Source organism: Gemmatimonadaceae bacterium (assembly GCA_036003045.1).
In the GTDB taxonomy this organism is placed as follows: domain Bacteria; phylum Gemmatimonadota; class Gemmatimonadetes; order Gemmatimonadales; family Gemmatimonadaceae; genus JAQBQB01.
Genome location: DASYSS010000042.1, coordinates 1 through 57671, shown reverse-complemented (window position 1 = coordinate 57671; position 57671 = coordinate 1). Strand labels below are relative to the sequence as shown.

Below are 57671 nucleotides of genomic sequence, written 5' to 3'. Positions count from 1 at the left end.
GTCGAGACGGCCGCGCTGCGCCGCGACTTCGGTCGCCGACGCGCGGTCGACGCCATCGACCTGACGTTGGCCGCGGGCGAGAGCTTGGCGCTCTTCGGCCCGAATGGGGCGGGGAAGACGACGCTCCTCAAGCTGATCGCGGGGCTGCTTGCGCCGACGAACGGCACCGTGCGGGTGCTCGGCCACGCGTTGCGCGCCGACCCGGCGTCGCGCGCGTCGATCGGGCTCATCTCGCATCAGAGCATGCTCTATCGCGCGTTGACCGCGCTGGAGAACGTGGAGTTCGCGGCGAAGCTGTATGGACTGAAGTCGCCGCGCGACGCGGCGATGGCCGCACTCGAGCGAATGCGAGTCTCCGATCGCGCGCGAACGCCGGTGCGCGCGCTGAGCCGCGGCCTTCAGCAGCGGGTCGCGATCGCGCGGTCGATCGTCCATCAGCCGGCGCTTTTGCTGCTCGACGAGCCGTACACGGGTCTCGACGCCTCCGGCGCGGCCGCGCTCACGGACATGCTCGCGACGCTCCGCGCGTCGAACGCGGCGCTCGTTCTCGTCACGCACAACGTGGACGAAGGGCTCGCGCTGGCGTCGCGGGCCGCGATCATGCTCGACGGGCGCTTCGTCCGCGAGGACGACGCGTCGGAGATCGACCCCGTGACGTATCGCGCCGCCTACCGCGACCTCGTCGTGAACGCGGCGTCGTCGGTTGTCGAATGGTCCGCGCCCGCGACCGCATGAGCGTCCGCACTCCGCCGGGGACCCTCGGCGCGGCGCTGCTCATCGCTCGCAAGGATCTGGCGATCGAGTTCCGCAGCCGTACGGCATTCCTCTCGTCGTTGGTGTTCGCCGTTCTGGCCCTCTCGATCTTCTACTTCACGTGGGACGAATCGATCGTCACGCCTCAGGATCGCGCGCCCGGCGTGCTCTGGGTCGTGCTGGCGTTTTCGGCGCTGCTGGGGCTTCAACGCGCGTTTTCGCTCGAGGAACACGAGCGCGGGATCGACGCGCTGCTGATCGCGCCGATCGCCCGCGAATCCGTGTACCTCGGAAAGGCCGTCGGGAACTTGCTCTTTCTGTGCGCGATTCAAGCGGTCGCGATTCCGGCGCTTGCGGTGTTCTACAATCTTCGATTCAACGGTCAGTTGGCCGTGGTCGCGGGCATCGTACTGCTGGCAATGGTGGGCATCGTCGCCGTCGGAACGCTCTTCAGCGCCATGGCGGTCAATACCCGACTGGCCGAGTTGCTGCTGCCGATGCTGAGCTTGCCGTTCTTCGTACCGATCTTGATGGATGCCGCGCAGGCGACGACGCGGGTGATGGCCGGACGCCCCCTGTCCGAAGCGTGGCCGTGGCTCCGGCTCTTGATCGCGTTCGACTTGGTGTTCATCGTGGCTTGCACGATCGCCTTCCCGTATACGCTCGAAGAATGACGACTTCCCCCATGACTCTTCCAGCCGATGCGCGCGTCGCGCCGGACGCCGCGCCGAAACGAATCTTCGGCTGGCTATTCGCCGTCGCGATCCTCGCCGTGATGGGCGCGTATGTTCGCGCCATCTACTTCACGCCCATCGAGGCGCAGCAAGGCGCGGTGCAGAAGATCTACTATCTGCACGTTCCGGCCTGGATCGCTTGCTACCTCGCCTACGGCCTCGTCGCCATCGGCTCGGTCATCAACCTCTGGCTGCACGACGAGCGCGCCGATCGCCTGGCTGCGAGCGCGGCGGAAGTCGGGATCCTGTTCAACACGGTCGGCCTTACCGTCGGGCCGGTGTGGGCCAAGCCGATCTGGGGCACCTGGTGGACGTGGGACGCGCGCCTCACGTCGACGCTGTTTCTCTGGTTCATCTTCGCCGCGTATCTCGTGCTCCGGGGGGCGATCGAGTCGCCGGCGATGCGCGCGCGATTCTCCGCCGTGCTGGCCATCCTCGGCGTGTTGCTGATTCCGTTCATCCATCTCAGCGTCTACCTGTTCCGCACGCTCCATCCCATGCCGATCATGCTCCAGCCGCAGGCGCTGGTGAATCCGCCGCTTTCGCCGGAAATGGAAACGACGTTCCTCGTGTCGTCGCTCGCGTTCCTGCTGCTCTGCGTCGCGCTCGTCGTCTCACGCTACCGGCTCGCCACGCTGCGCGCCGCCGCTGACGACGCCGAAGGAGTCGGCCAATGACCACCCCCGAGACCACGAGCTGGTATCACGCGGCGTACGCGTGGGTGAGCGCGGTCTATCTCGCGTACTTCGCGAGCCTGGCGGTTCGCGCGCGGAACGCACGTCGGCGCCTCGAGCGCGCCGGTCGCGGCGCGCGCGGTTGAGCGGACCGTGACCGGATCTTCGTCGGCTCGCCCGGATCGCGACACGGGGATCGTCTATCTCGTCGGCGCGGGCCCCGGCGATCCGGGACTGCTCACGCTTCGCGGCGGCGAGTTGCTCGTCATGTGCGACGCGATCGTGTACGACGCGCTCGCGAACCCGGCGCTCCTCGCGCTCGCGTCGGCGGTGGAGCGCGACGAGCCGGTCGAACTGCACGACGTCGGGAAGCGCGGCGGCGCCGCCGATTCGAGTCGCCAAGCCGAGATCAACGCGCTGCTCGTGCGCCTCGCGCGCGAGGGAAAGCGTGTCGTGCGGTTGAAAGGCGGTGACCCGTTCGTGTTCGGCCGCGGTGGAGAGGAAGCACAAGCGCTCGCCGCCGCCGACATTCGGTTCGAGATCGTTCCTGGCGTCACGGCCGGAATCGCCGCCGCCGCGTACGCGGGTATTCCCGTGACGCACCGCGGCGTCGCGACTTCCGTGACGCTCGTGACCGGCCACGAAGATCCGGCGCGCGATGCCAGTGGAACCGACTGGGCCGCGTTGGCGCGTGCCGGCGGCACGATCGTGCTCTACATGGGCGTGCAGACTCTGCCGCGCATCGCCGAAGCGCTCATCGCCGGCGGCCTGAGCGCGGACACGCCGGCCGCGATGGTGCAGTGGGGGACGCACCCGCACCAACGAGCCGTGGTGGCAACGCTCGGGACACTCCACGACACCGCCGTTCGCGAAAAGCTCTCCGCGCCCGTCATCACGATCATCGGCGACGTGGTGGCGCTGCGAGACGAAATCGCCTGGTTCGACACGCGCCCGCTCTTCGGCAAACGAATCGTCGTCACGCGGGCGCGCTCGCAGGCGGCGTCGCTCAGCGAACGGCTCGCCGCGGCCGGCGCTTCGGTGATCGAGATGCCGGCGACGCGCATCGAGTCGCTCGATCCGGCACCGTTGCGCGCCGCGCTGGGCCGCCTGAGAGACTACGCGTGGATTGCGTTCACGAGCCAGAACGCGGTGCGATTCTTCTGGGCCGAGCTGCGCGCGGCAGGACTGGATGCCCGCGCCCTGGCTGGAGCGAAGGTCGCCGCCGTCGGTCCCGCTACCGCCGATGTGCTGCTCTCACACGGCCTCGCCGTCGATGTCGCACCCGACCGCTTTGTCGCCGAGGCGCTGCTCGACGCGCTGCACGGACGACGCGACGTGAAAGGCGCGCGTGTCCTCTACGCGACGGCCGAGGGCGCGAGAGACACGCTGCAGCTGGGACTTCAGGAGCTCGGCGCCGTCGTCGACCGTGTGGACCTCTACCGCTCCGTGCTCGACGGAAGCGGCGCCGAGCAGCTCGCGGTGAGGATGCGCAACGACGGCGCGGATCTCGTGACGTTCACCTCCGCCTCATCCGTCACCAACTTCGTCGACGCCGTCGGCGTGGACGTGGCGAGGGAAGCGCCCGCCGCGTCGATCGGTCCCGTGACGACGCAGGCGGCGCGGGCGGCCGGACTCGACGTCGTCGTCGAAGCGAGCGAGTCCACGATCCCGGGCCTGGTGAACGCGATCGTCGATCATTTCGCGGGCGCCGCGTCGGCCGCCGCCCGCTGATGGCGCGCACCAGTCGCTCGCCCGGCGCACCGCTCGTCATCGCGACGCGCGCATCGGAGCTCGCGCTCCGCCAGGCGCGTCAGGTGCAACACGCCCTCGAGGCGCGCGGCGTGGCGAGTGAGCTCAAGACCTATCGAACGTCGGGCGACAAGCACCTCGACGAGCCGCTCGCCGCGATCGGCGGAAAGGGGCTCTTCACGCGAGAGCTCGAGTTGGACCTCGCGAAGGGCAAAGTCCAACTCTGCGTTCACTCGCTGAAGGACCTGCCCACGGAGAGTCCGCCCGGACTCGAAATCGTCGCGCTGTTGCCGCGGGAAGATCCGCGCGACGCGCTCATCGTGAGTTCGGTCGTCGGCGTCGACTCGCTCGACGATCTGCCGCCAGGCTCACGCGTCGGCACGTCGAGCCTGCGCCGTCGCGCGCAGCTCCTCGCGCGGCGGCACGATCTCGAAGTGGTGGAACTCCGCGGAAACGTGCCGACGCGTCTCAAGAAAGTCGACGACGGACATGTGCACGCGGCGATCCTCGCTGCCGCCGGACTTCATCGGCTTGGCGTGTCGCAGCGCATCTCGACGCTCCTCGAGGCGCCGGACTGGCTGCCGGCCGCGGGGCAGGGCGCGATCGCGATTCAGATCCGCGCCGACGACGAGGCGACCCGCGCCGTCGTCGCGCCGCTCGCCGATTCCCAAACGATGCTCGATACCCGTGCCGAACGCGCGTTCCTCGGCGCGCTCGAGGGCGGCTGCCAGGTGCCGATCGGCGCGCTGTCGGCGGCGAGTGAGACCGGGCGAACTCTCTGGGGGATGCTGTCGGACGTGAGCGGCCGCCGCGTCGTCCGCGGCCAGATGCCGCTCGACTTGGCCGAGCCGGAGTTGACCGGCGTTCGACTGGCGAACGAACTGCGGCATCGCGGCGGCAACGAGATCCTCGATTCGTTACGGCGCGCGCAGCATCTGCCGGCGCCTCAGCCCGAGTAGCTCAACCCGGGCGATGGCGAGCCGCGACGTCGTCGAGCCACGCGAGCTCGGTCTCGAATTGCTTGATCCCGAGTCTCACGACGAGCGCGGCGTCGGACGTCGGTGACGTCTCGGCGATGACCGCATCGAGCGCGGCGCGGTCTTCCTCCAATTGCTGCTCGAGGAACTTTCGCCGCCGCACGATCTGCGCTGTGAAGTCCCGGGGGCGTGCTTGCCACGAGAGCACCATCCACGTGAGGAACGGATCCGGCGGCCGTTGCGTCGACCACCGCGCCTGCGCCAACGCGTCGGAGAGCATGCGGCGCCCCGACTCGCTCGGTTTGTAGACTCGCCGCTCCGGCCCCTGCGCCGCGTCGTCGTCGCGCGCCGAAACGATGTGTTTTCCGGCGGCGAGTTTGCGCAGCGAGTAGTAGACCTGCGGCTTGGAGATGCTGGCCCATTTCGCGACCTGCCGTCGCTCGAGCTCGGCCCAGAGGTCGTAGCCATGGCGCGGCCCCTCGCACAACAGCGAGAGAACCACGAGATCGGCCAACGTGACGGCGCGGCTCTTTGGCATGAGAGACGGGGCTTCGATTCTCGGGCTTGACGTTGCCCACTAGTATCATTTATACTAGTGTCGTCAACCCAAACGGACAAGTGCCAAATGATGACCGCCGCTTCGCCAACGATGCAAACGCTGGCTCCCGTTCTGATCGTCGACGCCGTCGAACCATGTCTCGAGTTCTGGGCGACGAAGCTCGGCTTCGCCAAGGCGAACGAGGTGCCTGGGCCGGACGGTAAGCTGGTCTTCGCCAGCGTGAAGAAGGATGGCGTCGAGATCATGTACCAGACGCGCGCCAGCGTAATCGCCGACAGCCCGGCGCAAGCCGCGGAGCTCACCGGCCACAGTGTGGCGCTCTTCCTCACCGTCGCGTCGCTCGCCGATCTCTCGGCGGCGGAACAGGCTCTCGCCGGCGCGCCGGTCGTGAAGGCGAAGCACGAGACGTTCTACGGATCGACGGAGTTCTACGTCCGCGAACCCGGCGGCAACGTCGTGGGGTTTGCTTCCTTCTGATCGTCTCTCCCGCGCGACTCGCGCGACGCACGCGCCTGAGCCGCCCGAGGTCTTCCGCGCGACCAGTGCAATGCTGCCGACACTGCCCGGCAGCATTGCCTCGGCTCGCGCTCCAGACCCCGGGCCGTCTCGTCGCTGCCTCGGCGTACGCGTGAGAAGTGGACCCAACGTGATCGCTCAGCGAGGCGAAGACGCTAGTCGTCGGCACAGGCGGGAGCGACCGGCACTGCGCGAATGCCAGGCGCGCGCGGCGGTGGGGAGCGAGGGTGGGGCTGTCCGGAGCGGAGCCGAGGAAGTATTGCCGGGCAGTGTCGGCAATACTGCACTGGTCCGCGGAGGACAGTCCCGCCCCGAGCAGTCCGCGGAGGATAGCCCATCGAGCAGTGCGAAGTCGCGCCGTCGAAGGGCGGGTTAGTTTCTCTGAGCCATGCCCGAGTTTCCGGTCTACCGTCCTCGACGTCTTCGGCGCACCGAGTCCCTTCGGCGCCTCGTGCGCGAAACGTCGTTGCGTCCGTCGCAGCTCGTGTTGCCGCTCTTCGTTCGCTCGGGCACCAAGGTTCGGCGTCCGATCGAGTCGATGCCGGGGGTCTTTCAGACCTCGATCGACGAGATGCTGATCGACGCACACATCGCGGCACGCGCGGGAATCGGCGGCGTCATTCTCTTCGGAATTCCCGACCACAAGGACGCGACGGGCTCCGAGGCGTGGAACGATGAGGCGCCCGTACAGCAGGCGGTCCGCGCGCTGAAGAAGGACGTGCCCGACCTCGTCGTGATCACCGACGTGTGTCTCTGCGAGTACACCGAGCACGGCCACTGCGGCGTGCTGCACGACGGCGTGGTCGACAACGATGCGACACTGGAGCTGCTGGCGCGTGAGGCGGTCTCACACGCACGGGCCGGCGCGGACATCGTGGCGCCGAGCGACATGATGGACGGTCGTGTGCGCGCGATCCGATCGGCGCTCGACGAGAACGAGTTCGCCGACATGCCGATTCTGAGCTACGCGGCGAAGTTCGCCGGGCCGTTTTATGGGCCGTTCCGAGAAGCGGCTGAGTCGACGCCGCAGGTCGGCGACCGGCGCGGCTACCAGATGGACTCCGCCAACTCGGACGAGGCGCTGCGCGAGGTGCGGCTCGACATCGAAGAAGGCGCGGACATGGTGATGGTGAAGCCCGCCGGGCCGTTCCTCGACATCATCCACCGCGTGAAGCACGAGACCGGCTACCCGCTCGCCGCGTTTCAGGTGAGCGGCGAGTACACTATGATTCAGGCAGCCGCCCAGCGCGGCTGGATCGACGGGGAGCGTGTCATGATGGACTCGCTCCTCGGCATTCGGCGGGCCGGCGCGGACGTGATCATCACGTACTTCGCGCGCGAAGCCGCGAAGCTGCTCAACTCCGGCGCTCACACATGAAGCATCGCATTTTTCCCGGAACCGATATTCGCGTCAGCGAAGTTGGATTCGGCACGTGGACGATCTCCACCGGCTGGTGGGGCGACAAGACGGACGCCGACGCGGTCGGCATGCTGCGCCGCGCGCTCGATGACCACGGCGTGAACTTCTTCGACGCCGCCGACGCGTACGGCAACGGCCGCGCCGAGCGGCAGATCGCCGAGGCGTTCCGCGGCCGTCGACAGGACGTCGTGATCGCGACGAAGGTCGGCTACGACATCTACGACGAGGCCGCGCAGAAGTCGCGTCGAGGACAGTCGGAGCTGCCCATGCGCACCGATCCGGCGTTTCTGCGCTTCGCCGTGGACAAGTGCCTCGAGCGTCTCGAGACCGACTACATCGACGTGCTGCAGTTGCACAACGCGAAGATGGAGCACGTGCTCGACCGCGAGCTGTGGGACACGCTCCGCCAGCTCAAGCGCGAAGGAAAGATTCGCGCATGGGGCGCGGCGTTCGGTCCGGCGATCGGTTGGTTGTACGAAGCCGTCGATCTCGTCGAGCGAGAGCCGGACATCGACACGATCCAGATGATCTGGAACGTGCTCGAGCAGCATCCGGGCACGGCGATGATCGACGCGGCCAAAGCGCACGCGCCGAACTGCTGCTTCAACATTCGCGTGACGCACGCGTCGGGAATGCTCGAAGGGAAGTACACCGAGGACACCGTATTTCCGGAAAACGACCACCGTCGCCATCGCCCGCGGTCGTGGCTCGTCAACGGCATCAAGAAAGTCAAAACGCTCGACTTCCTCGCCACGCGCATGACGCTCGGCCAAGCCGCGCTCAAATGGCTGCTCGCCGAGCCGCGGGTGGTGACGACGCTGCCCAACATCTACGACGACGAGCAACTCGCGGAATTCGCGGCGGCGAGCGACGCGCCGGACTTGTCGGCCGCGGATCTCGAGCGCGTCGCCGAGCTCGCGGCAACCAACTTCGGCGTCGACGAGCCGCCGATGGCGTACAAGGGGACGATGACACGGGACGCCGGCGCGGGGGGCGTCGCGACGCGAGCGTCATGATCCATTTTTGGCACGACATTCCGCCGGGCCCGCACCCGCCGGAAGAAATCACGGCCGTGATCGAGATCCCGTTCGGCAGCCGCAACAAGTACGAGCTCGACAAAAAGACCGGCACGATCAAGCTGGATCGCGTTCTCTACTCGGCGGTCCACTATCCGGGCGACTACGGACTGATTCCGCGCACGCTGCACGAAGACGGCGATCCGCTCGACGTGCTCGTGCTGGTCAAAGAGCAGACCTTCCCCGGCTGTATGATCGACGTCCGCCCGCTCGGCGTGCTCCGCATGCGCGACCGCGGCGAACCGGACGACAAGATCCTCGCGGTGGCGCTCAGAGATCCGTACTACGAAGAGATGTTCGACATCGCGGACATTCCGCGGCACGTGTTGACGGAAGTGCAGTACTTCTTTTCGACGTACAAGGATCTCGAGGGAAAGCGTGTGCAGATCGAGGGGTGGGGAAAGAGCGAAGAGGCGATGAAGGTGATCACGGATTCGATTGTGCGGTACGATGATGCGTACCTGAGGCTGGGTCCCTAGCAAAAGCGTCGGGCGCGCGTCGTTGCGAGACGACATTTTCCCGATCAAAAGGCTGTCGTCGTGGCACGCCGAAACTGATGTCGGTTGTCCGGCATCCGTTCCTGACGTCGAGCGCGCAGCCGAACGCACCAAGCGATCGGACGAAGAGTGGCCGGCACTCCACCGTATGAGTGGATGCCAGGCGGCGATTACTCGTCCTCGTCGTCTTCGTCGTCGATGAGCGACTCTTCCTTTCGCCGCACCACGACCTTCACCTCGGCCATCAGCGCCGTCCCGGTGAGCCGCAGCGTCGGACCGCGGCGCGTCGCGCCTTCGGGGTCCATCTCATCGGCTTTGCTCACCACGCTCGCCATGATCGCGTGCATCTCGTTGATCACGCGCATTTCCGGCGGCACGATGATCTTGCACGCGGCCCACACCGATCGCACGTGAAACTCGGCGCCGCCGGGCGGCATGACCGCTTGCGTCAGGTCGATCTTCGTGTCCGCCATGAGCGATACGACGTCCAAGCGCGGCGGCACGAGCCAGCGCCCGGTCCTCTTCGACTCGCTCATGACGGCGAGCAGACGCGAGCTCGGTGCCGGCAAGTTGGAGCTCGCGTAGTCGACGCGCGCGGGCAGGGGAGCGGAGCCCGGGCGTCCCACTGCCGGAAGCTGTGGCATTCTTAGATCCGACGTGATCGCGTCGAGCTCGGAGACGTTGGCCGCCTTGTAGACCTGCTCGATCCGTCGCTCGAGGTCATCGAGCGACAGATCGTCATTGGCGAAGTGCTGCGAGAGCTCGGCGATCTTCTGCTCGCGCGCGCGCGACAGCGTCGGAAGCGGAGCGTCGGTCATGGCTGAAACATATGACTCGGGCCCTCCCCGCGGCTCGCCGTTTACGTTGCGGACGCCGTCGGCGGCCCGTCGCGGAGGAACAGCCGGTCGTATAACAGCGCAGCGACGATCCCGCCGATGATAGGACCGACCCAGTACGCGGTCTGCCCCTCGAAGACGTGTGTCACCACGGCGGGACCAAATGATCGAGCCGGATTCATCGACCCGCCGGTGAGCGGTCCGATCGCCAAAATGTCGGCCGCAACCGTGAGGCCGATCGCCATGCCGCCCAGTTTCGGCCCGCGCGGATCGACCGCGGTGCCGAAGACGACGAAGACGAGGAAGAACGTCGCGACCGCCTCGAGCACGACCGCTTGCAGCAGTGTCGTGTCGGACGAGATGCGCTGGCCGCCGAGCAGCGTCACGCTCGTGACGGCCACGGGAAAGAGCGCCTTCAGCATGTACGCCGCGATGATGGCGCCGAGGAACTGCGCGATCCAGTGAATCACGGCCATCATCGGGTCGATCCGTCTCGTCACGAGGAATCCCGTCGTGACGGCGGGGTTCAGATGTCCGCCGGAGATGTTCATCGTCGCGCTGACGAGCAACGCGAGGATCAGTCCGTGGGCCAGCGCCACGCTCAACACGGTCGCCTGTGACTGCACCAACGGACTCGTGATGATCGTGCCGCCCCCGATGAACACGAGCGCGAACGTCCCGACGAATTCGGCCACGAAATGCCGCCAGGTGTCTCTCATTGATCGGTTCCGAGCTTGGGGGGGGGGAATTGGTACCGGAAAACAGTGAGCCGCGGTCTGTCCGGCCGCGGCGCTGTAACTATACCATGCTCGGCTTTTTGCCGCCGCTCAGTCGGCCCGTTTCAGCACCAAGGCGGCGTTGATGCCGCCGAACCCGAACGAGTTGTTGAGCATGTAATCGACCCGCGAGTCGCGGCCCACAGCCGGGATGTAGTCGAGGTCGCAGCCGTCGTCGGGATCCTCGAGGTTGAGCGTCGGCGGCAGCCACTCGCGCTCGAGGGCCATCGCGCAGATGGCCGTCTCCATCGCCCCCGACGCGCCCAGCGCGTGTCCGTAGTAGGCCTTCGTGCTGCTCACTTGCAGCTTGGGTGCGTGGTCGCCGAACACGCTCCGGATCGCCCGCGTCTCGGTCGGGTCGTTGAGCGGAGTGCTGCTCCCGTGCGCGTTGACGTACTGGATCTCGTGCGGCTCGACGTGAGCGTCCTTGAGCGCTCCGCGCATCGCGCGCGCGGCTTGCGAGCCGTCCGGGCGCGGCGCCGTCATGTGGTGCGCGTCGTTGCAGAAGGCGTACCCGCACAGCTCGGCGTAGATGTGCGCGCCGCGCGCCTTGGCCCGTTCGTACTCCTCGAGCACGAGCACCGCCGCTCCCTCGCCCATCACGAACCCATCGCGGTCGCGGTCGAATGGACGCGAGGCATGGCTCGGATCGTCGTTGCGCGTCGACATGGCGCGAATGAGCGCGAACGCGCCGAAGCACAACTGGTTGAGAGGCGCCTCGACGCCGCCGCAGATCATCACGTCCGCGTAGTCGTCGCGAATCTGCCGGAATCCTTCGCCGATCCCCATCGTACCCGACGCACAGCTCATCGCGTTCGTGCTGTTCGGTCCCTGCGCTCCGAACTCGATGGCGACGTTGCAGCTCGCGGCGCCCGCGAAGACGTTCGTTGCCAATGTCACCGCGACGTTCTTGATCCCCTGCGAGAGAAACACGCCGAACTGTTCCTCGGCGAACCCGACGCCGCCGAGCGCGCTGCCCATCGTCGATCCGACGCGCTCGTGGTCCTCGACGGCCATGTCGAGGCGGGCGTCTTCGATCGCGAGGCGCGAGCAGGCGACGGTGAATTGGCCGAAGCGATCGAGGCGCTTGACCTTCCGTTCCTCGATGAAATCCGTCGCATGAAAATCGATTTCGGCGGCGATCTGGCTTCGGTAGATCGACGCGTCGAAACGCGTGACCGGACGCACCGCCGAGCGGCGCGCGAGCAACCCTTGCCAGAGAGCGTCGCGCGAGATGCCGATCGGCGTCAGCGCGCCAATACCAGTGATCGCTACCCGTCGCCGATCAGCCACTCGATACCTCGCTCGAAGAAGCGACGCCGGGCGCGGCGTCGCGATTACGTTCTGCCACTCGCCCAAGCCCGGCAAGAGTGCGCGACGCGATGCCGTGCACGAACACCGGGCCGATCACTCCGTGAGCCGCGATTTCACCAATCACCGGCCACGGGGGCCCGTTCCACACATGTACGATGCGGACGCGAGTGCCGGCTTCATGTGGGTCGAAAGTCCACTCGACATCCATCCCCGCCGTGACGCCATGAATGTGCCGAAAGCGAATCGCCCCTCGAACCGTGCTCGACGGGGTCCGCACCGACATCAGGGATGTCCACCATGTGGGCCAGTCGAGTGGCCCGAATGGCCGGTTGGCTGACATCTCGACCGTTCCGCCGCCGTCGGCGCGCCGTTCGACGAAGCGAACATAGCGGTAGTGCGGGAGATGCGTGGGCCATCCTTCGACGTCGGCGGCGAGCGCGAAGATCCGAGCGGCGGGCGCATTGACGACGAGCTCGTCCACGGTTTTCAGTGAGCGGTCCGTCGGCATCGGGCCGAGGTCGTGCGGCTCGTTCGTCATGCGCTCGCCTTCTCGTTGCGCGTCCATCGCGCCGTGAGCCGAAATCCGAGCCGCCGTCTCACGCGCGGCGACGCGCCGGTCGCCGCGCTGACATGGCGACGCAACTCGCCGGCCGTGAAGCCGCGCAGCACCGACACGACGCCGTCGTGGCGCGTGATGGGACTAAAACAGAGAGGAAACGACACGAGCCAGAATCCGGCCGCCGCGAGCCAGCTGCGCCGGAGGTCGCACACGATGACCGCGCGCCGCGACACACGGTGCAGCTCGCGGAGCAGGCGCTCGATGTCCGCGTCGGTGAAGTGATGGAGCAGCTGCGAGCACATCGCGACGTCGACGCTGCCGTCGCGAAATGGAAGCGCGAGTGCGTCGGCGCAGACCACGCCCGTGGTCGATCCACGAGCCGTGGCCAGCAGAGAGATGGCGCCGTCGACGCCGATCGTCGTCAGAGTCCCGCCGGCTTTGCGCACGTCGCGGCTCGCTTCGGCGAGGATGTCGGCGAGTCCGGTGCCGACGTCGAGCAAAACCATGTTGTCGCGCGGCGCGATGACGGCGCGAAGCTCCACGAGCGCGGCGCGCAGTCCCCCCAGCCAAACGTTCGAACGACGAATGTCTTGCTGCGCGCGGTGGCGATCGACCGGGTCGACGCGCGGGTCGTCGAGGAGCTCGACGCCGCGCCTGCGGGCGGGCGTCAGCACCGAGCCGAATCTCGCGTCGCGGCGATCATCGCTCGAGTTGCGCGTATCCACCGCGGTAGTAGAGCAGCGGACGACCGTGCCGCGGCTCGGCGCGGTCGAGGCGCGCGATGAACACCGTGTGGTCGCCGGCGTCGATGCGTTGCGTGATCGTGCACTCGAGGTGAGCCAATGAGTCGTCGAGGAGGACGACCCCTCGTTCTCCTCGCGAATAGGCGATCCCATCGAAGCGCTGCTCGGTCTCGTCGGCGAACCGGCGCGACCACGCCTCTTGGTTCGATGACAGAATGCTGATCCCGCACGACGGCGGTGGATCGCTCGTGAGCAGGCCGTGCATCGACGCAGTGTGGTCGACGCAGAACAAGACGAGCGGCGGGTCGAGACTCAGCGAGCTGAACGCGCTCACCGTCATCCCGTGGTCGAGGCCCGATGCGTCGCACGCCGTGAGAATCGTGACCCCGGACGCGAACCGCCCGAGCACGCTGCGAAAAGTGTCCGAATCCATCCCCTTTCAGCCGACGAAGACTTTCCAAACATACGACCATCGGACGACCTCGCTCGCCGGCACAAAATTCCCCGTCACGCCGATGAGAAGGTCGGCGAGGTCCTTTCTCGCCGAAAGTCGCTTGGCGGCGCGGTTGATGAGCGGCGGCCAGCCGACCACCGCGCCGATCACCCGCTCGACGATCCACTTGCCGCCGAACTCCTTGCGGCGCACCCGGTCGTACTCACGAAGGGCTTCTTCGCCGCCGTCTCTCGCGACGAGCGCTTCGACGAGCGCGTCGGCCAGCAGCTCGCCGCCGTGAAGCGCCGCGTAGATGCCTTCGCCGGTGAAGGGGTCGAAGAAATCGGCGGCGTCGCCGACCAGCGCGGCACCGGGAGCCCAGGCGCGCCGGCTGTACGATCCGAACGGCCCCGTCGCGACTACCGGCGACACCCGCTCGGCGCCGGAAAAGCGCGACGCGAGGTGAGGATGCGCGCGAAGCCATGAATCAAGAAATGCTGTCCGATCGCCGGAGATCTCGCGTGCGCGAGCGGCCGGCACGACCAGCGCGACCGTCGTCGCGCCGTGCCCGACGTCGGCGATACCGACGTAGCCGTCGCGCTCGACGTGCATCTCACCCTGCTCACCGACGTCGCGCACGCCCGCGTAGTGCGTCACGAGCGCGAGGCGACGCGGCCACCGCATCGTTCTCGACAGGCCCAGGCGCCGGGCCACGATCGATCGAAGCCCGTCGGCGCCGACCGTGAATCGCGCACCGATCGACTCACGCGAGCCATGATTCGCGCCCGTGATGCGTCCCGAGGAATCGTGAACGAGGTCGGTGATTCGAGTTCCCTCGACGACCTTCGCTCCCGAACTGCGGGCGCAGTCGAAGAGGATCTCGTCGAGCACTTCACGGCGCACGGACAGCCCGCGATCGGCGTAGGCACGGAACCCGTGGGGCGCCACGAAATCGCCCGCGATCACGAGGCCGTTCGGCGCGCGGACGCGAACGCCCGACAGCGCGGCCGCGCCCGAGCGCTCCACACGCTCGAGCGCGCCCATCGACGCGAGCACGCGCGACGCCTCGGGGCTCAGGTATTCGGCGCACGGCTTCGGCCGTGGAAAACGCGCGCGATCGACGAGCAACACGTCTACCCCGCGCCTCGCCAGGGCGACCGCGAGCGACGAACCTCCGGGACCACCGCCCACCACGAGGACGTCTGCGTTCATCTGGAATTCGTAAAGATCGCCATGAACAGAGCCGTCGCGGCCGCGCCGCCCAGGATTCCGCTGAAGAGATTCACCGTGTCGTTGTCGAACCCGGCGATGCCGCCCGCGACCCGCGTCGGCGAGCCGCAGTCGTGCCGAACACGCTCCGTCGCCACACCGCACGCGTCGCACCACCGACGAGTCTGCACGGTCGCACCGATCAGCGAATCGGTCAGCGCGCCGACGACGCCGCCCGCGAACGCGGACACGGCTGTGAGGCGTGTCCACCCGACGGCCGTCGCCACGACGGCCACGAAAGCCGCCCCCGCCAGCGCGCCCAGACTTCCAATCACCGTAACCCCGCCGGATGTTCCCACCGGGACGGGGCGCCCGGACAGGATCGACCGTGGTACGCCGCCAAACCGCGTCCCGATCTCGGTCGCCCAGGTGTCGGCCGCGGACGCGGCGAGCGCGCCCGCCGCCAGCGCCGTCCACCAGACGCCGGGCTGAATGAGCATTCCCAGCACCGCGACCCCGAACACGCCGCCGTTGGCAAGCACCTGTCTCGCGTCTCGCTGGCTGCCCTTTGCCACGATGGAGCCGGTCAATCGCTCTTTCTCGGCTGCGCCAAATCGTGACAACAAGGTGGAGGCGGCGAAGTAGGCGATGAGAAGGATGGCCCAGGGATAGCCGGCGGCCGTGGTGATCGCCCCCAGTCCGGTGGCGGTGACGGCGCCGCTTCGGGAGAGTGACCGAGTCGCTCGCGCAAGGGTCGCGATGATCGCGGCCACCATCAATCCGATTGCGGCGCGCGCGGCCATCAGCGAGCGTCTTGAAGGGTCAACGACGCGCGGCTACTTTCGCTTTTCAACCCCGCTTTTCGACCGACAACGAGGCTCATGCTCGCCACAGTTGATGCTCTGTTCCCATTGAGTCTTTTGGAAGCGGTCCGAAACGTCGACACACCGATCGATATTCTCGACACCGAATATGTCGACGAGCTTCGCAACAAGCGCTTCGGTTTGAGCGACACGGTCTACACCCAGATCAAACGGCACACCGAGGCGGTGCGAAAAGGACAGCGCACCGGCTCCGACGAAGTCATCGGACTCGCGAAACTGATCGGCCGTCGCCCCGACGCCGAAGCGGTGTTTCGCGCCGCGGGCCGCTATACGGCTCGACAGTCCTATCAAACGATCTCGACGCTCAATCGGAGTATGATGCGGATCCTTCCCGCGGCGGTCGCGAGACCGCTGGCCTTCCGCTACGCGAAAAAAATCGCGGCCCGGTACCTCGGCGGCAACGTGCGGCGGGTCGGCAGCTTTCTCATGGTCGACGTGCCGCGCCCGATCACACTGGGTACCGCGCCGGGCAGCGTCGGGTGCACGTACTACGAGTCGTCGCTTCGCGAGCTGCTCCAGCGGCTGATCGGCAGCATCGGCGCGGTGGAGCACGTCCGGTGCGCCGCTCGCGGCGAGGGAACGTGCGAGTGGCGCGCGGATTGGCGCGCGATCGATCGAACCGCGGGGCTCGAATAGCGGATGCTCACGACCGACACGTTGTTCGAGCTGCAGCGCGCCCTGATCGACGCGACCCTCGACGGGTGGCTGCTCTACGATTTCCGCGGGTTGAATCCGATCGCCGCGCAGCTCATGGGGCTCGAGGGGATGACGACGCGTCGCGCGTTCGCCTTCGTACCCGCGCGGGGCCTTCCCGTCGCTTTCATCCACGCGATCGAAGGCGGGCCGTGGCACCGTTGGCCGGCCGAATGGCAGCGAGAGACGTACGCGTCGTGGCGTAGCCTCGAAGCGCTGCTCTCGAAATACGTCGGCGGCAAGCGCGTGGCCATGGAGTATTCCGCCGGCGACGCGGTTCCGTACCTCGACCGCGTGCCCGCGGGCGTGATCGAGATGGTGCGTGCGTCGGGAGCGACTGTCGTATCGTCCGGCGAGCTGGTGACGCGCTTCTACGCCGCGTGGAGCGTGGACAACATCGCTTCGCACGAGCGGGCGGCGGAGGTGATCGCGGGCATCGCGCGTAAAGCGATGGCGTTCGCCGGCGAACGCGCGCGCACCGCCGAGCCTCTCGCTGAGCACGAGCTCATGGGCTGGATCCAAGACGAATTTCGTCGGGCCGGTCTCTGGACCGACCACGGTCCGAACGTTTCGGCGGGCGCGAACGCGGCGAATCCGCACTACGAGCCGTCGGTGGACGCGCCGCGCGCGATTCGCCCGGGCGAGATCCTGCTCATCGATCTCTGGGCCAAGGAGGACGGCGGCGTCTACGCGGACCAGACCTGGATGGCTTCCGTCGGAAAGCCGACGACCGAGGCCGTGGACATCTGGAACGCGGTGCGCGACGCGCGCGACGCGGCGATCTTGCTGGTGCGCGAGCGCGCCAAGGCCAACGTGCCGACGCGTGGCGCCGAGGTCGACGACGCCGCGAGAAAGGTGATCCAATCGCGCGGGTTCGGCGACTATTTCACGCACCGGACCGGACACTCGATTGACCCGCGCGACCTGCATGGGTCCGGTCCGCACCTCGACAACCTCGAAACCAGGGAAGAGCGCTTGTTGGTTCCGGGGATCGGGTTTTCGATCGAGCCCGGCGTTTACATCCCGGGCAAGATCGGGATGCGAAGCGAGGTCAACGTGTACATCGTGCCGGGCGAGGCCGTTGTGACGCCGCGCGACTATCAGCGGGAATTGTTAATCGTCTGAACGGCGGCCCGTAGGTTGTGAGCGGTCCACTCGTTGCGTCGAACCTTTGGGTACCGGCGGGAACGCCGTTTTCGATGACTCATCCAATGGTTCGAGAGCTTCTCCCGCGCCTGCGACGCGGTGTCGCGCTCTGGTCGATTTGTGGGGCGATCCTCACCATCGGGGCCTGTTCGAAGGACTCGCGCCCTTCCGCAAGCCACGCGGAGCGCGTCGCGATGGCCTCGAGCGACCCCACGGGCTTCGAGCTCTCCGCGACTCGCTATCGTCCGGCGGCTCTACCTGTGTCCGGCACGCTGATCGGAATGGTCGACTCGTCCGCGCTTCCGACGATCGAGGATTCGCTGCACGAGTGCGAAACGGGGACGAAGACGGCGCCGCATTCGAGAGCGGCGCTCGTCTGGCTCGCCGGTCTCGACTCGGGCAAAGCGCTCCCGATCGAGAAGCGCGCCGACCTGGCTAGCGAGGATTGCGGCCTCGATCCGAGCATCGTCGCGACGACCGTCGGATCGACGGTCAACGTGTACAACGACGACGCGGCGCTCCACCGCTTCGTCTTCAAGGGGAAACCGGTCGACAACAACGTCACGATGCCCTTCTTCAACACGGGCCAGGTCGTCGCCAGCGAGCGGCTCACGAAGCGCGTCGGCCTCGTCGACGTCACTTGCGCGCTTCATCCGTGGACGCGCGCCACGATCGCCGTTTTCGACCAGCCGTACTTCGCGGTGACGGACGAACGCGGACGATTCTCGCTCGATTCAGTACCGCCGGGAAGCTACACGCTCATGGTGTGGCGCCCCGACCTGGAGAAGCCGATCGAACGGAAAATCGAAATCACCGGCCAGCACACGACGAACTTGAACATCGGCCGGGGCGGGGAGGGCGGGGAGACGGTCGGGCTTCAGACCGCCGCGGGCGACATCCAAATTCCGAGCGGAACGAAGCGATCGAGGACCATCGCCGCGAAGAGCAGGGCGAGGTAGAGTAGAGAATACTTATAGAGCCGCCACGCCGGGGCGCTCCATTCGGTCGCCCGCATCACGCGCAGCACTTCGGTCACGAACTTCGCACCGAGCACGACGGCGCACGCCAGATAAACGACGCCGAGCGCGCCGAACGCCACGGGGAGCAGGGTGAGCGGCAGCAGGACGACGGTGTACCACAGCATCTGCCGTTTCGTCTCGCGTTCGCCCCAGACGAGCGGCGCCATCGGCACGTGGGCGCGATCGTAGTCGCGCTGTTTGAGCAGCGCCAGGGCCCAGAAGTGCGGCGGCGTCCAGTAGAACACGATCAGGAACAGGTACACCGCCAGCAGGTCGATCCGATTCGTCACCGCGGCCCAACCGACGAGCGGGGGAAACGCGCCCGCGGCTCCGCCGATGACGATGTTCTGCGGCGTGCTTCGCTTGAGCCAGCGCGTGTAGATGAAGACGTAGAAATAAAATCCCGCGAGCGCGAGCGCCGCCGTGAGAACGTTCGCCGCCGCGGCGAGCAGCCAGGTCGCCGCGGTGGAGAGCAGCACGCCGAACGCCAGCACCTGCTTCGGATGCATCCGTCCGCTCGGGATCGGACGCAAACGCGTGCGCGCCATGCGATCGTCGATGTCGCGATCGATGTACATGTTCACCGCGTTCGCGCCGCCCGCCATCAGGTATCCGCCGGCGAAGACCGCGAGCACGAGCGTCCACGCCGGTCGTCCGGCGACGAACATGGGCGCGATCGTCGTCACGAGCAGCAGCGAGATGATCCTCGGCTTCGTGAGAGCGACGAGGTCACGCCAGATCGAGCGGGTGCCGGTGATGGCGACGGCGTCGGTCATTGCTCGGTTGCCGGTACGGGCGGCGCTTGCCCGCCGAAGCGCGGTGCGGCGTCGATCGCAACGGCGGCCGCCGTGGCCTGCGGCGCGGTTCGGCGCGCGAGATACGCCAGCAGAAAACAACTCAGCCAGATGCCGACGCCGGTCGCTTCGTGGAGCGACCGGAGCACCGCGGGCAGCTTGAGCAGGATCATGCTCGACGCGAGCGCGAGCTGAAACACGACCATGCCGAGCGCGATGCCGGCCGTCCGTACGACGATCGGCGCTTCCTCGCTCCGGCGACGGCGAAGCATGGCGACGACGCCGATCAGATGGAGCAGCAAAAGCACCGCAATCGTGCGGTGGGTCATCTGCACGCCCACCGCCGTGGCTTCGACCGCGGCGTTGCGTCCGCACAGCGGAACCGACGTGCACGCGACCGCGGCGCCGGGCACCTTCGCGGTCAACCCGCCGAGGGCCACGGCGAACAGCGCGAGAATCGCCGCGGCGCGTCCCGACCTGGCGGCGCGAGAGGTCCCTCGTTGTCGCCGCGCGCTCAGACCCCCGAGCGCGCCGCTGCGCACCGCTGTGGTCGCGACGAGGGCGAGCACCGTCATCGCGACGAGCCAATGCGCGACCGTGGCCCACGGCGCGTTGCCGAATTTCACCGTCACGCCGCCGAGGGCGGCCGCGAAAAGCACGGCACCGAGCGCGCCGGCCGACGAGCGCAAAACGCCGCCACGCCCGCCGACGCCGGCCTCATGGCGAGCGCGCAGCGCGGCGAGCACCATGAGCGTGACGCTCGCGACGAGAATCGACGCGAGGTATCGGTGCGTGACTTCGACGACGAGATCCGGCCTGCTGAACGGCGGGAACCAGTAACCGTAACACTTCGGCCAGTTGTTGCCGCATCCCATGCCCGACCCGGAGATGCGCACGATGGCGCCGAACACGAGGTGCAGGCACGCCGTGACGAGCGCGAGGAGCGAGAGCCGACGGACCGCCTTCATCGCGAGGTCATCGAATCAACGACCGCCGTGGCACCTTGGCCATGCATGGCGTGCCATGTGGCGACGAAAAGAAATGCGAGCGCGATGCCTGGCACGGCGGCCCAACACACCTCGAGGGCGCGCCGCGCCAGAGACGCGGGTTCATCGGAGCTCGGGGAGGGAGCCTGCGCCGGAGAGACGAGCGAAGAGCGAACGATCGCCGATTGGGCGACGGCACAACACGCGACGGCGATCCAGAACAGGCCGTCGGCGAAACGATTGACCATGCGGGCGAGAGATGTCGAGAGGAACTACGGCCATAAAAGCTAGCGCGCCGAACGCTCTCGTGGAGCGTCGGCGCGCGGGCCCTGCGTGGATTTCTCGCTCAGCTCTTGTGACTGATCGAGTAGACGTAGGCGGAGACGGACTTGACCTGATCCGGCGTGAGCTGCGCTCCGCCGAACGGCAGCATCGGACTGGAATACGGCGGCGTCGGTTGGGGCATGCCGGTCGTCACGCGCTTCTGAATGAAGTCGTAGCTCCCGTCTCCCGTGAGCCACTGCTGTTTGTTGGCCAGCGGCGGTGCGAGCGGCGTTCCCGCGGCGTCCGGGCCGTGACACGTCTGACAAAGTCCACCCGCCTTGAGCCCGTGGAAGATGCTGTCGCCTTCGGCCAGCATCGCGGGCGTCGCACCGGCCGGAGCAACACCGGGCATCGGCGTCGGAAGCGCGGCAGCCGCACCGCCCGGCGCGGCTGCCGCGGCCGTCGCACCGGCGCCGCCCGGCGCCGCAGCGGCCGATTCGCCTCCAGCCTTCTTCTCTCCACCGCCGCACGCTACGGCGAGCGCGGCAAAGAGTCCAACCACGGCGACCGTGCGTCCATCGAGACGTGCGGAGCTGCGACTGCCGTTCCGGGTTTTCATGTGTTCCTCAATTTCGTGTTGGGTTCCCCGCGCGGGCGGAATCGATCCACCGGTGAAGGAATCGTCGTCTCGCGCCCATAGGGCGCCCAAGTCCGTTGCATTCGTCATGCCGATGGACCCGCTTGTCTTCGTCGCCTCGCCCGGGCGCTTCACTGGAGCTACCATATGGAATGGCCGACGTCTCTCCCCGATCTTCCGCTACGCTCGCCCCCACAGAACTGCCACGGCGGCTTGGTCTGTGGAGCGCGATCGCCGTCGTCATCGGCATCACGATCGGCTCCGGCATCTTCCGCACGCCGGCCAGCGTTACGAACCGCCTGCCTGGTCCGGTTCCGCTCTTTGGGGTTTGGATCGCGGGCGGTGTCGTCGCGCTGTGCGGCGCGCTCACGCTGGCCGAGGTCGCCGGGTCGTTTCCCGAGACGGGCGGCATCTTCGTCTTCATTCGCAACGCCTGGGGACGCCTGCCCGCCTTCCTCTTCGGTTGGGCCGAGCTGGCGATCATTCGCGCCGCGGCGCTCGGCGCGATCGCAACGACGTTCGCCGAGTATCTACTGAAGGTATTGGGCTACGAGCCGACCAAGCCGCCCTACGATAGTTGGGTTCATTACGTCGCCGCGGCTGCGATCGCCGTCATCGCCGCGCTCAACTATGTCGGCGTCCGGTGGGGTTCGCTGCTTCAGAACATCACGACGGTCGCGAAGTATTTCGGTTTGTTGTTCATCGTTGTGGCGGCCATCGCGATCGGGCTGCCCAAGTACGGCGGGCATTTCACACCTGCGCTTCCAGCCGGGAGCTTTTCGATCGCGCCATTCGGCTTGGCGCTCGTATCCGTTCTCTGGGCGTACGACGGCTGGGCCGACCTCGCCTTCATCTCCGGAGAGGTGAAGGATCCGGAGAAAAACCTTCCGAGAGCGTTGATTCTCGGCACGTGCGCGGTCGTCGTCGTGTATCTGCTCGCGAACATCGCGTACCTGAGCGTCATGCCGGTTGGCGACATTCGGCAATCGAAGCTCGTTGCGGCCGATGTCGCAACGAAGGTGGTCGGGCCGGCGGGCGCGGTTCTGGTCTCGATCCTGGTGATGCTGTCCACGCTCGGCACGCTCAACGGTTCGATCCTCACGAATCCGCGTGTGTTCTTCGCCATGGCCGCGGACCGGCTGCTCTTTCGGAAGATCGCCGCCGTGCATCCGCGCTACGAAACGCCCTACGTCGCGATCACTCTCGCGGCAGTGCTCGGCATCATCTTTGTGCTGATGCGCACCTTTGAACAACTCGCCGACACGTTCGTCACGGCGATTTTGCCCTTTTATGCTCTGGGTGTGGCGTCGATCTTCGCGTTCCGCCGCCGAGCGGGATACAAGCCGGCGTTCCGAGCGCCGCTCTATCCCGTGGCGCCGATCCTCTTCGTGCTGGCGACGATCTACCTGCTCGCCAACGCGCTGATCGATCCGAGCAGCCGGTGGCCGACGCTTTCGGTGTTCGGCGTCATTCTGCTCGGCATTCCCGTGTACTACGCGACGGTGGGTCGGACGCCGCGCGCCGCGCTCGAATCATCGCGCGCGCCGTCGCCGGGAGACTGATTAGAAGATCTTCAAGTTGATGTACTTCTTGGGGTTCTTCTTGAAGTCGGCGACGAGCGAATCGATCTGGGCGAGCAGATGCACGCTGTTGGAATACAGCGTCGTATCGGTCATCAACTTCTGCAGCGAGCCGTTGCCCTTTTCCATCTTGTCGGCGAACACGCGCAGCTGAGTCGTCGCCGTGTCGAGCTGCGACGAGATCCGTTGCAGGTTCTGCGTCGACGCCTGCACGTTCGCGATCGCCGAGGCAATTCTCGCCGAGTCGATGGCGCCGCTGGCTCGGACGAGCGCGCTGTCGAAATGGCCCGCCGTACCACGGAACGTCTCGAGCGTCGCCGTAAAATTCTTGTTCTGCTGAGCGGCAATCTCCTGGAACTGCGCGGAGAGCGCCGCGGCCGACAAAATCACCTTGTGCACGTCTTTGAGCGTGCCGGCTTCGATCACCTGCGTCTGGAGCGAGCGCGTGAGCAGAGAGATCGTCTGCCCGATCGTGTCCATCCGCGTCAGGATCTGATTGAAGTCGGCCGCCGGCGGACCCGGGGGCACGGTGTCGCCCGACGCGTACGACGCCGACGTGAGCGGCACCGGCGGCGTGAGCGCGATCGCCACGTCGCCGAAGATGCCGACCGGCTTCACGACGGCGTTCGACCCTTTGGGGACCGAATACTGGTCGTCGATCCGCAGCATGACGTCGAGGTAGCCGTCCCGGCGGAGCGTCACGTCGCCGACGTACCCGACGTTCACGCCGGCGAGCAGCACCGGCTGTCCCTGCTTGAGGTTCTGCCCCCAGGCGAAGCGCGTGTAGAGCGGATAGCCCGACCGCAAGCCACCACGCGCCAGCCAGAGCGACCCGAGGATCAGGACGATGACCGCGACCGTGATGAGAATGCCGACGGTGACTTCGTCGCGACGCTTCATGTCTGGAGGAAGGGAGCCAGCACGCCCGCCGTGAGTGCATCGAGCACGAGAATCGTCACCGACGTGATGACGACCGCGCGCGCCGTCGACCGCCCGACGCCCTCGGCACCGGCCTCGGAAATGTAACCCTCATAGGAGCAGACCAAAGCGATCGCGGCCCCGAACATAGTCGCTTTGAGCAGGCTGTAGACCACCTGGAACGTTCCGAAGCCGAGTCGCAACCCGGTAATGAAGTCCGCGGCGGTAACATCGGTAACATGGACCGAAACCACGTAGGCGCTGCCCAGCCCCACGGCGTCCGCCAGCACGACCAGCGTCGGCAGCATGACGATGGCGGCCAGCAGGCGCGGCACGATCAGGAAGGCGACAGGATCGTAGGCGAGCGTCTCCAGCGCGTCGATCTGTTCGGTGACGCGCATCGTTCCGATCTCGGCGGTCATGCGCCCGCCGACGCGGCCGGTGAGCACGAGTCCCGTAAGCAGCGGTCCCAGCTCGAGCACGATCATGAGCCGGCTGGCGAGTCCGATGATCGACAGCTCGACGCCCGGAAAGAGCTGATACCGCGTTTGAATGGCGATGACCCCGCCGATGAATGCGGCGACGATCACGGTGAGCGGCACCGAGTCGACGCCGATGTTCTTCATCTGGCGGATCGTCTCGGGGACGTACGTGGCCGGGTCGCCGAAGCCGCGCGCGATGTCGCGCAGGAAATACGTGCGTTGGCCGACGTCGCGAAACACGTTGATCCAGTAGCGCGTGACGCGCCGGAAGAACCGGATCGACGTGCGTTGAACGACCGGGTAGGCCTGTGTCTCTTTTGTGATTGCGTGCGACGGGCGGGGTCCCGTCAAGTCCGTACCCGGACGAGCAGAAACAGCCCGACGATGCCGAACATCGCGCCGGGAATCCATGCCGCGAGGTCGGGCGGGATCACGCCCTTCGCGCCGATCGCGCGCGTCAGCTGGATCATGAGGAGAAAGATCATCGTCGTGGCAAGGCTGATGGCAATGCCATAGGCCGAGCCGCCGCGCTGCGTGCTCGTCGCGAGCGGCGCGCCGAACAACGCGATGATGATGCACGTCGCCGGGATCGCGATCTTGAGAGCGCGTTCCACCCGCAGCACGTTGGCGTCACCGCCCGAGCGCTCGAGCGCCGTGATGAACCGGGTGAGCTCCGCGTAGCGCATATCCTGCGCTTCGCGCGGTTTCGCCATCATGTCGCTCGGATGCTCCCTGAAGTGGGCGTCACGCGCCGACGCGAACGAGACGGCGAAGTTGGACTCGCGGTCGCTCACCACTTGGAGATGTCCATGGCGCAGCGTCCACCCGTCGCGGCGGGCGTCGAACGAGGCGGAATCCGCCGTCAGCACGTACGTCGGATATGTGGGCCCTTGGCCCTTTCGCTCGATCTGCAACTGGCGGATCTGCCCCGAGTCGGTGCGGAGCTCGTACGCCTTGTAAACCCGGCCGTAGTCGCTGGCGAACGCGAAGTTGAAGCGGCTCGTGCCGACCTGCGCCTTGTCTTCCTGAAGGAGCCGGCTGCGCCGCTGGTTCGTGATCGGCACGACCTCGCCGAGCCCCAGGTCGAGGATCGAGGCGAACATCGCGCCGAAGAGAATCGGAACGACGAGGCGGTGAAAGCTGATCCCGGACGCCTTTGCCGCGGTCACCTCGGAATGGCGAGTGAACGCGCCGATCGAGAAGACGGTCGCGAACAACACCGCCGCCGGCAGCACGAGGAACATCGAATCAGGAATCCAGAACAGATAGCTGAGCGCGATGTCCCCGGCCGGAATCCGCCGGTCGAGGTAGCTCTGGACATGATCGGTCAGGTCCATGATCACGAGCAGGAAGGGAAATCCGAGCGCCGTGATCGAGAAGATTCGCCAGAACTCGACGAAGACGTAGCGGTCGAGCGGCCGAAAGAGGCGCACGGTCAGGCGTCTCCCTTGCGCCGCTGCTCCCACCAGAAGCGCAGCGAGTCCACCATCTCCCCGAAGTTCCCGCCGCGCGCCGTCGCCGTCTCGTGCCCCATTCTCGTGATGAGCAGGATTCCGACGATCGCGAAGACGACGTTGCCGGCCCACATCGCCCAGAACGGCGACAGCAGGTTGTGGTTGGCGAGCGCCTCGCCGGCGTTGAGGCCGACGTAGTAGACGGAGAAGATCAGGAAGCTCGCGATGAGCACGAGTCCCACGCCGCCGCGCGGAAAGCGCAGCGAGATCGGCGCACCGACCAGCACGAGAACGACGCACGCCGCGGCGAGCGAAAATTTCTTCTGAATCTCGATTGCGTAGCGGTTTCGCCAATGCCGCGCGTCGTCGAGGCGGATCTTGGCGTCGGCGGTCTCGCTCGCGATGAGCGTCTTGAGATCGGCTCCGGTCGCCGCGCCTGCCGACGGCGGCGCGGCGACGCCCCTCGCCGGGTTGGGCGAGACGGGCGGCGGCGACGGAACAGCGGACGGCTTGGCGGAAGGCATGACCGCCGGCGCCGCGCCGATGGGTCGAATGTTGGGCGGCACCGGCTGAGCGCGGGGGGCGGGCGTCTTTCCGTTCACCGGAAGCGTCGGATGTGCCGCGGCGGTCTCCGGAATGAACGCGCCGGCCGGGATCTGGGTTCGCAAAACCTTCTTGAACACGCCGTTGAGCATCACCAATACCGAATCCGACTTCACGAGCGGCTTGGTGGCGCTCTTCGCCGTGTCGAGCGGTTTCTTCGACGTGTCGGGCCGCTGCTTCGTCGTGTCGCGATGGTGGGTCGTGTCCTGACCCTGACGCCGGAGGAACATCCCCAGCTCGGCAGCCTCGGCCCGCTTGGGCTCGAGCAGGTTTCCGATGTGCAGCTTGTTCGTGATGAAGTTGCAGTACAGCGCACCGATCCCGCCCGCCTTTGGAATGGGCTTGCGCATGGGCGCCGTGGTCGTGTCGCCGCGCTCCTTCATGACCCGCCAGAACGCGAGGAGGCTGTCGCTGTAGGCGTTTTGCAGCGCGATGTTGCGCTTCTCGTACTCCGCCTGCATCTCGCACACCGACATCTCGCGGTCGCCCTTCGAGGTCGTGTCGGCGTCGATCGTCTTGAACACGTTGGCCACGTCTTTCACGCGCATCTCGTCCTGCCTGTAGTAGATGCGGTTGAGCTGTCCGGGCTGATTCGACGGCGCGGACATCATCATGCCGTCGTAGAGGTGCAGAATCAGATCGGTCTTGTTGCTGGCGAACGACAGCGTGCCGTGGTCGGCGAAGATCGTCTTACGCTTGGTCGGGTCGTAGACATCGTAGATCGTGATGTCGCGCATGCGCCCCGACTGGTCGCGGTCGATGTACCCGGCGCGCAGGTAGAGCTGCCCTTCCTTGATCGGATTGATGACCTGCTCCTTGAGCGCGAAGCTGGGTTTCGTACGGAGGATCGCCAGCTGGAGTGTCGCCAACTCGTGATTCGCGCTCGAGAGGACCTGGTCGTTGAACCAGAGCATGAAGAGCGCGAGGACAGTCGACATGGCCAACACGGGCCACATGAGCGAGCGTGTCGACACGCCGCTGGCCTTGAGCGCCGTGATCTCGTTTTCCGACGCCAGCCGGCTGAACGCGAAGAGCACCGCCACCAGCACCGACATGGGCAGCGTGAGCGCGACCGTGAGCGGGATCGACAGGATGAAGAACTCGACGATCACCTGCCACGAGAGTCCGCGTCCGACCAGGTCACCGAACTTTCGCGCGATGAACTGGAGCAGCATGAACGACGTGAGCGCCGAGAGGGCGAAAAAGAACGGCCCGACGTGTTCCTTCAGGACGTAGCGGCTGATTTTCTTCACGTGTTCAATGGGCGGGTCGCGATCGGTCGTCTGCTGCGGAACTTCAAGTACTCCACAGGGTTGTACGGCCGTGGCTGGCCTGTATATTCCACCCACCGCCAGCTCGAATTCAAGGCTCCCTCGAGACGCGACCCCCCGCGTCCCGAGAGCGAACGGAGCAGGTCCACGACACGAGCCGTCGGCGGGTTCTTACCCCTCCGTTAGGGTTTGGTGCGACCCCTGTTTTCCGCGACGCGAGCTGTCCTGATCGCGCTCGCCGTTGGACTCGCCTGGGGTCCGCCGGCGAGATCGCAGACGCCGCCCACACCCGTCCTTCCCGCTCGGCCGCCCGCCGACACCGACACAATCCGTCGGCCGCGCGCGCCCGTGCCTGGAACGACGACCATCCCCGGCCTCGAGTTGCCACTCGAGCTGAATCTGCGGGTCGAGGGCAAGAAGGAGCGGGACCGCAACCTCGTCTGTACGAACCTCGAGGCCATCCAGACGAGCGCGGTTTCCGGCTGCAACGCCGGCTTTTTGCCCTGGTCGCTCCAGCCGACCGTGGCCATCAAGAGCTCGGGCGTCGTGGCCGACCGCTGGCATGTGAACATCGACTACGACATGCAGCGGGAGTTCGACGCGTCCAACTCGCTGTCGCTGTACTACGAGGGCACCCCCGGGTCGAAGTGGCAGCGGGTCGACGTGGGCAACGTGACCTTCACGCCGCCCCCGTCGCGGTTTCTCTCGGCCAACCTGCCGACGGGAAACTATGGCCTTCAGATCACGAATCAGTTCGGGCCGCTCCGCTTCCAGTCGATCTTCGCGCAACAGAAAGGAAACGTCGGCCAGACGCGCCAATTCACGATCGGCAGCAGGGCGCAGCAGGCGAACGCGCGCGACATCGACGACTACCAGATCGAGCGGCTCCGCTTCTTCTTCACGATCGACCCCGCGCTCCTCGGCGGCAGCCGGGCGGGGGCGTTGCCGAACATCGACATCCTGAATCGGTCGCAGATCGACGCGCTGCGCCGCGCGTTGCCGGACACGTTGCGTCCTACGCTCGTCCGCATCTATCGCCTCCAGTTCGGCACGCAGCCGCAGAATCCGGGCGGCCCCCGTTTTCGAGTGCGAGGCGGGCAGACGAACGGCACCGCCGTCTACGACCTTTTGCGCGAAGGCGTGGACTACGTCATCGACCGGTCGCTGCTCTGGTTCGCGCTCGTGCGGCCGCTGAATGAGTCCAACGAGCGACTCGTCGTCGCGTACAACGTGAAAATCAACGGCCGCGACACCGTCTGGACGACGACCGGGGGAACGCCCGACCTGCAGTTTGTGCCGGGCCGCGACCAAGTGGCCAACCTCGTCATGGATCCGACGGTCGGCCCCACCTCGGCCGCGTTCCGCAACGAGATCCGCTCCGTCTATCGATTCGCCGGAAGCAACCTCGCGCGCGAGACGGCCAAGATGCGGATCGTGACGGGAAGCGGCCGACTTGAGCATCCGATCGCCGGCTCGGACGCGACGTTTCTCCAGATGTTCGGTCTCGCCCAAACGGCGAATCCGGCCGAATTCGACGCCGAGAACCGAATCTGGCCTCGGCGGAGCGATGCAATCTTCAACCTGGGCGGCGGCGCGGCGGACATCCGCAACGGCCAGTCGCTCGACGTCGCCTACGCGATCCACGACTACTTCCTCGTGTTTCCGTCGCTCCACCCGTTCAGTGCGCGCGACTCCGGTGGTCTTGTGGTGCCGGGAAATCCGACCAACGACGACATCTACACGATACCGGGCGAATACATCTATTCGCCGCAGCATCCGGCGTCGTTGTATCGCATGAGCGTTCGCTACGAGACGGAGAGCACGGAGCAGGGAGGCGCGATCCTGATCGGCGCGGGCTCGATTCGTCCCGGCTCCGAGCAAGTCGTGATGGACGGCCGCCAACTCGTGCGCGACCTCGACTACCGCGTCGACTACGACCTCGGGCGGATCGAGTTCATGCGCGCCGACACCGTGCTCTCCGCGCAGCGGCACGTGGACGTGCGTTATGAGGAGAACGTTTCATTCGGTGCGGCGCCGACGACGCTCGCCGGTTTCATGTCCGAGCTCCCCGTTTCACACGGGACCCTCGACTTCTTGGCGATCAATCAATCGCAGAGTACGTCGTTCAACCGGCCGGAGTTGGGACTGCAGGGCAACTCGACGCTCACGACCGGCGTTACCGGGCGATTCAATTGGGATCTGCCGGGGCTCACGAGTCTGGCGAGCCGTCTTCCGTTCGGTGAATCGAAGGCCGTGTCCCACTTCTCGTTCAGCGCCGAAGTCGCGCACAGCAACCCGCAGTTCTTGGCGCGCAACCAGGGCACGGCGTACATCGAGACGTTCGACGCCAACGGCGGGACCACGATCGCCCTGGCCGACCAGGCATGGCTCTACAGCAGCCTGCCGGCGTACGGACACTCGCTCGCGGCGCCGTTCGGCGGCTCGTTCTTCGATCCATCACACGCGGCGACGCTGGTCTGGCAGACGAACGTTCAGAGCCCGGGCGGACGACGCCTCGCGTTCACGGACAGCGCGATCGATCCGCGGCTCACGTTCGTCGGCTCGGGAATTCGCTTCACGGAACCGGTGCTTTGGCTCACGTTGCTTCCGCTCGACCAGGTCGGCCGGTACGACATTCAATCGCGGAGCTACAAATGGACCGACAACAGCGCGGCCGCGGTGGCGTCGCGGCGGTTCCGGAGCATACAAACCGTCCTCAGCCCCGCCGGGCTCGACCTGACGCGCGGTGAGTTTCTCCAGTTCTGGACGCTGCTCGACACGACTGGATTCGCGCGTGCGTCGAACCCGACGCTGATCCTCGACTTTGGCGACGTCTCCGAGAACGCTCTGCGCTTCGCGCCCGACACGATGAAGATCGCCGGGAGCGACACGACGTTCAGCGCGAAGCATCTCGTCGGCTTCGACAACCCGATTCCGGCGACGGAGCGCGACGCGTTCTCGCGGTCGTTCAACGCCGCGATCAACGACACGGGTCTCCCGGGGGACATCGCCGACACGATCGTCGCGATCGACGCGACGGGGGCTCATCGGTCGACGAACGTCCGCGTCTGCCGGGCCGCCCCCGGCGCGCTCGACGTCATCGGCGATCCCCGCACCAACTGCACGGTGGCGAACAACAAGCTCGACGAAGACGACATCGACATGGACAACGCGCTCAACTTCTCGAACGCGCAGCGAGAGAGCGAGCGGATCCTGCGGTACGTCGTCGACCTGACCTCGCCGACCGCGATCACGCGCGTGGGAGGAAAGTTCACCGACACGCTGTTCGTTCGAGGGCAACCGCAGCCGCGGACGCGCAATTGGGTTCTCGTGCGCGTTCCGTTCAAGACGCCGACGGACTCGCTCAACGACGTCAACCGGCGCAAGCTGCGCGCGCTGCGCCTCACGATCGTGTCGGCGCAGGGCCAGGGGGACGCCGAAGTGCCGGTGCAACTGCCGATCGCCGAATTGCAGGTCGTCGGCGCGCGTTGGCTCGACCGGAGCAACCAGACGCTCGCTGGAATCGCCGGCACGCACCAGGACGGCGGCTTCGTGATCACGTCGTCGATCGGCACGACCGATTCGAGCGCCGCCGTCGCGTATCAACCGCCCCCGGGCGTCGTGAACGAAGCCGCGCAGAAGGGCGCGCAGTTTCAGGGCACGCTCACGACAACCAACGAAGCCTCGCTCCGAATCCAGACGGGCAACCTGCCGCTCTATCATCGCGCCGAGGCGTTTTTCCGATTCCCGGCGGGGCCGCAATACTTCATGGCGTTTCAACGGCTCAACGTCTGGGGGCGTGGCGTCGGGCACGGTTGGGGGCAGAGCGGCGAGCTCCAGATGTACATCAAGGTCGGGCGAGACGAGAACAACTTCTACATGTATCGCGCGCCGGCGAACGATGGGAGGACCGCCGCGGCGTGGACCGACTTCGCGATCCAGCTCGGCAAGTTCATCGACCTGCGGAAGAGGATTCAGGCCGCGTACCTCTCCGGAACCACGTCCTCGATCGCATGCACCGGCGCCGACTCGGCGATCATCGCTGCGTCGCCGCTCCCGATGGGCATCGTGTCGCGCCGTTTCGCGGCGTGCGAGGACGGGTACATCGTCTACACGATCGATCCGGCCGTGACGGCGCCGAATCTGAGCGCCGTGCAGGAGGTGGCCGTCGGCATTGTGCGCGTGGCGGCGGCCGGCGGCGCGGGCTCGGCGCCGATCAACCCGACGGACACGCTCGAGCTCTGGGTCGACGACGTGCGATTGGACCAGCAGCTCAACACGGGCGGCACCGCCGCGTCGATGACCGCGCGTCTCAACATGGGCGACTTCGCCGATTTTCAGGCCATGCTCAGCAATCGCGATCCGAACTTCCGGCAGCTGGGAGAACAGCCTTCGTTCGAGACGGAGCGCAACATCGACGTGCGGGCGACGCTCCGTTTGGAGAAGCTGCTTCCGGCTGGAGCCGGCGTGGCGCTGCCGCTGACGATTAGCAAACTCTCATTGGCCGAGGATCCGCTGTACCTCGAGCAAACCGACATCTCGGGAAAGGGAATTTCGGGGCTGCGCAAGCCGCGCAACGACCTCACGACGTACAGTCTCACGGCGCGGCGATCGACGCCGATGGGCGGGCCGCTCGGACCGGTGATCGACAACCTGGCGCTCAATTCGTCGTACACGACAGGCGTGGACCGAACCGAGTTCCAGGACGGAAATCAGAACACGCTCGCGGTAGGCGTCGACTATCTCGTCGCGGGAGGCATGCCGCAGACAGCGACGCTGCCCGGCTTCTTCGACGGCGCGCTCGCCGCGCTGCCCGGTTTTCTCCAGGCGGGGCCAGTCTCTGCCCTTCGGGCGGCCGCCTTCCGCTGGAATCCGACCGAATTTCGCGTGAGCACCGGGTTCGTGCGCGGCAACGACCGCCGAGTGTCGTTTCTCAATCCGACAGGAAGCGTCGCGGACGATCCCAGCGTGAGCACGGCGTCGACGCGTCTCTGGCGCAATGCCGGGGCGTTGGCGTTTCAACCCACGGGCGGAACCGCGCTTCGCTGGGAGATTCAATCGCTCCGCGACTTCCGCGATTACCGCGACACGACCGGCGAGTCGAATCAGCTGCCGCCGATCGTCGTCGGGCCGGGGTTCGAGCGCGAGCGGTCGATGGCCAGCAGCGCGTCGTTCACGCCGACGTTCTCGTCCTGGTTCCGGCCGCGCGCGGATCTGTCGACGCAGTACGACATGCTGCGCGATCCAAACGTCCGGTCGTTCGCGACGCTGCCGGGCGTGATCGGTGTGGACAGCGTGCTCGCGACGCACGATTCGCTCGCGGCGCTCGATCGGTCACTCCCGCGTCGCATGACCGCCGCCCAAACGATCGGAGTCGGAACGACGATCGATGTCACGCGCGCCTTCGCGGCTTACGCGCGCGACTCGAGTCTCATACGCCGCATGGGTACGTCCTTCACACCCATCGACGTTTCGTTCACGCGGAGCCTGCTGGGCGACGTCGACGCGTCGGCGAAAGCGCCGCCGCTGCCGTTCGAGCTGGCGCTGGGAGGACCGTCGTCGTTCCGCTACGTGAACGGTGCCGCGGCGACCGCCGCGGGACAGACCGGGACCTGGAACGCCGCGAGCTCCGTCCGTCTCTTGGGCGGCGCGGCGATCGACGCGCGCTTTCAGCACATCACGACCGCCAACTGGATTGCGCGCCCCGACTCGGCGCAGCTCCAGGCGCAGGCGAACGGAACGCAGACCCGCTTCCCGGACGTCACGCTGCGCTGGGGATTTCGTCCGGCCCCAGGAGGACCGTTCAGCGCGATCGACGCGAGCGCCGGCTATCTGCGCACGACGGCATCCGTGTCGCTGCCAGGGCTCGACCCCGGCGATTCCCCGGAGATTCGTCGCAGCCACGCCGAGACGTATCCGTTTGGCGGATCGGTCATCTGGGCGGGACGCGGATCCTTGAGCACCAGTGCGCGGTACAGTCTTACGACGCGGTTGGACAGCCTGCCCGGCAGCCTGGCGCGCACGCGCGGCAACGAGCTCACGATCGACGCCGGACGGTCGTTCCACGTCCCCGAGAGCCTCGGCCTCGGCCTACGCAGCGATCTCAGGACCCACTTCGGCTTTCAGCAATCTCACAACCGGACCTTCGTGCTCGACTCGACAGGCGCGTTCCAGAGCCGCTTGGCGGACAACGGACGGCAGTCGTTCAACCTGGCCGCGGACACGAACCTGCAGGACGGTCTGGTGTTCACGCTCCAGGCGTCGCACATCGTGACGTTCGACAACAACCTCAATCGGCGCTTCGCGCAGACCGTGCTGTCCACGGTGCTACAGTTCCAGTTCTTCGGCGCCGCCAAGTAGATCGCTGAAATGACCAATTCCACTAACGTACAGTCTATTACCGGACGAGACCTTTCCGTGCGAATGCTCAGCCTTCTCTGTGCCTCCATTCTCGTATTGAGTGGGTGCGACCGCTTCGGTGGAGGCGGCGCGAAGACGGCGTTCGACGGCCAGGCCGCGCTGGGCTACGTGAAGGCGCACCTCGCGTTCGGGCCGCGCACCCCCGGCACCCCGGCGCACGACTCCGCGGCCGCGTGGATCGTCGCGCAGATGAAGCAGCGTACGGACAGCGTGACCGTGCAGCGTTGGACGCAGACGACGGCGGACGGCACCAAGCTGCCGCTTCAGAACATCTTCGCGCGTTTCAATCCGGCGGCGACGCAGCGCGTGCTCTACGTGACGCATTGGGACACGCGTCCCAAGGCCGACGACGACCCGAACTTCGGCAACAAAGCGCGCCCGATCCTCGGCGCAAACGACGGCGCGTCCGGCGTCGGATTGTTCATGGCGCTTGGCGACGTCTTCAAGAAAACGCCGCCGTCGGTCGGCGTGGATCTGCTGTTCGTCGACGGCGAAGATTGGGGCGCGTTCGACTCCGACAGCGGGGGCAACTACCCGGACGCGCTCTTCGGATCGCAGTACTTCGCGAGCCATCTCCCGTCGCCGAACTACAAGCCGCTCTTCGGCGTGCTCTGGGACATGATCGGCGACGCCGATCTGCAGCTCTACCAGGAGGCCAACTCGGTGCAGCGCGCGCCGGAGGTCGTGAGCCGAGTGTGGCAGACCGCGTCGGACCTGGGCTACTCGAAGTACTTCATCAGCCAGGTCGGCCAACAGATCACCGACGACCACGTGCCGTTGCTCAACAAGGGGCTGCGTGTGATCGACGTGCTCGACATTCAGTACGGCCCGCTACCCGCCGGTCACGACGCGTTCACGCAGTCGAATCCCAACTATCACCACACGATGCAGGACACGTTCGACAAAGTGTCGGCGAAGAGCCTGCAGGCGGTGGGCGACGTGGCGGTGGCGTTGGTGAAGTGAGAAGCGGTCGCCGGTTCCGGTTACCGGTCTCCGTAAGCTGACAGCTGTCAGTCCCGGATACCGGTGACCGGTCCCCGGCAGTTCTATGGCTTTGCCTTCCCGTTACTCACGTCCTCTGCCATCCGCAGCGCGTTGTAGGCATTCACGATTCCGCCGGTGACGGAGAGAGTGCCGAAGGGGACCATGTCCTTGGATTCGTCGCCCGGGCGTTTGACGACCTGGGACTGAAATTTCGCCGTCGAGGCGAGGATGATTTTTCGGATGTCGCCCGCCGAGAGATTCGGGTAGTAGCTCATCACGAGCGCGGCGACGCCGGTGACGACGGGGGCGGCCATGCTCGTGCCGCTGTCGCGCTCGTACTCGTTCCCGGGCACGGTCGAGAGAATGTCCACGCCCGGCGCGAACAGATCGACCTGCTGCTGGCCGTAGTTCGAGAAGGTCGCCGGCAAATTCTCGCCGCCCTTCCACGATGACGCGCCCACCTCGATCCAGAGGGTCGGGTGTCCGCCGTCCAAATACGTCGGGGTCGGGAAGTTCTTCGACTTGCCGAGATCCTCGCCGTCGTTGCCCGCGGCGTGCACCATGAGGACGCCGTGCGCGTCGGCGTACTTTACCGCTTCGTCGACGGCGGCTTTGTAGGGAGAGAACGCCTTTCCGAAGCTCATGCTGATGATCTGCGCGCCGTTGTCGACAGCGTAGCGGATCGCGTTCGCGACGTCCTTGTCGCGCTCGTCGCCGTCCGGCACGGTGCGGACCATCATAAACGTGACTGACGGGGCGATGCCGTCGACGCCGATGCCGTTGCCCCGGACGGCGCCGATGATTCCGGCAACGTGCGTCCCGTGCTTCGCGTCTTGGCCCATCACGTCAGAGTTGCCGTACGTGTGCTGATGCCAGTCCGTATAGTTGTCGCCGACGACCGTGCGCGGATTGAAATCCGGGTTGAGGCCGTTCTTCAGCTGTCCCTCGAGCGATTTGAGGCCGTCGCTGAGCACGGTTTCCGTCGCTCCTTCGCCGGCGAGCTGCAGGTAGATCTGCTTCGCCTGCGAGAGTTGCTGGCTCGTGGCCGACAAGGCCTTCACGTTCGCGACGCTGAGGGTGTTCGGCGCTACTGCTTGCTTGAGCATCGGCGTGATCTGGTGCAGAACGTCGAGTGCACCCTTGTAGTTCGCCACCGAGCTCTGGATCGTGTTGCGCTGTTTCTCGAACGCCGCCGTGATCTCGGCGCAGCGCGCCGCGTCGGTGATCGGGGCCGAGCCGCTCGCGGCCGCGCCGCCATGACAACGGGCGTACTCGCGCGTCACCTCGAACGTGTCGAAGTGCACGTCCTGGCCGTCTTTGCCGCCGATGAAATTCCAGCCGTGGATGTCGTCGACGAATCCGTTGTGGTCGTCGTCGACGTCGTTGTGCGGCGTCTCCTTCGGGTTGATCCAGAGGTTCGCTCGTAGGTCCGCGTGCGCCGTGTCGATCCCATTGTCGATGATCGCGACGAGCACCCGCTTCTTCGGCGCTTTGCCCGCGAGCAGCTCGTTCATGGCGCGCTCGGAGCTGATGCCCGGAATGTGGTCGATGCCTTCGTCGAGTAGCTGCCAGTTGCGCGGCGGTTCGGCGAGCGTGACCGGCGGAATGCTCGTCGGCTGTGTGGCCGCGGGCGCGGTCGGCGCGGCGGTCGGAGGCGGCGTCGGGGTGGGGGTGGGACGCGTCGCGACAGTACTGGGCGCGCCGCAGGCGACCGCAAACAGGAAAAACAGCGACGTGACACGTGACGACTTCATGTGCGATTCCGGTCGAAGATTCGTGGAACGATAACGGGCCAAAACCCAGGGTGTTAGCTAGCTTACGCGATTTTTACCCGGCTCGGGTACGCCCCAGCACGCGCGATGGGAGAATTGAATTCACGCAGCAACTCGGCCACCGCCGCTTTGGCGGACGCGTCGTTTCCGCTCACTGCAGGGACGACTCTTTCTGTGAACCCAAACCCGACGCGAATTCAAAGGATTCTCGTTGCAAGGATTCGGTGACGCTGGACGCGAATGACATCGGTAGCTTTGCCCCATGTCACTTCGCCCAGATCAAAAAGCCCTCGTATTCCTCGGCGCGGTCGCTGTGCTTGGAGCCGCTGTACGCGTGTCACGGGCCGCGTCGCGCGGCGACGTGCCTCGCAATGAACAGGCCGCTCTCGACCGGCAGATGGCGTCGGCAGACTCTGCAGCAAACGCCGGTCGATCGGCCGAGCGATCACGAGCTCCCGGCGGTCGCGGCCATCGCCCAAAAGCGCGCTCCCAAACCTGGCCAGCCGATTCGGCCTCGTCGGCTGCGGATACGGGACAGGGTAAGCCGTCGCGACGAAAGCGCGGCGAGCCGCGCACCGGACCTGGCTACATAAATGGAAAGCTCGATCTCGACGTGGCCACCGCGTCGCAAATCGATTCGTTGCCGGGCGTTTCGCCGACGATGGCGAAACGAATTGCCGCGGATCGCATGAAGCGCGGCCCCTTCCTCAACCTCGACGGGCTGAGACGGGTGATCGGTGTGGGGCCGAGCTTCGCGCGGCAACTCGATTCGCTCGTGACGTTCTCCGGCGTCTACTCGCAGGGGGCCGCGAACGACAGCGCCATCCGGGGGCGTCCGCGCAAACCGAAACGAGGGGGCGCTATGCGACCTGCGGCGCTGCGAACAAGGGGGCCGCCACCAGCGCTGTCGCACCTCTGAGCCTCGGGAAGCTGCTCGCCGGTTCCGGCACCAGTGGAGTCTCCGCGGCAAGCGCTGTCAGCGCGCGTTCGCGGATGACGCTCGTCATCACCGGTTCGAGCTGCTCCCACGCCTCGGTGATTTCACCGCCGACGAAGATCTGCGCCGGGTTGAGCGTGTTGATGATTACCGAGAGTCCGCCGCCCAAGTGCCGAGCGGTCTCCTCGAGTGCGTTGATTGCTCGTCGCTCTCCCGAACGTGCGCGTGAGATCACGTCGTCGATGGTGAGCCCCGACTCCTGGAGCATCCGCCGGCTTTCCGTCGGCGAGAACTCGTGGCCGAGGTAGCGGGAGAGGGTGGCGAGGTTGGAGGTGTAGGCCTCGAGGCAGCCGCGGGCGCCGCAGAGGCATTTTGGTCCGAGCGGATCAACGGCGACGTGTCCGAACTCGCCGGCGGTGTTGTTGTGGCCTCGAACCACTTCGCCGTTCATCACGATTCCAGCTCCGACGCCGTCCGACACGGTGACGTACGCGAAATCGCGCGGGGCATCTCCGCCGCGCTGGCCCAGCCACATCTGGGCGAGCGCGCAGGCGATCGGTGCGTTTTCGATGTGGACCGCGAGGCCCGTCGCGTCGGCCAATTCGTCGCGAATATCCACGTCACGCCAGCCGAGCTGCGGGGCATTGAGCACTCGCCCGGTGGAGTGATCGACCATGCCCGGGACGACGAGGCCGATGCCGTTGCATTTCCCCGCGGCCCGGTGCGATTTCAGGAGGCGACCGATGCGCTTGGTGAGGTTGGCGGTCAGGCCTTTGGGGTCGACGATCGTATCGAAGGAGTCGGCGGCGATGGCCTCGCCGCTGAAGTCGGCCAATTGGAGGAAGGTTCGGCTGAATCGAACGTCCACGGCGACTACCAGGCGGTCGCGCGTGCGGACGTAGAGCATCATGGGTTTCCGCCCGCGGGGGGCGTCCACAGTGGAGCCTTCGTAGATGGACCCGTCGTCGAGCAGCTCACTTATCAGTGATGTCACCATCCCTCGTCCCACGTGCATACGCCGGGCGAGCTCCGCCCGCGAGATCGGCTGGTGCTCGCGGACGAGGTTCAGCACGATTTGCCGGTTGATCTCGCGGGGAGTCGACCGAGTTGCTCGAACGAAGCTGCGAGTATTGATCTTCCGCACGATGGGCGATGGGGCGATTCGACGGTGCAGGGCGCTGGGGATGGAATGGTAGAAACAGCCGTCCGTCCCGGCAGCCCTGGTTCGGGGCGAAATTTGGATCGGTCAGGGGCCGGCACTAACGGTCCGCCGATATTGTTCGTAATTTGAACAAATGTGGCGCCGCTTCAAGTCTCCCACCCGACGGACAAGCGAACCATGAGGCGCGGGATGCATCGGCCGCTGGTTCTGCACGCCGACCGGTTCTTCGATTCCGACCCGGAAATTCGGCACGCGGCGCGGGCGCTCTACGAGGAAACGCGCGACCTCCCGCTGATTTGCCCCCACGGCCACGTCGATCCGGCGATCTTGGCGAACGATACCGCGTTCCCCGAGCCGGCGTCGCTCATCGTGATCCCGGATCACTACATCGTCCGGATGTTGTACTCGCGCGGCGTTCCGATGGAGTCGCTCGGCATTCCGGCGCGCGATGGGACCGTGGTGGAGACCGATCCGCGGCGCATTTGGCAGACGTTCGGCGACCACGCGCACCTCTTTCACGGAACGCCGACGGGGCTCTGGCTCGACCACGAGTTGCACGAAGTGTTCGGCGTGAAGGTGCGGTTCGACGCCGAATCGGCGCAGTATGTCTACGATCAAATCGCCGAGCGTCTCGCGTCGCCCGAGTTCCGGCCGCGCCGGCTGTTCGAGCGCTTCAACATCGAGATACTGGCGACGACGGACGCGGCGAGCGACTCGCTCGTGCACCATCGCGCGATCCGCGCCTCGGGGTGGCGCGGTCGCGTGATTCCGACCTTCCGGCCGGATGCGGTGTTTCGGATCGCCGCCCCAGAGTGGGCGTCGGAGCTCGAGTGCCTCGGTCAAGCGAGTGGAGGGGCGATCCCGAACTACGCGTCGTTCGTCGACGCACTCGAGAAGCGGCGCGGGGTGTTCAAGTCGCTTGGCGCGACCGCGACGGACCACGCAGTGGTCGAGCCGTTCGCGTCGCGGATGTCCGACCAGGATGTGTCGGCGATCTTCGTGCGAGCGCTTCGCGGCGAAGCGACGCCGGCGGATCAGCGGCGCTTCGAGGCGCACATGCTGATGGAGATGGCGCGTATGTCGGTCGACGACGGGTTGGTCATGCAGCTCCACCCCGGCGCGCTCCGCGACCACAATCGTCAGGTGTTCGACCGATTCGGCGCGGACCGCGGCGCCGACATCCCCGTGGCCACCGAATACACGCGCAATCTCGCCGAGTTGCTGAATGCGTACGGCAACGACGAGCGATTCTCGATGGTCTTGTTCACGCTGGACGAGTCGGCGTACGCACGCGAGCTCGCGCCGCTCGCCGGACAGTACCCGGCGCTTCGCCTCGGTCCGCCATGGTGGTTCCACGACTCGATCGAGGGCATGACGCGGTATCGGCAACAAGTCACCGAGACGGCCGGGATCTACAACACCGCCGGCTTCAACGACGACACTCGCGCCTTCTGCTCGATTCCCGCGCGACACGATCTTTCTCGGCGCGTGGACGCGAACTTCCTCGCGGGGCTCGTGGTGCGGCACATCGTGGAGGTCGACGACGCGCACGTGATGGCGCGAGCGCTCGCCTACGATCTCGCGCGCGAGACGTATCGAGTCGCACCCGCCGTGCAACCGGCCGCCGAACGCCCGCTCGCGGCTGCGAGGACTTAGTCGCGATGACGATCGGCACCGAGCGCGCGCAGACTTCGGGCGCGACTCTCGCCGCGGCGTCGAACGGTGCGCCGGCCGTGGTGCGAATCGGCGCCCAAGACAACGTCGCGGTCGCGCTGCGGCCGGTCGTCGCGGGTGAACGCGTGACCGTCGACGATTCGAGCGTCGTATCGCGCGCGGAGATCGCGCCGGGACACAAGATCGCGCTCGAGGCCATCCGCGCCGGCGATTCCGTCGTGAAGTTCGGCGTTCCGATCGGCGTCGCGACCGAGGCGATCGCCGCCGGCGATTGGGTGCACTCACACAATCTGAGAACTGCTCTCTCCGGCGTCGTCGACTATCAGTATGCGCCGTCTCTAGCGCCATCGAGTCAACCCACGGCCATGCCCACGTTCAACGGCTATCGGCGGCCGAACGGCAAGGTCGGCACTCGCAACGAACTGTGGGTGCTCAACACCGTCGGCTGCGTCAACCACGCGGCCGAGCGGATCGCGCGGCAGGCTGCGGAGCGGTTCTCCGGCACATTGGACGGCGTGCACGCATTCGCGCATCCATATGGATGCAGCCAGCTCGGCGACGACCTCTCGCACACCCAACACGTGCTCGCCGGCTTGATGCGTCATCCCAATGCCGGCGGCGTGCTCGTTCTCGGGTTGGGCTGCGAGAACAACCAGCTCAACGCGCTGCTCCACCTCGCCGGCGACGTCGACCGCAGCCGCCTCGCGTTCTTCAACACGCAGGACGTGATCGACGAATTGGAGGAAGGCACGGGCGCCGTCGCGAAGCTCGTCGAGCGCATGGCCGCCGACAAGCGTGTCGATTGTCCGGCGAGCGATCTCGTGCTCGGACACAAGTGCGGCGGCTCGGACGGATTCAGCGGGATCAGCGCCAATCCGTTGCTCGGTAGGCTGGCCGACCGGCTCACGTCGCTCGGCGGCGGCGTGATTCTCACGGAAGTGCCGGAGATGTTCGGCGCCGAGCAACTGCTCATGAATCGCGCCGAGAGCGCATTGGTTTTCAATGACATCGTGGCGATGATCAACGACTTTAAGAGCTATTTTGTTCGCCACGGCCAGCCGATCTACGAGAATCCGTCGCCGGGAAACAAGGCGGGCGGGCTCACAACGCTCGAGGAGAAATCGCTCGGAGCGATTCAGAAGGGCGGGCGGGGGACCATCTCGCGCGTGCTGCGATACGGCGACCCGCTGCCGCCGGCCGCGCGCGGCGTATCGCTGCTCGAGTCGCCGGGCAACGACGCGGTTTCGTCGACGGCGATGGTGGTGAGCGGCGCGACGCTCCTCCTGTTCACGACGGGGCGTGGTACGCCGCTGGGTTTTCCCGTGCCGACGATCAAAGTCTCGTCGAACAGCGACATCGCGCAGCGCAAACCGCATTGGATCGATTTCGACGCCGGGCGTTTGCTCGGCGGGGCGACGAGCGCAGCGCAGCTCGATGACGAGCTCTTCGCGTTCGTGCTCGATGTGGCGTCGGGATCTCGCCTCGCGAAGAACGAGACGAACGACTATCGCGAGATCGCGATCTGGAAGGATGGAGTCACGCTCTAGATGAACGCACCGCCGAGGCTTTCACGCGAGCTCGTGGCGTCGCCGTTCATGGCGGACCGCGTCGACGTGGAAGCACCGCCGCCGGGAGCGCTCGATCTGCCCGAGCGCGTCGTGCAGTTCGGGACCGGCGCTTTTTTGCGCGGGTTCGCCGCGTGGTTCATCGACGAAGCGAATCGCGCCGGCCGGTTCGGGGGATCGATCGTCGCGATCGCGTCGACCGACAGCAAGCGCGACGCCGTGCTGAACGCGCAGGACGGATTGTACACGCTGGCGATTCAGGGCGGTTCCACTCACGTCGGACCCGAGCGGCCGCGAAATCGGATCATCGCGTCGCTGAGCCGCGCGCTGTCGGCGGGGACGCAGTGGGACGACGTGCTGAAGCTCGCACGCGATCCGAACATCCAGCTCGTGATCTCGAATACGACGGAGGTTGGGCTCACGCTCGACGCCGCCGACGCGCCCGACGCGAATCCGCCTCGTTCGTTCCCGGCGAAGCTCACGCGATTTCTCCGGGAGCGCGCCCGCGCGTTTGACTACGACGCGTCGCGCGGCCTCGTCGTTCTCCCGTGCGAGCTCGTGGACGACAACGGTGCCATCCTCGAGCGCCTCGTGCGCGAGACGGCGGCTTCATGGCGGCTCGGCACGAGATTCAGTGGCTGGATGGATCAGGCGGTCGTGTTCTGCAACACGCTCGTCGACCGAATCGTTCCGGGCGCGCCGTCGCGCGCAGAGATCGACCGGTTCGAGCGGGTGCACGGCTATCGTGACGGCATGCTGACGGCGTGCGAGAGCTACGCGCTCTTCGCGATCGAAGGCGACGACGACCTGCGCGCGCGGCTCCAGTTTCCCGGCGAGGATCCGCGAGTCGTCGTCGCCCCCGACATTCGGCCGTATCGTGAGCGAAAGATCCGCCTGCTGAACGGGGGACACACGATCGTCGTGCCGGTGGCGCTGCTCGCGGGTCTCGTGACCGTGCGCGACGCCGTGCGCGACCGTCGGGTCGGCGCGTTTCTCCGCCGCGCCATGCTCGACGAGATCGCGCCAAATCTCGATGCTCCGGGCGCGGAAGCCTTCGCCAGCGACGTGCTACGGCGGTTCGACAACGCGTACATCGACCACGCGCTTGTCGACATCACGCTGCACGGCACTACCAAGATGCGCGTCCGCGTCGTGCCGTCGATCCTGGCGGCCGCGTCGCGAACGGGCCGGCCGCCGGCCGCGTTGGCCTTCGGTTTCGCGGCCTTTCTCGCCTTCATGCGCGGTGACGTGCAAGCCGAGCGACGGTCCGCGGGACTGGCCGTGCCGCCGGATGCCGAGGGAGAGCGCGTCCGCACCGTCTGGCAGTCGCTCACGCCGCGTACCGAGGACGAGTTCCTGGAGCTCGCCCGGCGTGTGTGTGCGGACGAATCGCTCTGGGGCACGGATCTGGCCGCGATCCCCGCTTTCGTCGAGTTGGTCGGCGAGCACCTCATGCGAATCTGCGCGAACGGGGTACTTTCAGCGCTCGACGCCCAGCTCACGGAATCGGTGACGCTCACATGACAGTTCCCGCCCCGCGCTCGACAGCCGAAATGATGCCCGACCGCCTGCGCGCCGCGCGCGTCGTGCCGGTCATCACGATCGACGATCCCGACGACGCCGTCCCGCTCGCGCGCGCTCTCTCGACCGGCGGCCTGACGTGCGCCGAAATCACGTTTCGCACGCCGCGCGCCGCGGAAGCGATTCGACGAATCTCGGCCGAGGCGCCGGATCTACTCGCCGGTGCCGGCACGGTGCTGACGCCCGCGCAGGTCGATGCCGCGCGCGACGCCGGCGCGCAATTCGTCGTCGCGCCGGGACTCAATCCGCGAGTCGTCGAGCACTGCAAGGCGCTCGGGCTTCCCGTGTACCCGGGCATCGCGACGCCGACGGAGGTGGAGGCGGCGCTCGAGCTGGGCCTCACCACACTCAAGTTCTTTCCCGCCGAACCGATGGGTGGACTCGGCTACCTGAAAGCGATCGCGGCGCCGTTCGTCGGCGTGAACTTCATGCCGACGGGGGGAGTCAGCGCCACGAACGTCGCGGCGTATCTCGCGTTCGATCGCGTCGTCGCGTGCGGCGGGTCGTGGATGGCGCCCACCGACTGGATCGCCGCGAAACAGTTCGACCGCATTCGCGAGGAGTCGCGCCGCGCGTCGGACATCGCGCACGGGCGCGCGCAGGCGGCGGTCGCCCCGGCCGGAGCGTTCGCGTGAGCTGCGTCGTCGCGCTCGGCGAGGTGATGTTGCGACTCAAATCGCCGGCGTTCGAGCGGCTGTTCCAGTCGCCGACGCTCGAGGCGACGTTCGGCGGGGCCGAGGCGAACGTCGCGGCGTCGCTCGCGCAATTCGGCATTCACGCCCGATTCGTGAGCGCGGTGCCGGCGAACAACGTCGGCGATGCGTGCCTCTCCTCGCTCCGCGCGTTCGGCGTCGACGTTTCGGCCGTACGCCGATCCGGAGAACGACTCGGCGTCTATTTTCTCGAGAACGGAACGAACCAACGTCCGTCGCGCGTCACGTACGACCGCGCCGGGTCGTCCATCGCGTCGGCTCGGGCGGCGGACTTCGATTGGAACGCGGTCTTCGCGGACGCGGACTGGTTCCACATCACCGGCGTGACGCCGGCGATCAGCGCTTCGGCGGCCGAGTTGTCGGTCGCGGCGGCCAAGACGGCGCGAGAGCGCGGCCTTACCGTCTCGTGCGACTTCAACTTCCGGAAGAGCCTCTGGAAGTACGGCAAGCGCGCCCCCGAAGTGATGCGCGAGCTCGTGAGCTTCGCGACCATCGGCGTGGCGAACGAAGAAGACTGTCAGAACGCGCTCGGCATCGAGGCTGACGTGAACGTCGAGGGCGGCGACTTGGCGCACGAGAAATACCGTGCTCTCGCCGAGAAGGTGCTGGCCGCTTTTCCGAAGCTGGAGAAGCTCGCGATCACGCTGCGGGAAAGTCACAGCGCGGATCACAACGGCTGGAGCGCCGTGCTGCACAACCGGAAGCAGATGCTCGGGAGCCGGCATTACGACATCGCCGACATCGTGGATCGTGTCGGCGCCGGCGACTCGTTCGCGGCCGGCCTGATCTATGGATTACGGCAGTATCGCGACGACGGCAAGGCACTCGAGTTCGCGACCGCGGCGTCGTGCCTCAAGCACTCGATCTCCGGCGACATCAATCGTGTCGGCGTCGCCGAGGTCGAAGCGTTGATGGCCGGCGACGCGAGCGGCCGAGTGAAGCGCTAGAGGCGGAGGAGAGAGGACCGATGGCGACCCCAGTCGATACGCGGCGAGACACGACGGAATCGGAGCTGACGGCGTCCGGTGCCGCCGGGGGTGCGCTCGCCGGGAGCGGTGCGCTCGCCAAGGTGGGACGGTATCGCTGGACGATCTGCGCGCTGCTCTTCTTCGCGACGACGATCAACTACATCGACCGCCAAGTCATCGGCATCCTCGGCCCGACGCTCCAGCGCGATCTTGGATGGAACGAGCAGCAGTTCGCCGACGTCGTGTCGTGGTTCACGATCGCGTACGCGATCGGGTTCCTGTTCGCCGGGCGCATCATGGACCGCTTCGGCACGCGGCGCGGCTTTGCCGGGTCGGTCACGGTGTGGAGTCTATCCGCGATGGGAATGGCGCTCGCGCGGACGGCATCGGGTTTCAGCATCGCTCGCTTCGTCCTCGGCCTTGGCGAGTCAGGAAACTTCCCGGCGTCGATCAAGACGGTCGCCGAATGGTTCCCGTCGCGCGAACGCGCGCTGGCGACCGGCGTGTTCAACGCGGGGTCGAACGTCGGCGCGATCATCACGCCGATCCTCGTGCCGTGGATCGCGCTCAACTGGGGATGGCGGCCGGCGTTCATCGCGACGGGTGCGCTCGGATTCCTGTGGCTGATTCCGTGGCTCATGATCTATCGGCCGCCGCGCGAGCACCCGAAGTGCGGCCCCGCCGAGTTGGCGCACATCTCGAGCGAGCCGGTCGAATCGGGGAGGGGGAAGCGCGTCCGGTGGACACAGCTGGTGCGCCACCGCCAGACGTGGGCGTTCGCCGTCGGCAAGCTGATGACGGACCCCATCTGGTGGTTCTATCTATACTGGCTGCCGAAGTTTCTCGACTCGCGATACGGCATCAAGCTGTCGCAGATCGCGATGCCGCTCATCGTCATCTATCTGCTCGCCGACGTCGGCTCGGTGTTCGGCGGATATCTCTCCGGCGCGTTTATCAAGCGCGGCTGGTCGGTGAACGCGGGGCGGAAGACGACGATGCTCATCGCGGCGCTGGTGATCGTGCCGACGATGTTCGCGCCGTCGGCGACGAACATGTGGGTCGCGGTCGTGATCGTCGGCGTGGCGGCGGCGGCGCACCAATGGTGGTCAGCGAACATCTTCACGCTGTCGAGCGACATGTTCCCGCAGTACGCGGTCGGCTCGGTGGTCGGCATCGGCGGATTCTTCGGCGCGATCGGCGGTACGCTGTTCCAGCGCGGCACGGGCTGGGTGCTGCAGCACAACGGCAGCAACTACACGCCGATCTTCTTCGTGTGCGGCACGGCGTACGTCGCCGCGCTGATCGTGATTCATCTTCTCGCGCCGCGGCTCGAGCGCGCGTCGCTCGACAAAGACACTGCCGCCGACAGGGACTGAGCCGATCATGACGACCAGGCGCGATTTTCTTCGAGCGCTCGGCGCCGGCGCCGCGGTGATGACGCCACTCGGCGCGGCGGGTTGCAACGCGAGCCCGACACCGTCGCCTCGGCCCTCGGCCGACCGGGGATGGGAGCTCGTGCCGGAGATTCTCGCGCGGATCAAACCGCCGGTGTTTCCCGATCGCGAGTTCGACATCACGCGCTTCGGCGCGGTCGGCGACGGCCGGACTGACGCGACGCAGGCGATCGGTCGCGCGATCGCGGCCTGCACGAGCGCCGGTGGTGGACGCGTCGTCGTGCCGGCGGGGCGCTTCGCGACGGGGCCGATTCATCTCCGGAGCAACGTCGAGCTGCACGTCGTGCGCGACGCGACGCTGCTCTTCGACCGTGATCCGCGCCGCTACCTGCCCGCCGTGCTGACGCGGTTCGAGGGCACGGAGCTGATGAACTATTCGCCGTTCATCTATGCGTTCGATCAGCAGAACGTCGCGATCACGGGCGAGGGCACGCTCGACGGCCAGGCCGATCGTGCGCACTGGTGGCCGTGGAAGGGATCGGCGGACTTCGGTTGGTCGCGCGGCGCTCCGAACTACAACGCGTCGCGTCAACGGCTGCTCGAGATGGCCGAGCGCGGCGAAGCGGTCGAGCGACGCCGGTTCGGCGAGGGCGACTATCTCCGCCCGCCGTTCATCCAGCCGTACCGCTGCCGCAACGTGCTGATCGAGAACGTGTCGATCGTGAATTCGCCGATGTGGGAGATCAATCCCGTGTTGTGCGAGAACGTCACGGTGCGCGGCGTGAAGATCTCCAGCCTCGGGCCGAACAACGACGGCTGCAATCCTGAGTCGAGCCGCGACGTGTTGATCGAGCGCTGCGTGTTCAACACCGGCGACGACTGCATCGCGATCAAGTCGGGGCGCAACGCCGACGGCCGCAGGGTGAAGACACCGAGCCAGAACATCATCGTCCGCAACTGCGAGATGCGCGACGGTCACGGCGGCGTCACGATCGGGAGCGAGATCTCGGGCGGGTGCTGGAACGTGTTCGCCCACGATTGCCGCATGGACAGCCCGCGTCTGGACAACGTGCTGCGCATCAAGAACAACGCGATGCGCGGAGGCGTGGTTCGCGACATCTACATGCGCGACGTCACGGTGGGACAGCTGGCCAACGCCGTGCTCTCGATCGACTTCACCTACGAAGAGGGCGCAAAGGGCTCGTTCACACCGATCGCGCGCGACATCGCTATGCGGAACGTCACGAGCCGCGAGAGCAAGTACGGTCTCTACCTACGAGGCTTCGCCAACGCGCCGATCGAACGGGTGCGCGTCGTCGACTGCCACTTCGGTGGCGTCGAGAACGGGAACGTGCTGGAGCACGTGAACGGACTCGATACCGCGGGCACGACGATCAACGGAGCGCCGGTGCGGTGAACAGTCGCGCGCTGGTGATCGCGCTCGCGCTGCCTGCGTTGGCGCAGACGCAGAGCCCGGCGCGGCAGAATCCGGCCGGCCAGCAAGCGTGGTCGCTGCGCGTCGCGCAATCCGTCATGCGGCGAAGCCCGGTCGCCGTCTTTGACAGGTGGGATTACACCGCGGGCCTCGTGCTTCTCGCGACACAGCGGCTCGCCGCGCAGACGGGCGACGCGCGCCTGGCCGACTACGTGAAGCGCAGCATCGACTCTCTCGTCATGCCGGACGGCACGATCAAGACGTATCGCCAGGCCGACTTCAACCTCGACCAGATCAACGAGGGTCGCGTTCTCTTCGCGCTCTCGGACGCGACCCATGACCCGCGGTACCAGCGTGCCGCCGACCAGCTGCGCGCGCAGCTCTCTGCCCAGCCGCGAACCGCCGGCGGCGGCTTCTGGCACAAGCAGATCTACCCCGAGCAGATGTGGCTCGACGGCTTGTACATGGCCGAGCCCTTCTACGCGCAATACGCGCAGCGCCACGCCGACACGGCGGCGATGACCGACGTCTCGCGCCAATTCCTGCTCGTCGCGCGGCACCTCCGCGATTCGTCGACTGGACTCTACTACCACGCCTGGGACTCGGCGCATCGGCAACCGTGGGCCGATCCCACGACCGGACGATCGAAGAACATTTGGGGCCGGGCGGTCGGTTGGTATCTCATGGCGGCAGTCGACGTGCTCGACTACATGCCGAAGAATCATCCCAACAGGCCGGCACTCATCCACATCGTGCAGCAACTCGCCGATGCGGTCGCGCGGGTGCAAGACACGAGCGGAGTCTGGTGGCAGGTGCTCGGTCAGCCGAACCGCCCGCGCAATTATCTCGAGGAGTCCGCGTCGGCCATGTTCACGTACTCGTTCGCCAAGGGCGCGCGAATGGGCTACCTGGCGCCCAAGTACCACGCGCTCGCCACGCGCGCCTTTGACGGCATGCTCCGACAATTCGTGACCACGGACGCCGACGGACTCGTTTCGATTCGCGGCATCTGCAAAGTCGCTGGACTCGGCGGCAATCCGCCGCGCGACGGGACGTACGAGTACTACGTCAGTGAGCCTGTCGTGTCCGACGACTACAAGGGCATCGGCGCGTTCATGCTCGCCGCCATCGAGCTGGGACGATGAGCGTTCTCGACGCGTTCTCGCTCGCCGGCAAGACGGCGCTGGTCACGGGGGCGAGCCGGGGGCTCGGTCGCGGCCTGGCGATCGCGCTGGCCGAGGCCGGCGCCGACGTCGCGTGCGCGAGCTCGCGCCCGGACGGCGCGCGCGAGACCGCGGAGTGCGTTCGCTCGTTGGGACGACACGCGTGGACGATCTCCGCCGACCTCGCCGACCGTCGCGCACTCAACGCGATGGCGGATGAAGTGGAGCGCCTCGCGGAGGTGGACATTCTCGTCAACAACGCGGGCGACATCGCGCGGCACCCCGCCGAGAAGTTTCCGATCGACGATTGGGACCGCGTGCTGCGAACCAACCTCGACGCCGCGTGGCTGCTCAGTCAGCGCTTCGGCGCTCGGATGGTCGAGCGCGGATCGGGGGGGGGAAAGATCGTCAACATCGCGTCCGTGCTGTCGTTCAGCGGCGGGCTCACGGTCGCGGCGTACGCGGCGAGCAAGCACGGTATCGTCGGACTGACGAAAGCGCTCGCCAACGAGTGGGCGTCGCGCAACGTGCAGGTCAACGCCATCGCGCCCGGCTATTTCGCCACCGACAACACACAGGCGCTTCGCGAGAACGCGCCGCGCGTCGCGCAGATCAACGCGCGCATACCCGCGGGGCGGTGGGGAGAACCGGCCGATCTCGCGGGCGCCGTCGTGTTCCTCGCGTCGGACGCCGCCAACTACGTCAACGGTCACGTCCTCGTGGTGGACGGCGGCTGGATGGCTCGCTGACGCACGGAAACCGCCATGCATCATCTGCCGGACGCCCAACGGGCGAGACACCTTTCCGCTGACGAGCTGCGCGCGGCGTTTCTCGTGCGCGGGCTGTTCAGCGCGGGTCGGCTCACGCTCAAACACGTCGATCTCGATCGTGTGATCCTCGGCGGAGCAGTGCCACTCGGTGAAACGCTCCCGCTGGATCCTCCCGCGTGGCTCGCGGCCGAGCACTTTCTGGAACGCCGAGAGCTGGGCGTGCTGAACATCGGCGGGCCCGGGGTCGTTCGCGCGGCGGGCACGAGCTTCGAGATGCAGCCGCGCGATGTGGTCTATCTCGGGCGCGGCACGCGCGACGTGTCGTTCGGCAGCTCGAGCGCCGAACGGCCCGCGCGCTTTTACCTCGTCAGCTATCCGGCGCACGCGACGCACCCGTCCGCGCGAATCGCGCGCGCCGACGCCGACGCGTCGGATCTCGGCACCGAGGCGGGTGCCAACCGACGGCGCCTGGCCAAATACATCCACCCCGGTCGCGTGCAGACGGCCCAGCTGCTCATGGGCGTAACGACGTTGGCGACGGGCAACGTGTGGAACACGATGCCGAGTCACCGCCACGTGCGGCGCACCGAGGTCTACCTGTACTTCGATCTACCGGAGAAGGACGTCGTCATGCATCTGCTCGGCGAGCCCGGCGAAACGCGCCACGTGGTCGTGCGGAACGAGGAAGTGGCGCTCTCGCCGGCGTGGTCGATTCACTCGGGGTGCGGCACCGCGGCCTACTCGTTTTGCTGGGCGATGGGCGGCGAGAACCAGGATTTCTCGGACATGCAAGCGGTCGACATGAGGGAACTGAAATGACCCGCCATCTAGGCTTGGTGCTCGCCGGAATCGTCGCCGTCGCTCCCGCTGCCGCCGCGCAGGGAGCCGGATTCGCGGTCAGAGTACAGAACACGCTGACCATCGCCCGCCCCGACGAGACGATCGGCATCCGGTGGGCCGACGTTCGCTCGCACATCCCGAGCGCGGCGCCGGGGTCGGTGCGCGTGCGGTCGAGCGCGGGCGACGAGATCGTGTCGCAGGTCGTCGACAACGACGGCGACGGGACGGTGGACGAGTTGATCTTCCAAGGGTCCTTCACGGCGGGCGAAGCGAAGCGGTTCATCGTCGAGAGCGGGGCGCCGGGATTTGCCCAGCCGAAGCTTCGCGCCTATGCCGTTCACGAGGACCCGCGCGACGACGTCGCGTGGGAGAGCGATCGCATCGCGTTTCGCATCTACGGCCAGGGACTCTGGAAGGTCGACTCGCTCAACAGCAGCGGCGTCGACATTTGGGTCAAGCGCGTGCGCGATCCGATCGTCGACAAGTGGTACGCCAAGGGCCACGACGAGTACCACCACGACAACGGCGAAGGCGCCGACTTCTTCGACGTCGGCGAATCGCTCGGCGCCGGTGGGACGGGGATCTGGCGCGGCGATAAGCTGTATCGCGCGCTCAACTTCAAGGGATGGCGCGTCATCGCGCCGGGGCCGGTGCGGGCGATCTTCGAGCTGCAGTATCAGCCGTGGGACGCCGCGGGACTGCGTGTGTCGGAAACGAAGCGTGTCTCGCTCGACGCGGGGCACAACCTCAACCACGTCGTCAGCATCTTCAAGACGGACGACGCCTCGGCCGACATCCCGTGGGTGACGGGCATCGTGAAGCGCCCCAGCGTCGTCGGGTTCGAGAGCAAGGCGAAGTCGTGGGCGTGGCTCGCAGAGTGGGGGCCGGTCGTTCCGAAAAATGGCGGCCACGGCGATCTCGGCATCGGCATTCTCCTGCCGCGCGACGCGGTCGTCGACTGGAAGGAGACGAACGACCACTACATGGCGGTGTCGCACGCGAAGTCGGGCGAAGCGATGAGCTACTACATCGGCGCCGGTTGGACGGCGAGCGGCGACTTCCACGACGTGCGCGACTGGTGGAACTACCTCGACCAACAGGCGCAGCGCATCGCCACGCCGTTGTCGGTCACGATCGAGGCACGGCCATGAGACGCGTGGGCGTCGCGCTGGCGCTCGCCTGCGTCGCGGCGGCGGCCGCTCGCGCTCAGGACACGCGCAACGTCGTCGAGCCGAAGCGTCCGGAGTCGTGCGCTGTCCTCAATGCCGAGTTGTCGCCCGTCGCGGACACGACGATCGCCGACGGCGACGAGTCGAAGCTCGACACGCGTCGCATTCAGGCGGCCATCGACCATTGCGGGGCGGGGCGTGCCGTCGTGTTGCGCGCCGCCGGCGCGAAACGCGCGTTTCTCAGTGGGCCGCTCACGCTGCAGCGAGGTGTGACGCTCCTCGTCGACACGAATGCCATTCTCTTCGGCTCGCGCGACCCGCGCGAGTACGACATCGACGGCCGTTGCGGTACCGTGGACGAGAAGGGTCACGGCTGCAAGCCGCTCATCGCGGCAAACGGCGCCGTCGGCGTCGGCGTCATGGGCCCGGGGACGATCGACGGGCGGGGCTGGGCCAAGCTGCTCGGCAAGAACGTCTCGTGGTGGGACCTCGCGCAGGACGCGAAGGTGCGCAATCTGTCGCAGAGCTGCCCGCGCCTCATCGTGCTCACGAAATCGGACGGCGCGGTGCTGTACGATGTCACGCTCAAGAACTCGGGCAACTTCCACGTCGTGTTCGACCACGGGTCCGGATTCACGGTGTGGGGCATCCGCATCGACACGCGCGATCCGCGGGCCCGAAACACGGACGGCGTCGATCCGACGAGCGCGACGAACGTCACGATCACCCACAGCTACATCAATACCGGCGACGACGACGTGGCGATCAAGGCGGGGAAGGTCGCCAGCACGCACATGACGGTCTCGCACAACCATTTCTATCGCGGCCACGGCATGTCAATCGGCAGCGAGACGGACGGCGGCGCGAGCGCGATTCGCGTATTCGATCTCTCGGTCGAGGGCGCGGACAACGGACTGCGCATCAAGTCGAACGCGAGCCGAGGTGGGTTGGTCCGCGATATCGAATATCGCGATGTTTGCATCCGGCGCACGAAAGAGCCAATTCTAATGGACACGCACTACACGGCGTCGCCGGAGACCACGGGCAAGCTGATCCCCGAGTACCGCGACATCCGTCTCGCCGACGTGCGCGTGCTCGACGGCGGGAAGGTGACCCTCGACGGGTACGACGCTTCGCGCCGCCTCGAGATCGCGTTCAACAACGTCGTGTTCGACGACCCGAAGGCGATCACGTTGCTCGCCCAACACGTCACGCTTACTCGTGGACCGGGGCCGTCGAACCTCACGGTCGCCGGCGAGGACGTGAAGCTCACCGGCACACCGTCGGACGCGCCGCCGAATGCGTGCACCGGGAAGTTCGTCCCGATGCCGGCGATGGCGTCGGCCGGCAGCTCGGGGGGGGCGCATTACGCGGCCGTCGTCGACGCGAAGTTTCGAGGGACGGACGGCGATAGCTCGACCGGCACGCCGACCTTTCACACACTCGGCGCGGCGCTGACGGCACTTCCACCGAACGGCGTTGGGCGCGCGGCGATCCTGATGAAGAATGGTCGCTACCACGAGAAGCTCACCATTGATCGGCCCTACGTCTCACTGGTCGGGGAAAGCCGAGACGGCACGATCCTCTCGTACGACGCGGCCGCCGACACGCCGAATCCCGGTGGCGGCACGTACGGCACGCGCGGCAGCTTCACGCTTCGCGTCGTGGCGCCTGATTTCCGCGCCGAAAACCTCACGGTCGAAAACGCATTCGACTATCCGGCCAATGTCGCCAAGCCCGATAGCGACAGAACGAAGCTCAAGAACATGCAAGCCGTCGCGCTGATGCTCGACCTGGGCTCCGACCGCGCGACGTTCGTGAACGTGAAGATCACCGGCTTCCAGGACACGCTCTTTCCAAACTCGGGCCGCAGCTATTTCGCGCGCTGCGAGGTGTGGGGGCACGTCGACTTCATCTTTGGTGCCGGGCAGGCGGTGTTCGACGACTGCGACATCGTGTCGCGCGATCGCGGGAGCAAGACGAACAACGGATACGTGACGGCGGCGAGCACCGACCTCGGCCAGCCCTACGGCTTTCTCTTTCTGCGCAGCCGCTTGAAGAAGGAGCGGCCGTCGATGTCACCGAATTCGGTGACGCTCGGCCGGCCGTGGCATCCGTTCGCCAACCCGCGCGCCGTGGCGAGCGTGGCCTTCATAGCCTGCTGGATGGACGACCACATCGGCGAGCGCGGGTGGGATCGGATGTCGTCGGTCGACTCGACCGGCACGCGTGTGTGGTACGAGCCTGCGTCGGCACGTTTCGCGGAGTATGGAACGAAGGGTCCGGGCGCCGTGCACAGCGAGGCGCGTCGTGTGCTGAGCGAAACGGACGCCGCGCGCTACACCGTGGGCGCGGTGCTGTCGGGCTGGACGCCGCTCATCGGACAGACGGCTAGATAGCAGCAGGCCGTCCGCGTCCCGATTTGTACGCGTAAGTTCACTCCACTCGTACTGGAACGCGAATCAGCAACCCGTGGTTTCCAGTGGCGCCCCGCACCTCGAGGCGAAGGATGCCCGGGGCCGTCGGCGTATACTCGGCGTCGTAGGTCTCTCCGAGGCTGACGATTTGCTCGGCGATCCGGATCGCGCGGGCCGATGCCGGAAGATCGAACGCGTCCTTGGCGATCGGCTGCCAGCGCACGAGCATCGTGTCTCGCGCGATCGCCGCGACGCTGTCCGGTCGCGCGGTGAGCCAGAACAGCGGTGCGGCTGTTCCGGCGGCGGTTGAGAGATTGAGAAACCGAAAGCGCGCAGCGTGCCCGACGTGAAGCACGATGGTGTCGGGGTTCGTTGTCCCGTCGATCTCGAGCGGGTGTTCTCGGTCGCGTGGTTGTTGTCCCTTGAGAAAAAAAACGTGGTCGTCCGGATCGTTGACGGCGCGCCGCTCGTGCACGATGAGCGCACCCTCGAGCCCCGCGAGCTCTTCGCGCATCTCGTCGACGTGCGTATGGTACATGAACGTGCCGGCGCGCGGCGGTGTGAAGCGCGCAACGAATGAGTCTCCCGGCGCGATCGCGGGAGCCAGATGCGTTCCGGAACCGCTGAACCCCGGCGCGCCGTCCGCATAGCTGTCTTCGACCTCCACGCCATGCCAGTGCACGCTCGTCGGCTGGGCCATGTGGTTCACGATCGTGATCGCGACCGGCTCGCCGCGAACGAGGTCGAGCTGCGGGCTCCAGTCGGTGTGCGTATCGACGCGCCGACCACTCTCCTCGAGCACGAACGACATGCGCGGCAATGTCCCCGCCGTGGCCGGGGTCTCCTCGGCGACGAGTCGAAGGTGTCGCTCCTGTGACGGATGACCCGCGCCGACGGCGCCCGGTCGCGACGCGACGATCGCGCCGATGACGAGGCCGGCCATGTCCCGCATGTCGGGATCGTCGGGCATCGCGATCATCGCGTACGGTGTGTTGTGCAGGGCGAAGTGACAGTGGAACAGCCAATTTCCCGGGCGCTCGGGCGACCAGGTCAGCGACATACTTGCCAGCGCCGTGAGCAGCTGCGTGACGACCAGCTGTCCGCGCGCCGGGCGACTGGTCGAATCGATCAGCGGACCGGACAGCGCGTCGACGCGATAGTAGAAGCCGTGCAGGTGCATCGGATGGTCCTGCGAGGACGCGTTCACCACTCGCCAGTGCAGCGAGTCGCCGACCGTGGCGTGAATCCGGTCCGTCAACGGCCATTCGGTGCCGTTGATCGTATACATGAATCGGCGGCCACGGCATTCACCCAACGCGCGTGCACGATCCCCGGAGGTCGTGTCGTCGCACGCCGACGATAGGGAATCTTCCGTCGCCATGATGACGAAGAGGCGATCGGTTGGATGCGACGTTATGCCGGCGCTGTCGACGACGATCGTGCCGGCGAGCACGCCGGCGATATGCGAGATCTTGCTCGCGCCGTCGGGCAGCGTGCCACGGTAGACGTAGCTGCCCGGCACCGTCGCAGGCGCGGAGAGCGTATCGACCGTGTTGGGCGCGATGATCACGGAATCCATGGCCGTGATGCGGTCCGGCGCACCGTGCACCGCGGCAGGCACGATGAAGGTGAGCGGCTTGTCGAGCGAGTTGCGAATCGTGAGCCGGAGCTGCGTTCCAACGGGGACTCGGAGCAACGGTCCGGGCATGAGTGGTGGTTTACCCTGTTCCGAGAACGCCGCGACCGTCATCGGCTGACGAGTGCCGCTGAAGCGCCACAGGCTGGGCTTTGCCTCGAGCGCAACCGTCAACACGCCATCGTGAAGCATCCCGGCGCTCGTGGTGTTTGGATTCGGGCGCACCTCCGGAGCGGCGGAGCTCACGCTCGTCCGTGCGCCTGCGATGCATGTGACGAGCAAAGAGATGACGGTTACGGCGCGGCGAAGGTTGCGCGTCGGCTGCCGTTTCTGTCCAGTCAGCGTCGTCATCGTACTCCTCTCATAGTCCGGGTTGCGTGGCTCGCCACGCGGCGAGGCCCAGCTGCAAGTGAGTCATATAAGATTGAGGCAGCAGGCCGCGCAACAGCTGCAGATCGCTTGTCAGCTTCAGCGTTCCTCTGAAAGTCAATATGCCGTGAGCACAGCGCGACCACGCGGTCGTTGAGCACGGCCGCTTCTTGCGCAACGACGTTCACCCAGATCGAGAAAACGGCAGCTCCTTCTCCTCGTCTGATCGAGAGCAACTCCGCATCGAAGTCGTCTTCAAGCGCCTCTACGTCGGGGAGACACGAGCGTGTGTTCGAAGGAGGTGGCCCATTCGCGTTACCGGGTGAATGACGCGATCCTGCTACGCCATCGCTCCCAAACGTTGAGTCGGGCGCACCTCCGGTCTTCGGACGTCCAGGTGTTGCTGCAACCACTCCGAGTACGTCCACTGCTCCTTCAACATCCAATAGATGTAGCCACACAGCTTCCGCGCCGCGGCGCTGGTCGCTTTCGGCTTGCCCTTCGCTCGCAGCAGATGGCGATAGTACGCCCCGACCGGCCCAGGCGCCAGCTTGAGCGTTTGTACAATCTCCACGAGAATCCACTTCAGCCAATGATTGCTCATCTTCGCGAGAGGCCCGTGAGTCGTCTTGCCCCCCGAACTCCGCGTCGTCGGCACCAGCCCCGCGTAGGCAGCGAGCTGATGACTTGACGGAAATCGATCGATCGGGCCAATCTCGGCGTGCAGGAATAACGCGCCAAACACGCCCACACCCGGAATCGTCGCCAGTCGCTGCGCGGTCAGATCAGATCGGGCGTCGCGCTTCACCTGAGAGTCGAGCCGCGCGATCTCCTTCGTCAGCACATCGTGCAGGTGCAATAATCGCTGCGTCTCGGCGGCCAAGACGGGCGACAGCGCGACCGCCTCGAGCCATGCGCGACCCGCCTTGCCATACAGATCGCTCCGCGAGAAGAGCTGGTTCTCGGCGGTGAGATGGCCGTGAATGCGATTCTTGATCCGGGTCTGCTCACGGACGAGGAACGCCCGACCGCGGAGCAGTTGTCGCCGCCGGCGCGTGTCGAGGTCCGGCACCCAAATCGTCGGCAGCAAATTGCTGCGAAGCAGTTCGCCGAGTTTCCGGGCATCGATGATGTCCGTCTTCGATC

The 57671-nt window shown here is 66.6% G+C and carries 49 protein-coding genes (1 of these 49 running past the window's edge); 28 read left to right on the top strand and 21 right to left on the bottom strand.

The window, feature by feature from the left end:
* The 6 genes in view from ccmA to hemC are tightly spaced (at most 7 nt apart) and all read left to right on the top strand, a layout consistent with a single transcriptional unit that may run on beyond the window.
* A protein-coding gene (ccmA, locus tag VGQ44_10510) for a heme ABC exporter ATP-binding protein CcmA (GenBank protein HEV8447246.1) crosses the window boundary here: on the top strand, positions 1–735 show its 3' portion. 27 nt of this gene lie to the left of the window's left edge; 735 of the gene's 762 nt are visible here — the last part of the coding sequence; its start codon lies off the left edge, out of view; it ends in the stop codon at positions 733–735.
* Complete coding sequence (locus VGQ44_10505; GenBank protein ID HEV8447245.1) at positions 732–1427, top strand: heme exporter protein CcmB; 696 nt, start codon at positions 732–734, stop codon at positions 1425–1427. Before ccmA ends, VGQ44_10505 begins: the two co-directional genes overlap by 4 nt.
* Positions 1424–2164, top strand: coding sequence for a cytochrome c biogenesis protein CcsA (gene ccsA, locus VGQ44_10500; protein ID HEV8447244.1), 741 nt, complete (start codon positions 1424–1426; stop codon positions 2162–2164). The genes VGQ44_10505 and ccsA overlap by 4 nt, the downstream gene beginning before the upstream one ends.
* A complete protein-coding gene (locus VGQ44_10495) occupies positions 2161–2307 on the top strand; it encodes a hypothetical protein (protein ID HEV8447243.1) in 147 nt (48 codons plus the stop codon). The genes ccsA and VGQ44_10495 overlap by 4 nt, the downstream gene beginning before the upstream one ends.
* A 7-nt stretch (positions 2308–2314) precedes the next feature.
* Entirely contained in the window at positions 2315–3892 is a 1578-nt protein-coding gene (gene cobA, locus VGQ44_10490) for a uroporphyrinogen-III C-methyltransferase (GenBank protein HEV8447242.1), read from the top strand.
* Positions 3892–4869 carry a hydroxymethylbilane synthase gene (gene hemC, locus VGQ44_10485; protein HEV8447241.1) on the top strand — a complete coding sequence of 326 codons (978 nt, stop codon included), beginning with the start codon at positions 3892–3894 and terminating at the stop codon, positions 4867–4869. The genes cobA and hemC overlap by 1 nt, the downstream gene beginning before the upstream one ends.
* Before the next feature lies 1 nt (position 4870).
* On the opposite strand, the gene VGQ44_10480 is transcribed toward hemC, so the two are convergent.
* Positions 4871–5425 (bottom strand): helix-turn-helix transcriptional regulator, encoded by a 555-nt coding sequence (locus VGQ44_10480; GenBank protein ID HEV8447240.1) that lies wholly within the window; start codon positions 5423–5425, stop codon positions 4871–4873.
* An 87-nt stretch (positions 5426–5512) separates the two neighbouring features.
* Between VGQ44_10480 and VGQ44_10475 the strand changes: the two genes are divergently transcribed.
* From VGQ44_10475 to VGQ44_10460, 4 genes are all read left to right on the top strand, one after another.
* Positions 5513–5923, top strand: coding sequence for a VOC family protein (locus tag VGQ44_10475; protein ID HEV8447239.1), 411 nt, complete (start codon positions 5513–5515; stop codon positions 5921–5923).
* A 427-nt stretch (positions 5924–6350) separates the two neighbouring features.
* The gene (hemB, locus tag VGQ44_10470; protein HEV8447238.1) at positions 6351–7340 is read left to right on the top strand and encodes a porphobilinogen synthase; all 990 of its coding nucleotides are present in this window, start codon (positions 6351–6353) and stop codon (positions 7338–7340) included.
* The gene (locus VGQ44_10465; GenBank protein ID HEV8447237.1) at positions 7337–8398 is read left to right on the top strand and encodes an aldo/keto reductase; all 1062 of its coding nucleotides are present in this window, start codon (positions 7337–7339) and stop codon (positions 8396–8398) included. The genes hemB and VGQ44_10465 overlap by 4 nt, the downstream gene beginning before the upstream one ends.
* Positions 8395–8937: an inorganic diphosphatase gene (locus VGQ44_10460; protein HEV8447236.1), complete on the top strand. Its 543-nt coding sequence runs from the start codon at positions 8395–8397 to the stop codon at positions 8935–8937. The genes VGQ44_10465 and VGQ44_10460 overlap by 4 nt, the downstream gene beginning before the upstream one ends.
* A gap of 188 nt (positions 8938–9125) precedes the next feature.
* Here the strand turns inward: VGQ44_10460 and VGQ44_10455 are convergent, their stop codons facing one another.
* From VGQ44_10455 to VGQ44_10420, 8 genes are all read right to left on the bottom strand, one after another.
* On the bottom strand, positions 9126–9773 hold the full coding sequence (locus tag VGQ44_10455; protein HEV8447235.1) for a LiaF domain-containing protein: 648 nt from the start codon (positions 9771–9773) through the stop codon (positions 9126–9128).
* A 41-nt stretch (positions 9774–9814) separates the two neighbouring features.
* Positions 9815–10510: an aquaporin gene (locus VGQ44_10450; GenBank protein HEV8447234.1), complete on the bottom strand. Its 696-nt coding sequence runs from the start codon at positions 10508–10510 to the stop codon at positions 9815–9817.
* Between the two features lie 108 nt (positions 10511–10618).
* Positions 10619–11860 carry a beta-ketoacyl-ACP synthase II gene (gene fabF, locus VGQ44_10445; GenBank protein ID HEV8447233.1) on the bottom strand — a complete coding sequence of 414 codons (1242 nt, stop codon included), beginning with the start codon at positions 11858–11860 and terminating at the stop codon, positions 10619–10621.
* On the bottom strand, positions 11853–12419 hold the full coding sequence (locus VGQ44_10440; protein HEV8447232.1) for an SRPBCC family protein: 567 nt from the start codon (positions 12417–12419) through the stop codon (positions 11853–11855). The genes fabF and VGQ44_10440 overlap by 8 nt, the downstream gene beginning before the upstream one ends.
* Positions 12416–13114 carry a methyltransferase domain-containing protein gene (locus tag VGQ44_10435; GenBank protein HEV8447231.1) on the bottom strand — a complete coding sequence of 233 codons (699 nt, stop codon included), beginning with the start codon at positions 13112–13114 and terminating at the stop codon, positions 12416–12418. The genes VGQ44_10440 and VGQ44_10435 overlap by 4 nt, the downstream gene beginning before the upstream one ends.
* A 25-nt stretch (positions 13115–13139) precedes the next feature.
* Entirely contained in the window at positions 13140–13616 is a 477-nt protein-coding gene (locus VGQ44_10430; GenBank protein ID HEV8447230.1) for a flavin reductase family protein, read from the bottom strand.
* A 6-nt stretch (positions 13617–13622) separates the two neighbouring features.
* Entirely contained in the window at positions 13623–14828 is a 1206-nt protein-coding gene (locus VGQ44_10425) for an FAD-dependent monooxygenase (protein HEV8447229.1), read from the bottom strand.
* Positions 14825–15628, bottom strand: coding sequence for a DUF92 domain-containing protein (locus VGQ44_10420; protein ID HEV8447228.1), 804 nt, complete (start codon positions 15626–15628; stop codon positions 14825–14827). The genes VGQ44_10425 and VGQ44_10420 overlap by 4 nt, the downstream gene beginning before the upstream one ends.
* 117 nt (positions 15629–15745) lie before the next feature.
* On the opposite strand from VGQ44_10420, the gene VGQ44_10415 reads away from it, so the two are divergent.
* From VGQ44_10415 to VGQ44_10405, 3 genes are all read left to right on the top strand, one after another.
* Complete coding sequence (locus VGQ44_10415; GenBank protein ID HEV8447227.1) at positions 15746–16345, top strand: hypothetical protein; 600 nt, start codon at positions 15746–15748, stop codon at positions 16343–16345.
* Positions 16346–16348: 3 nt separating this feature from the next.
* The gene (locus tag VGQ44_10410) at positions 16349–17527 is read left to right on the top strand and encodes a Xaa-Pro peptidase family protein (protein HEV8447226.1); all 1179 of its coding nucleotides are present in this window, start codon (positions 16349–16351) and stop codon (positions 17525–17527) included.
* A gap of 215 nt (positions 17528–17742) precedes the next feature.
* Positions 17743–18507 (top strand): carboxypeptidase regulatory-like domain-containing protein, encoded by a 765-nt coding sequence (locus tag VGQ44_10405; GenBank protein HEV8447225.1) that lies wholly within the window; start codon positions 17743–17745, stop codon positions 18505–18507.
* Here VGQ44_10405 and VGQ44_10400 read toward each other — a convergent pair.
* The 4 genes from VGQ44_10400 to VGQ44_10385 all read right to left on the bottom strand — a co-directional run bounded on the left by VGQ44_10400 (position 18426) and on the right by VGQ44_10385 (position 21230).
* Positions 18426–19343 carry a heme o synthase gene (locus tag VGQ44_10400; GenBank protein ID HEV8447224.1) on the bottom strand — a complete coding sequence of 306 codons (918 nt, stop codon included), beginning with the start codon at positions 19341–19343 and terminating at the stop codon, positions 18426–18428. The two genes, VGQ44_10405 and VGQ44_10400, sit on opposite strands and share 82 nt — an antisense overlap.
* Positions 19340–20329, bottom strand: coding sequence for a COX15/CtaA family protein (locus tag VGQ44_10395; protein ID HEV8447223.1), 990 nt, complete (start codon positions 20327–20329; stop codon positions 19340–19342). Before VGQ44_10395 ends, VGQ44_10400 begins: the two co-directional genes overlap by 4 nt.
* Positions 20326–20595, bottom strand: a complete 270-nt coding sequence (locus VGQ44_10390) for a hypothetical protein (protein HEV8447222.1) — start codon at positions 20593–20595, stop codon at positions 20326–20328. Before VGQ44_10390 ends, VGQ44_10395 begins: the two co-directional genes overlap by 4 nt.
* Before the next feature lie 98 nt (positions 20596–20693).
* Positions 20694–21230, bottom strand: a complete 537-nt coding sequence (locus VGQ44_10385; protein ID HEV8447221.1) for a cytochrome c — start codon at positions 21228–21230, stop codon at positions 20694–20696.
* Between the two features lie 170 nt (positions 21231–21400).
* Between VGQ44_10385 and VGQ44_10380 the strand changes: the two genes are divergently transcribed.
* Positions 21401–22810, top strand: coding sequence for an amino acid permease (locus VGQ44_10380; protein ID HEV8447220.1), 1410 nt, complete (start codon positions 21401–21403; stop codon positions 22808–22810).
* Here the strand turns inward: VGQ44_10380 and VGQ44_10375 are convergent, their stop codons facing one another.
* Genes VGQ44_10375 through VGQ44_10360 form a run of 4 tightly spaced genes read right to left on the bottom strand, consistent with a single transcriptional unit; the run spans position 22811 to position 27538 of the window.
* A complete protein-coding gene (locus VGQ44_10375) occupies positions 22811–23728 on the bottom strand; it encodes an MlaD family protein (protein HEV8447219.1) in 918 nt (305 codons plus the stop codon).
* On the bottom strand, positions 23725–24579 hold the full coding sequence (locus VGQ44_10370) for an ABC transporter permease (GenBank protein ID HEV8447218.1): 855 nt from the start codon (positions 24577–24579) through the stop codon (positions 23725–23727). The genes VGQ44_10375 and VGQ44_10370 overlap by 4 nt, the downstream gene beginning before the upstream one ends.
* Complete coding sequence (locus VGQ44_10365; GenBank protein ID HEV8447217.1) at positions 24576–25661, bottom strand: LptF/LptG family permease; 1086 nt, start codon at positions 25659–25661, stop codon at positions 24576–24578. Before VGQ44_10365 ends, VGQ44_10370 begins: the two co-directional genes overlap by 4 nt.
* 2 nt (positions 25662–25663) lie before the next feature.
* Positions 25664–27538 carry an LptF/LptG family permease gene (locus VGQ44_10360; protein HEV8447216.1) on the bottom strand — a complete coding sequence of 625 codons (1875 nt, stop codon included), beginning with the start codon at positions 27536–27538 and terminating at the stop codon, positions 25664–25666.
* A gap of 210 nt (positions 27539–27748) precedes the next feature.
* On the opposite strand from VGQ44_10360, the gene sprA reads away from it, so the two are divergent.
* The gene (gene sprA, locus VGQ44_10355; protein HEV8447215.1) at positions 27749–33916 is read left to right on the top strand and encodes a cell surface protein SprA; all 6168 of its coding nucleotides are present in this window, start codon (positions 27749–27751) and stop codon (positions 33914–33916) included.
* Between the two features lie 63 nt (positions 33917–33979).
* Complete coding sequence (locus tag VGQ44_10350) at positions 33980–34939, top strand: M28 family peptidase (GenBank protein ID HEV8447214.1); 960 nt, start codon at positions 33980–33982, stop codon at positions 34937–34939.
* Positions 34940–35022: 83 nt separating this feature from the next.
* Here VGQ44_10350 and VGQ44_10345 read toward each other — a convergent pair whose 3' ends face one another.
* Positions 35023–36714, bottom strand: coding sequence for a S8 family serine peptidase (locus VGQ44_10345; protein ID HEV8447213.1), 1692 nt, complete (start codon positions 36712–36714; stop codon positions 35023–35025).
* Between the two features lie 878 nt (positions 36715–37592).
* Positions 37593–38741, bottom strand: a complete 1149-nt coding sequence (locus tag VGQ44_10340; GenBank protein HEV8447212.1) for an ROK family transcriptional regulator — start codon at positions 38739–38741, stop codon at positions 37593–37595.
* A 279-nt stretch (positions 38742–39020) separates the two neighbouring features.
* Between VGQ44_10340 and uxaC the strand changes: the two genes are divergently transcribed.
* Genes uxaC through VGQ44_10280 form a run of 12 tightly spaced genes read left to right on the top strand, consistent with a single transcriptional unit; the run spans position 39021 to position 54502 of the window.
* Entirely contained in the window at positions 39021–40487 is a 1467-nt protein-coding gene (gene uxaC, locus VGQ44_10335) for a glucuronate isomerase (GenBank protein ID HEV8447211.1), read from the top strand.
* 5 nt (positions 40488–40492) lie between these two features.
* Positions 40493–42052: an altronate dehydratase family protein gene (locus VGQ44_10330; GenBank protein HEV8447210.1), complete on the top strand. Its 1560-nt coding sequence runs from the start codon at positions 40493–40495 to the stop codon at positions 42050–42052.
* Complete coding sequence (locus tag VGQ44_10325; GenBank protein ID HEV8447209.1) at positions 42053–43594, top strand: tagaturonate reductase; 1542 nt, start codon at positions 42053–42055, stop codon at positions 43592–43594.
* Positions 43591–44286 carry a bifunctional 4-hydroxy-2-oxoglutarate aldolase/2-dehydro-3-deoxy-phosphogluconate aldolase gene (locus tag VGQ44_10320; protein HEV8447208.1) on the top strand — a complete coding sequence of 232 codons (696 nt, stop codon included), beginning with the start codon at positions 43591–43593 and terminating at the stop codon, positions 44284–44286. Before VGQ44_10325 ends, VGQ44_10320 begins: the two co-directional genes overlap by 4 nt.
* Positions 44283–45311, top strand: coding sequence for a sugar kinase (locus VGQ44_10315; GenBank protein ID HEV8447207.1), 1029 nt, complete (start codon positions 44283–44285; stop codon positions 45309–45311). Before VGQ44_10320 ends, VGQ44_10315 begins: the two co-directional genes overlap by 4 nt.
* A 20-nt stretch (positions 45312–45331) precedes the next feature.
* A complete protein-coding gene (locus VGQ44_10310) occupies positions 45332–46708 on the top strand; it encodes an MFS transporter (protein HEV8447206.1) in 1377 nt (458 codons plus the stop codon).
* A gap of 7 nt (positions 46709–46715) precedes the next feature.
* On the top strand, positions 46716–48143 hold the full coding sequence (locus tag VGQ44_10305; GenBank protein HEV8447205.1) for a glycoside hydrolase family 28 protein: 1428 nt from the start codon (positions 46716–46718) through the stop codon (positions 48141–48143).
* Positions 48140–49306, top strand: coding sequence for a glycoside hydrolase family 88 protein (locus tag VGQ44_10300; GenBank protein HEV8447204.1), 1167 nt, complete (start codon positions 48140–48142; stop codon positions 49304–49306). The genes VGQ44_10305 and VGQ44_10300 overlap by 4 nt, the downstream gene beginning before the upstream one ends.
* Positions 49303–50073 (top strand): SDR family oxidoreductase, encoded by a 771-nt coding sequence (locus tag VGQ44_10295; GenBank protein HEV8447203.1) that lies wholly within the window; start codon positions 49303–49305, stop codon positions 50071–50073. The genes VGQ44_10300 and VGQ44_10295 overlap by 4 nt, the downstream gene beginning before the upstream one ends.
* 15 nt (positions 50074–50088) lie before the next feature.
* Positions 50089–50913 (top strand): 5-dehydro-4-deoxy-D-glucuronate isomerase, encoded by an 825-nt coding sequence (gene kduI, locus VGQ44_10290; protein ID HEV8447202.1) that lies wholly within the window; start codon positions 50089–50091, stop codon positions 50911–50913.
* Positions 50910–52085 (top strand): DUF4861 domain-containing protein, encoded by a 1176-nt coding sequence (locus tag VGQ44_10285; GenBank protein ID HEV8447201.1) that lies wholly within the window; start codon positions 50910–50912, stop codon positions 52083–52085. Before kduI ends, VGQ44_10285 begins: the two co-directional genes overlap by 4 nt.
* Complete coding sequence (locus tag VGQ44_10280; GenBank protein HEV8447200.1) at positions 52082–54502, top strand: pectinesterase family protein; 2421 nt, start codon at positions 52082–52084, stop codon at positions 54500–54502. The genes VGQ44_10285 and VGQ44_10280 overlap by 4 nt, the downstream gene beginning before the upstream one ends.
* Before the next feature lie 37 nt (positions 54503–54539).
* Here VGQ44_10280 and VGQ44_10275 read toward each other — a convergent pair whose 3' ends face one another.
* Both VGQ44_10275 and VGQ44_10270 read right to left on the bottom strand, forming a co-directional pair.
* Complete coding sequence (locus tag VGQ44_10275; protein HEV8447199.1) at positions 54540–56507, bottom strand: multicopper oxidase domain-containing protein; 1968 nt, start codon at positions 56505–56507, stop codon at positions 54540–54542.
* Positions 56508–56865: 358 nt separating this feature from the next.
* The coding region (locus tag VGQ44_10270; GenBank protein HEV8447198.1) for an IS110 family transposase at positions 56866–57671 on the bottom strand (806 nt) is incomplete at its 5' end.

Bases quoted from the DNA above. Each gene is read 5' to 3' on its own strand.
- VGQ44_10275 (HEV8447199.1), bottom strand. From the start codon at position 56,507: ATGACGACGCTGACTGGACAGAAACGGCAGCCGACGCGCAACCTTCGC.
- VGQ44_10375 (HEV8447219.1), bottom strand. From the start codon at position 23,728: ATGAAGCGTCGCGACGAAGTCACCGTCGGCATTCTCATCACGGTCGCG.
- VGQ44_10425 (HEV8447229.1), bottom strand. From the start codon at position 14,828: ATGAACGCAGACGTCCTCGTGGTGGGCGGTGGTCCCGGAGGTTCGTCG.
- VGQ44_10430 (HEV8447230.1), bottom strand. From the start codon at position 13,616: ATGGATTCGGACACTTTTCGCAGCGTGCTCGGGCGGTTCGCGTCCGGG.
- ccsA (HEV8447244.1), top strand. From the start codon at position 1,424: ATGACGACTTCCCCCATGACTCTTCCAGCCGATGCGCGCGTCGCGCCG.
- VGQ44_10405 (HEV8447225.1), top strand. From the start codon at position 17,743: ATGGCCTCGAGCGACCCCACGGGCTTCGAGCTCTCCGCGACTCGCTAT.
- VGQ44_10325 (HEV8447209.1), top strand. From the start codon at position 42,053: ATGAACGCACCGCCGAGGCTTTCACGCGAGCTCGTGGCGTCGCCGTTC.
- hemC (HEV8447241.1), top strand. From the start codon at position 3,892: ATGGCGCGCACCAGTCGCTCGCCCGGCGCACCGCTCGTCATCGCGACG.
- VGQ44_10505 (HEV8447245.1), top strand. From the start codon at position 732: ATGAGCGTCCGCACTCCGCCGGGGACCCTCGGCGCGGCGCTGCTCATC.
- kduI (HEV8447202.1), top strand. From the start codon at position 50,089: ATGCATCATCTGCCGGACGCCCAACGGGCGAGACACCTTTCCGCTGAC.
- VGQ44_10320 (HEV8447208.1), top strand. From the start codon at position 43,591: ATGACAGTTCCCGCCCCGCGCTCGACAGCCGAAATGATGCCCGACCGC.
- uxaC (HEV8447211.1), top strand. From the start codon at position 39,021: ATGCATCGGCCGCTGGTTCTGCACGCCGACCGGTTCTTCGATTCCGAC.
- VGQ44_10460 (HEV8447236.1), top strand. From the start codon at position 8,395: ATGATCCATTTTTGGCACGACATTCCGCCGGGCCCGCACCCGCCGGAA.
- VGQ44_10345 (HEV8447213.1), bottom strand. From the start codon at position 36,714: ATGAAGTCGTCACGTGTCACGTCGCTGTTTTTCCTGTTTGCGGTCGCC.
- VGQ44_10400 (HEV8447224.1), bottom strand. From the start codon at position 19,343: ATGACCGACGCCGTCGCCATCACCGGCACCCGCTCGATCTGGCGTGAC.
- VGQ44_10395 (HEV8447223.1), bottom strand. From the start codon at position 20,329: ATGAAGGCGGTCCGTCGGCTCTCGCTCCTCGCGCTCGTCACGGCGTGC.
- VGQ44_10295 (HEV8447203.1), top strand. From the start codon at position 49,303: ATGAGCGTTCTCGACGCGTTCTCGCTCGCCGGCAAGACGGCGCTGGTC.
- VGQ44_10330 (HEV8447210.1), top strand. From the start codon at position 40,493: ATGACGATCGGCACCGAGCGCGCGCAGACTTCGGGCGCGACTCTCGCC.
- VGQ44_10495 (HEV8447243.1), top strand. From the start codon at position 2,161: ATGACCACCCCCGAGACCACGAGCTGGTATCACGCGGCGTACGCGTGG.
- VGQ44_10465 (HEV8447237.1), top strand. From the start codon at position 7,337: ATGAAGCATCGCATTTTTCCCGGAACCGATATTCGCGTCAGCGAAGTT.
- VGQ44_10305 (HEV8447205.1), top strand. From the start codon at position 46,716: ATGACGACCAGGCGCGATTTTCTTCGAGCGCTCGGCGCCGGCGCCGCG.
- VGQ44_10310 (HEV8447206.1), top strand. From the start codon at position 45,332: ATGGCGACCCCAGTCGATACGCGGCGAGACACGACGGAATCGGAGCTG.
- VGQ44_10380 (HEV8447220.1), top strand. From the start codon at position 21,401: ATGGCCGACGTCTCTCCCCGATCTTCCGCTACGCTCGCCCCCACAGAA.
- VGQ44_10440 (HEV8447232.1), bottom strand. From the start codon at position 12,419: ATGACGAACGAGCCGCACGACCTCGGCCCGATGCCGACGGACCGCTCA.
- hemB (HEV8447238.1), top strand. From the start codon at position 6,351: ATGCCCGAGTTTCCGGTCTACCGTCCTCGACGTCTTCGGCGCACCGAG.
- VGQ44_10280 (HEV8447200.1), top strand. From the start codon at position 52,082: ATGAGACGCGTGGGCGTCGCGCTGGCGCTCGCCTGCGTCGCGGCGGCG.
- VGQ44_10350 (HEV8447214.1), top strand. From the start codon at position 33,980: ATGCTCAGCCTTCTCTGTGCCTCCATTCTCGTATTGAGTGGGTGCGAC.
- VGQ44_10450 (HEV8447234.1), bottom strand. From the start codon at position 10,510: ATGAGAGACACCTGGCGGCATTTCGTGGCCGAATTCGTCGGGACGTTC.
- VGQ44_10385 (HEV8447221.1), bottom strand. From the start codon at position 21,230: ATGAAAACCCGGAACGGCAGTCGCAGCTCCGCACGTCTCGATGGACGC.
- VGQ44_10455 (HEV8447235.1), bottom strand. From the start codon at position 9,773: ATGACCGACGCTCCGCTTCCGACGCTGTCGCGCGCGCGCGAGCAGAAG.
- VGQ44_10410 (HEV8447226.1), top strand. From the start codon at position 16,349: ATGCTCACGACCGACACGTTGTTCGAGCTGCAGCGCGCCCTGATCGAC.
- VGQ44_10420 (HEV8447228.1), bottom strand. From the start codon at position 15,628: ATGGCCGCGCGCGCCGCAATCGGATTGATGGTGGCCGCGATCATCGCG.
- VGQ44_10475 (HEV8447239.1), top strand. From the start codon at position 5,513: ATGATGACCGCCGCTTCGCCAACGATGCAAACGCTGGCTCCCGTTCTG.
- VGQ44_10480 (HEV8447240.1), bottom strand. From the start codon at position 5,425: ATGCCAAAGAGCCGCGCCGTCACGTTGGCCGATCTCGTGGTTCTCTCG.
- VGQ44_10390 (HEV8447222.1), bottom strand. From the start codon at position 20,595: ATGGTCAATCGTTTCGCCGACGGCCTGTTCTGGATCGCCGTCGCGTGT.
- VGQ44_10285 (HEV8447201.1), top strand. From the start codon at position 50,910: ATGACCCGCCATCTAGGCTTGGTGCTCGCCGGAATCGTCGCCGTCGCT.